The sequence below is a fragment of the Gemella parahaemolysans genome (assembly GCF_053758945.1).
The window spans coordinates 57,672-115,342 of sequence record NZ_JBSMTP010000004.1; the positions used below are offsets into that span (position 1 = coordinate 57,672).

Below are 57,671 nucleotides of genomic sequence, written 5' to 3' on the forward strand. Positions count from 1 at the left end.
TAAAATGCTAAATTTCAATAAACTAAAGACAAAAATTCTTGCAGTAAAGGAAAATAACACAGTTCTAGCATATGCAACATTTATTTACTTCCCTTACAAAAAATTCTTCTATAAAGTTACTGCTCAACACGGTCCTATAATGGATTATTCCAACACAGAATTAGTAACATTTTATATGACTGAATTAAAAAAATATTTTGCTAAAGATTTTCGTGTTCTATGTGTGAGGGTCAATCCATTCTTAAATGAACAAATTTATAAAGATATCGAATATATTGAAACTACTAAGGAAGCTATTAAAACAGATAAAATATTAACTTCACTAGGATACAAACCGCTTAATGATGACTTATTCACAAACCCTACTCTAGCTTCTCGTTGTATATACTCAAGAGAATTAGAAGAAACTCTTACTGAAGATACAATATTGAAAACTGTTTCGACTATGGCTAAACGATCTATTAACAAAGCAATAAAAGAAGGAATAATTGTAAAAGAAATCGACATTTTTAATGATAAAGATGCCGAAATATTTGATTCAATAAACAAAAGTACAGAAGATAGAATTAACTTTCAGATCAGAACTAGTGAATACTTTAGAAATCTGAAAACTGCATTAGGTGATAAGCTTCACCTTATGGTTTCTTATTTAGATTGTAATTTACTTATTTCTAAATTAAATGAAGAAATTAAAGAATACAACATAGAAAAAAATAAACTAACAGAAAAACTTGATACCGGAAAAGTAAATCCAGAAAAAACTATGAATAAAATAACTAGAATAACTGAATCAATTGATCTCAATAATGAAAAAATAGCTAAGATATCTTCTTTAAAAAAAGAAAATGGAAATATTGTTTATCTTTCATGTGCAAGTTTTATAGAGACAAAACAAGATTTCATCTACTTTACCGGGGGAATGAAAAAAGAATTTTCTAGATTTAACGGTTCATACTTAGTAATGTATACAATGATTAAATATGCGATTAGAAATCAGTTCAAAATTTTTAATTTCTTTGGAACATCTAAAAATTTCACATCTGAAAACGCTACTGATTATAGCGTTCTTCAATTCAAACGTCATTTCAATGGAAATGTAGAGTACTTTATGGATAATTATGAAATCAGAAATGCTATTGGAAAAGTTTGGAAAATATAATATTAAAAAGGAATTGAGCCCAAAACTCAATTCCTTTTTTTGTATCTATTCTGATTTTTTAGCTGCTTTTTTTGTAGCTTTTTTTGGTCTTTCTTTTTTCTGAGGTTTATTGTTTTCAGGATACATTACTTTGTCTACTAGTCCATACTCACATGCCTCTTCTGCTGTTAGATAATTATCACGTTCTGTATCACGTTCAATAGTCTTAATAGTTTGACCTGTTCTATCTGCTAAGATTTTGTTTAATTTTTCTCTTGTTCTTAAAATGTGTCTAGCTGCAATTTCTATTTCTGTTGCTTGACCTTGTGCACCACCTAATGGTTGGTGAATCATAACTTCTGCATTTGGAAGAGCGTATCGCTTACCAATAGTTCCAGCTGCAAGTAAGAATGCACCCATACTAGCCGCCATACCCATACAAATAGTAACAACGTCACATTTAATGTGTTGCATTGTATCATAAATTGCAAAACCAGCTGTTACACTTCCACCTGGTGAATTAATATAGAAATATATATCTTTTTCACTATCTTGTGCTTCTAAAAATAAAAGCTGACTTGTTATTGAGTTTGCTACTTGATCATTTACATCAGAACCAAGAATGATAATTCTATCTTTTAATAGTCTTGAATAAATATCATATGCTCTTTCCCCTTGAGAAGTTTGCTCTATTACTGTAGGAATTAAATTCATTTTCTTACCTCCTAATTTTCGTTTTCACTAGATATTATATATCAAAAATGGTCAATTAGCAACTTTTTTCCCTTTCTCAGCATTCTATATCCCCAATAAAATAACACTTAAATTTAAATAAAAAAATCGGGAGTGACTCAAAAATCGTGATTTCGAAGAAATCGATTTTGTCGAGTCACCCCCGCACAGTTTATTAGATATATAAAAAGCTTTTCTAAAGCGATTTTAGATATCAATAAACCACTGCGTCTATGAGTTCTCATATACACTTTGTTAAAAGTTAGGTCATTTTGGTCAGCCCCGAATCTTGTATAAAATCTATAGTCTATAAGAATGTTCTTTAAAGTTACCCACTATAGTATTAACTGCACTTACTGTTATGAATGCTTCTGGACAATTTTTTGCTACCAATTTACGCAGTAGATGCATTTCATTTTGTTGAATGACCAAAATTATCATTCGTTTCTTCTCGTGTGAATACCCACCTTCTACGTCCATAATTGTTGATCCTCTATGTAAAGTATTATTTATAACTTCAACCATTCTTTCAGGATTACTACAAATAATTGTACATTGAATATAAGCTGAGAAGAATTTCTGAACACCTTTCATCGTCTGATTACGTACAAAACTCATAACAAGAGCATACATTACATATTTTATATCAAAAAATATCCAGACAATCGTATATATTGTAATGTCTTGAATTAGAAATACAGTTGGTAAACTATAGTTAAACTGTGATGAGATGAATTTCCCTGTAATGTCTGTCCCTCCAGTTGAAGCTCCTGCTACTAGAAGGCAACACATCGCTAATCCCGAAATAATTCCACAAAAAATAGCAGCAACTAGAGAATCTCCTAGATTTACTGGTGGTATAATTTTTGGCAGATTATTTATCAAAAACGATGATACACTTATCACAATTCCTGTCAGAATTACGAACTTACGGCCAATATATCTAAATCCTAAATAAAATAACGGTACATTTAGAACAAACTGTGCAGTACCAATTTTTATTCCTGTTAGTTTATTTATTACTAGGCTTAACCCTAAGGCTCCACCTGCTCCAATATTATTTACCGGTATTAATAATCCAGCATATATTGAAAATAAAATTGTTCCAAGTACTATTAAAAAAACATTTTTCGACTGTTTATGTTGATCAGTCGTATAAATCGTATCTGATAATTTCATGATATCCTTATCCTTTATTTTTATCCTGTATATATTTTAATACAAATCAATATTTAAAACAATTAAAAATTGATTATCTTTCACAAAACATTAAGAAATAATTCATTTTATAGGCATTTTGTGTTAAAATTTAGGTAATAGACTTTTTTAGTTATTATGATATTGAAGAATTTTGGGAGTTGTTTTTTAGATAATTTATGCAGTAATAATTTTCTATTTACGGATTCCCTTTTAAAAGGAGCTATATATGATTAAACTCTATAATACATTAACAAAACAAAAAGAAATTTTAAAAACAATTGAAGAAAATAAAGTGAGAATGTATGTTTGTGGACCTACTGTTTATAATTATATTCACATTGGTAATGCGCGTCCTATTATCGTTTTTGACGTTGTTCGCAAATATTTAGAACATAGTGGTTACGAAGTAGATTTTATCTCTAACTTTACAGACGTTGATGATAAAATTATTAAAGCTAGTAATGAAGAAGGAATTTCTACAAGTGAATTAACTGACAAGTACATTAATGCCTTCTTTAAAGATTATGATACACTTGGATGTAAGAGAGCGACGAAAAATCCTCGTGTTACTGAATACATGCAAGAAATAATTAACTTCATCGCAAAACTTGTTGAGGAAGGTTATGCATATGAAGCAAACGGCGATGTTTATTTCAGAACACGTAAAAAAGAAGATTACGGAAAATTAAGTAAACAATCTATCGATGACCTAATTAGCGGTGCTCGTATTGAAGTTGGGGAACATAAAGAAGATCCTCTAGATTTCGCATTGTGGAAAAAAGCTAAACCAGGTGAAGTAAAATGGGATAGCCCATTTGGTGAAGGCCGTCCAGGTTGGCATATTGAATGTTCTGTAATGGCAAAAGAAACTCTAGGTGATACAATCGACATCCACGCTGGTGGACAAGACTTAACATTCCCTCACCACGAGAATGAAATTGCACAGTCTGAATGTCACAACCATGCACCATTCAGCAACTATTGGATGCATAATGCATTTATTAATATCGATAATGTTAAAATGAGTAAAAGCTTAGGTAACTTCCGCCTTGTAAAAGATATTATTACAGAAATAGACCCAATGGTACTTCGCTTATTCATGTTAACAGTTCACTACAGAACTCCAATTAACTACACATTAGAAAACATTGAACTTGCGAAAACAAACTATGAAAAAATTAAAACTTCTTATCAAAACCTACAATTCAGATTAAATAATAATATGACTGAAGAAAAACTTGATACAGAAGTTGTAGCATTAGTTACAGAAGAATTAAACAAATTTGAAGAATATATGCAAGATGATTTCAATACAGCAAATGCACTTTCTTCTTGGTATGAAATCGTGAGAATATCTAATTCATACACAGCAAAAGAAGCTGTCAACAAAGAAACTTTAGAGCTAATTAACGCTGCATTTGAAACTTATAGTTCTATTCTTGGAATAAACGTAAAAGAAGATAATACACTTGATAGTGAACACATCGAAAGTTTAATAGCTGAACGTGAGGAAGCTCGTAAAAACCGTGACTTCGCCTTAGCTGATAAAATTAGAGATGATTTAAAAGAACAAGGAATTATCTTAGAAGATACTAAACAGGGTGTACGATGGAAAAAAATATAACTTTTAAATTTACCGAAAAAAACTTCGCTAATCCTAATCAAATGCAAGCTTTAACCCTTGCCTACATTGGAGACAGCATCTATGATATTATGAGTAGAGAATACGTTATGAAAAATCACTTAGGAAAAATAAATGATCTTCACAAAACAGTATCTACTATCGTATCAGCGAGAGCTCAAGCGAGTTTTATGGAAAACATATTAAATAATAGTATATTAACAGAACAAGAAGAAAAAATTTATAACCGTGCAAAAAATCAAAAAAATAACTCTAAAGCAAAGAATGCAAGTATTATGGAGTATAAACTTGCTACAGGTTTAGAGGCTGTATTCGGTTATTTATATTTAGAAAAAAACTTTGAAAGATTGGAGGAAATGTTTAACTACATAATTAAATTATATGAAGAAAAACAATAAACACTATAAAGAACTAAGACTTAAAAACAAAGATCAAAAATCACAAGTTCAAACTCCTGAGGTTGATTTAGATAAAGAAGTAATTGCTGGACGTAACGCGATACTTGAAGCGATTAAATCAGGACGCGAAATTAATAAAATTTTATTCCAAGAAGGTATTGAAAAAGGAAGATTAAAATCTATTTTCGCCATCGCAAATGAGAAAAAAATCATTTGTCAAGAAGTTCCAAAACGTAAATTAGATAACTCAACTACTGAACGTCACCAAGGTGTTATCGCCTATGTAGCACCGTATTCTTACTATGAACTTGACGAAGTAGTAAATAATCTAGAGATTAATAAGGATACTACTCTACTAATTTTAGATCATATTGAAGATCCACATAACCTTGGAGCGATAATTAGAACTGCTGAAGCAAGTGGTGTTAAAGCAATAATAATCCCTAAACGTCGTGCTGCTGTAGTTAGTCAAACTGCAGTTAAAGCATCTGCCGGGGCAATTGAACATATGCCTGTTATTCGCGTTTCAAATTTAACTGATGCTATTAAAAAACTAAAAGAAAAAGGATTCTGGATTGCTGGAACAACATTAGCAGAACGTTCTGAAGATTATACAAAAATTGCAAAAGATGTACCTTTAGCTATTGTAATTGGTAACGAAGGTGAAGGTATGAGTAAAGTTGTTACTAACGAATGTGACTTCTTATATCACCTACCAATGCTAGGAAAAATTCAGAGCTTAAATGCCTCTGTAGCAGCTGGAATCATTATGTATGAAAGAATAAAATCTAATGATTAAACTATTAGAATCTAAAGAAGAGCTTAACCTTGGTTTTGCTCTTCGTATTGAAGTATTCGTTAGAGAACAAAAAGTTCCAATGGAACTAGAATTAGATGAAAAAGATCATAGCGAAAATACTGTTCATATTGGATATTTTTATGACGATAAGCTTATTGGTGTCGCTCGACTTATCGATATGGATAAAGACATTATTCACATCGGACGTGTTGCTATAGATAAAGATTATCGTGGAAAAGGTATTGGACGTGAGCTTATTATTGGCTGTGAAACTATCGCAAAAGACATTTTGAAAAGAGAAGTAATTATCGAATTAAGCGCTCAAATACAAGCAGAAAAATTCTATAAATCATTAGGTTATAACCGAGTTAATGATAGAATATATTTAGATGCTAGGATTGAGCATGTTGATATGAAGAAAGTAATCGATTAAATTTACAAAGGAGGCTTTTTTATGAAAAAACAATATTTATTTATTGATGGTTATAATCTACTTTTTCGTATGAAAGAATATAACTTAATAAAAAGCTCTACCTTCCCTACTGAACGTGATATTCTAATTGATATGTTACGTGAATATGCAGGAGGAAATAATTACATCGTCTACTGTGTATTTGATGCCTATCTAACTCGTGCAAAAGAATATATAAAAGAAGAGCCACCTATCAGTATTGTTTATACTAAAACTGGGGAACGCGCTGATCAATGGATAGAAAGAAAAACTCGTGAACTAAGAATCGATCATTTCATAGATATTATAGTTGTAAGTGATGATAACGATGAACGCGATACTACTCTTGGCTATGGCGCTATCCTAAGAGACTGCCATATGTTTATCAAAGAGTTAAAAGATAGGAAACAAAGCGTTTCTAAAATAACAAGAAAACATAATTCAAGAGAATTAAAAAATAGACATATTCGAATGAGCGATAAAGATAGAAGAAAACTAGAAAATTTCATAAAAAACGGGAAATTTTAGAAATAAGAGATGGACATATTAAAATCCATCTCTTTTTTTTTAATATTTTACTAGGGCTACATAAAACTAATTTCAACTTTTCCTTTATTTGAAATTGCTGTTATTTGTTTTTCCTTAGAATTTGTCGTATTCTTGCTGTAATTAATTTGATAATCTTCTTTATTCCCTATTATCTTAGCAAATATATCACCTGTATCTGTTACCAAATTCATAGAATTCACTTTAGTTTGATCTACTATTATTTTTGTATTATTTTTAGTTTCAATTAATGCATTTTTAATAGTATCCTTAGTAATTTGTACCTTTTTATTATCAGTAGTGATTTTAAGATTACCTATCTCAGCTTCATCAACTACAACCTCATCATTACTACTAATGATTAAATTTTCTACATTTACAAATATTTTAGAAGTTGCATCTCTGTTTTCCAAACTTATATTTTTATATACTTTATTAGGAAGATATACGTTAAGGCTATTATCACCTAATTCCTCTGCGAAAGCAGTAATATTTAATAAATTATTATCTATAAAATACTTATAATTTCCTTTGTACCTTCCTTGTATTAAAATTGTTTCGTTATCGTGATAATAGATTTTAACATTATTTTTCACCGTATTAATTTTTATACTATCTATCCCTTTTTCTCCAATCCATTCTTTAAATACTTTATTGGAAAATTCTTTTGTAACTTTTGTTTCTGCATCCTCTCTACTAAACCTTACGCAACCTGTAGCTATAGATACTATGAATATTCCAATAATTACTGTTTTTAATATTTTTTTCATAGTAATAATCCCCTCCTACGTTCAGAATACTCTTATTAAACATTAATGTCAAATAAAATAAGCAGGCAATCCCAAAAGATTGATTTCCAAGAAATCAAATCTTTTAAGATTCTCCTGCTTTTATTTTTATATTATTATCTCATTGTTACGAATTCTTCAGAACCTGTTGGGTGAATTGCTACTGTGTTATCAAAATCACGTTTTGTTGCTCCCATTTTAATAGCTACAGCAAATCCTTGAATCATTTCATCAACACCATAACCGATTCCATGTAATCCAATAACTTTCTCGTCTTCACCAAGAGTTACTAGTTTCATAAAGCATGGTTGTCTGTGGCTAGTAATTGCTGAGTACATCGGAGTGAATGAAGATTTATATACTTTGATATTTCCTTCACCGAACTCTTTAATAGCCTGTTCTTCTGTGTATCCAATAGAACCAATAGCTGGGTGTGAGAATACTACTGTAGCAACATTAGTGTAATCTAAGTGCTCTTCAGGTTTATTATTAAATAATCTTTCCGATAATCTACGTCCTGCCGCAACAGCAACCGGAGTCAGAGCAAGACGACCTGTTACATCACCTACTGCATAAATTCCTTCTACATTAGTGTTTTGGTATTTGTCTGTTGGAATAAATCCACGTTCATCTACTTCTACACCTGCAGCTTCTAAGTTAAGATTTTCAGATAATGGTTTTCTACCGATTGCCCAGATTAATAAATCAACTGTAGTTTCACGTCCATCTTCAAGTACTAAAGTAACACTATCATCAGCATTTTTCACAACTTTTTTAGGAATAGCATTTGTATGAAGAGTTGGACCTTCTTCATTAATTACTTTTACTAAAGTGTCTACTATATCTTTGTCAAAAGTTCTTAGCGGACGATCACGACGTACAAATAAGTGAGTATCAACACCTAATCCGTTGAATACACCAGCAAGTTCAACAGCGATATATCCCGCACCAACTACAGCGATACGTTTTGGTAATTGTTTAAGTGCAAATACTTCATTAGAAGTAACACCAAACTCAGCTCCTTCAACATTAGGGATAGTTGGTTGTCCACCAGTTGCTATTAAAATATGATCAGCTGTATATTGTTCACCATTAACTTCAACTGTATTTTTATTTACAAATTTAGCATATCCTCTTACTAAATCTACTTTATTATTGTTTAATCCACGTTCATAAGAACCATGAATTCTATCAATATATGCAGAACGATTACCTACTAATTTTGAAAAATCAAATTCTACATCTCCAAAATTAAATCCATAATCATTTGCATATAGTTTTAAACTTTCAGATATTTGGGACGCATGCCACATAACTTTTTTAGGAACACATCCAACGTTTACACATGTTCCTCCTAATTCATTACCTTCGATTAACAATCCTTTTACACCGTACATTGCAGCTCGGTTAATTGAAGCTATTCCTCCGCTTCCTCCACCAATTGCAATATAATCATAATGTTTTGCCATGTTTTCACCTCTATAATATAGTATAGCTTTTATCAACTAAAGATTAGTATTTCCTTAACTTTTCTTAAGTTAAACTTAATCTCTATATTTCATATTATGCAACATTTAACAATTTAATTCAATAGATATGCTTACATTTGTAATCAAAAATTGAAAATTACATAATTATCAATAATTTTCAATTATTTCCAATGATTTCCATTTAAACCTTTCAAGCATCGTTAATGATAAATACTTCTTTTTATGATATAATTTTCCCATAAATGAGGTGATTATATGTTTGACTATATAGAAAAATTAGACTCTATAGAACAATTTAAAACATTAAAAGAGGAAAACGAAAAAATTGTTTTTGTATTTTCTGCAACATGGTGCCCTGATTGCATCATGTTAGACCGTTATTTAGAAGATACAATGAACAAATTTCCAGAGATAAAATTTGTCTACGTTAATCGTGATGATTTTCCAGAAATAGCACAAGCTCTTGATATTTTTGGTATTCCATCTTTTGTAGGTTACAAAAATAATGTTGAAGCTAGTCGTTTCGTATCAAGATTAGCTAAAACACAAAAAGAAGTAGAACAATTTTTAGAGAAAATATAATAAAACTATAAAAAGGCTCAGCATTTTGCTAAGCCTTTTTTAGTTCTACCTTAAATAATAAAGTGGTCCCAATATTTTTTTAATATTTTCAGTTGATTCAAATTTTAGATCTAATGCATCATCAACAGTTTTTATCTTATTATTTTCTATCATTTCTTCTAGTGTTGACGGAATTACACTTAATTTAAACACCGGAGTGATTTTTAAATCTGATGTAGGAACGATATTATAAAAATCGTTTTCCGCTATTTTTTGACCTGCAAAAATCTCTTTTGTTCCTTTATCCATATTTACTTTTACCGTTTTGTTGGCAATAAAATATGATAATGAGTAACCTGATTTAGGTGCTACTATTATTTTATTATTTTTTGTTGCATCACCAATATTATTAAATTCATCAACTCTTAAAATATTAGATGTTCCTTTTGAAAGATTAATACTTCCAGAAAAAGTTTTTTCAAATTCTACACTAAATAACTTCCTATATACAGCAGTAAACTCAATATTCTTATCTTTTTCTGTTACTACAGCTCCTAATTCATTAGTTTGTAATAGTTTATTTTTTGATACTCTAATATTTTCTGAATTTTCTCCAGCTATTAAGTAATCACTATTTGCCTGCCAACCTAAGAATTCCTGCTCTGTTACTCCTGTTGCTGTTGGTAAGTTTATCATACTATCTATTCTTGAGCCTACTAATACATCTTGACCATCAGATAAAAATTTATCTATTCCTCTTCCGACAAACTTAACAGTTACCCATTCACTATCTACTTTTTTAAAGTAGATTTCTAACACTGTTTCAGCTGTAATGTAGTCATCATCACTAATTACTTTCTTATTAGATCTGAATAGAACCTCATATCCTGAACTAGGTTTAATTTTCTTGCGAAGTTCTGCTAGCAACTCCCCCATTTTTTTAGTTTCAGGCCACTCTATGTCCTTGTCCTTTATACTATCATCAACCTTACCAAAACGTTTATTGTAATCATCTTGACGAATTTTAATAGTATTAGTATTTTCTTTATAATTTGCTTTAACTATAATACTATTGTCGATACTAACTTCTGATAAATCCTTAATTTCTTTTATTTTGGATTTATTTTTAGCGTCTAAAATAGTATAACTATCAACATGATATTTTTCTTTTTCAAAGAATTTTGTGTCTAATTCACTCAGTTTCTGATCGGTTAGTAAGATTACCTCTTTTTTAGTAATCCCATTATATAATATTATTTTCGTATTATATTTTGCTTTTATTTTAATATTATTTCCCAATACCTGAGTATTTGTGAGTTCCTTATCGTCTAGATAATAACCAGAAAATTCATAACTCGAATCATTACCAGAAATTTCCTTAATATTATTTTCTTTAATAAAATTAGCAAATGTTACTCCTTGTTTAATTAGAAACTCTTTATCATTCTTTTTGAATTCTGAAGGATATTCTAACTTAACATTATTCCAATAATCTTTATCCTGAGCTAATTTTACTTCTATTTTTTTAGATAAGTATGGAAGTTCCATATTTTCTGTATTGATTTCTTTACCATCCACTAGTATCTTGGCTTTTGTATAACTATAATACTTATCAGGACGATAATACTGTTCTAATTCATATGGTAAAATCGAAACCTTATCATCCTTAGGCATATTTTTTAATTCTATAGTTCTATTTACTACTTCTTTTGACCCTTCTGTTACAACTAAATTAATATTCTTTTTAGTAAAATATACTTGACTTGATTTAGAATATTCAAGATTTTCTATATTTCCTTTATTATCAATATCATAGCTAGTAACATTCATTATTATTCTGCTATTCGGAACAAAAAGTTTTAGTAAACTTTTATCTACTATCTTACCAGTTCCACTTTTTTTCAATTGTATTCTAAACATTTCATTCGGAATATTTTTACTATCAAGTGAATAGAAAATTAAATAATTTTGAGAATTCTTTTTATAACTTAATAATTCAGCACTATACTCCAATTCATCCATACCACTTTGAATTACACTATTCTTTATAGTAGGAAGAGAATAACTTCTGGTTTTAGAGAATAAATCAAAATTAAATACATTATCCTTTAGTACCGTATCCATTACAGTCGTATTATAATCAATAAAATAGTCTGCTTTTATTTCAGAACTAGTAGTTATAGTTAAACCAAAACACAATAGTCCAAAACTTACAATTTTACAATATTTCAACATTTCTCCTCCTTTCTTTCTAGTTTCTATTATAACATATTCAGTAAAAACAATTATACATAATATCATTAAAATGAAATTAAATAATGTAATGCTTCATCAAGATAATATTATTTAATGTTTAATATTAAAATTATTGTTTAAATATCACAAAATTGACCTATAAGCGATTCACTTATAGGTCTAGTTTTTTTATTAATGTTATTTTTAAGCTTCACTTATATTTTCTAACATTATTTGATCATTAGATATACTAACTTCATCATATTCGTAATCATCCGCAAAATCGTACGAATACTCCTTATATAGGAACATTTCATTAGAGTAGTCTAAGAATTCCTCTTCTGGAACAGAAAACTCTACTTCATTATAACTTTCATCAGCATAATCTGATAAAATTTCATCTTCATAGTCTATTTCAGTATTGAAGTCCTGGGAATATTCATCATCTTGCCCGTACCTGGAATCTGGCGACTCCAAACTAGATAAATTCATTGTATACATAATTAATCTCCTTAAATATCTTTTTTTATTATCATAATTATACATAATAGTTTAACTTTTTTCAAGCAAAAACTATAGTTTTTTCAAAATATTTTTTCGCACTTCATTAAGTGCTTCTACACTTGCTCTAAAGCGGATTAAATCCCTGTCACCAACAAATAAACATTCTTTTACAGTAACTTCCCCTTGGGCATAAATAGCTATATAAACTAGTCCAACAGGTTTTCCACTTTCATCACTATTTGGTCCTGCAATTCCTGTAGTCGCTACTGCAAAATCACTATTCAGGCGTTTTGCTACTCCTTTTACCATCTCACAAGCAACCTCTTCACTTACAGCTCCAAACTTCTCTAAAGTTTCTTCTTTCACTCCTAGTGTAGTAATCTTAGATTTATTTGAATAACAGACTATCCCCTCTAATAATGAATCTGAAATTCCACTTTTTTCCACTAACATAGAGGAGATTTGCCCTCCGGTTAAAGACTCTGCAATGGAAATTGTATAATTATTTTCAATAAGGAGATTAGCAACTGCACTATTCAACTCTGTTTGAGAGCTTGAGATATCTTCATCTCCAACCAGATAAATATACTCACCAACACCTTCTCTACTTTCTATTTCTCCTAGTTGGCAATTTATCAGCTCTTCACATTCAGTTTTATTTTCTGAACTTGCTGTAATTCGTAGTAGCACCTCTCCAGTTTTTGCATATAACGCTAATGTTGGATTAGTCTGTCTATCCATTATATCTTTAATTTTCGTCTCTAGCAATGATTCACCAATACCATAAAACCTAACATATTTAGAAATAAATTTTTTCTTACTATATTTCTCTAAATAAGGTTTAACACTTTTTTCAAACATATCACGCATTTCTCTTGGTGGTCCTGGCATTAATATGATTCGTTTATTATTTTCTTCAATAATTATACCTGGTGCGGTACCACAAAAATTCTCTAATACTATAGCATCCTCAGGAATCATAGCTTGTTTTTTGTTATTATCTGTTATAACATTTCTACCTGATCTTGTTAATCTTTCAAGTATTTTCACCCATGAATATTCATGAAAATAGAAATCACGACTAAAATATTCAGCTACACATTCTTTAGTAATATCATCATCAGTTGGTCCTAACCCGCCAGTTATTATAACTGTGTCATTTTCATTAAATGCACTCTCTAAAGTTTTTAGCAATCTCTCTCGATTATCTCCGACCGTTGTTTGTCTAAAAACACCCAATCCTAGTGCTGCTAATTCTTTTGATAAATACGCTGTATTAGTATTTACAATATCACCCAATAATAACTCTGTTCCAACAGAAACTAATTCAACTCTCATAAATAAACCTCGTAAAATTCACTAAATTTCTTCTCTTAATTCTATTCTACATCATAACAACTTAAAAATAAACATTCTAGTTTTAAAATATCTTAATTTCATCTACTCTAAGATAAAAAAAGGTACCTCGATAAAATCAGTTTTATCGAGATATCTCTTTTTTTATATTACTTTTATTCTCTATTTGTATATTTTTGATGCAATTCCAATTGATCTCCCATTAGCTCATCTATTGTTACCAACTCAAAACCTTGTTCAGTCAAGTATTGCAATACAGATGGTAAAGCGTCAATGGATGTTTGGTGAATATCATGCATTAATATTATTGATCCTGATTGAGTTTTTTGAACTTCCTTCATTATTGAAGCAGTATTACGATTCTTCCAATCAAGTGTATCTATATCCCATAATATAAATGATTGATCAACTGCTGCTTGAATAGCAGAATTAATTCCACCATACGGCGGTCTCATTATATGAATATCTTGTCCACTTGCCTTTTTCAATGCCTCAGTAGTATCATTTATCTGGCTTTTAGCTTGTTCTAAAGTAACTTTTGTTAATAGTGGATGACTCCATGAGTGGTTTCCAATTTGATGCCCTTCAGCTACAACTCGCTTAATAATATCTTCATTTCCAGCAACTGAACGTCCCACCATAAAGAATGTAGCTTTTGCATTATATTTTTTCAATAATTCTAAAGCAACAGGTGTAGTATTAGGATTTGGACCATCATCAAATGTTAAAGCTACTGCTTTTCTGCTTCTCTTCTTAATATACTCATTATATTTTTCTAAATCCGCACCTTTAAGATATGTTCCATCAATATATTTATATAAATCATTTACTGGGATATCTACTGACTTAAGCCCTAATTTATTCTCATCAACCTCTATTTTAAATTTAGCTTCGTCATATGTGAATTTCCATGTAGCCACATCTTGATCACGAAGTTTAATAATGATAGCATTAATATCTTCTTCTGACAATCCTTTTACAACTAGCTGTTGTTTTATTTTAGATAAAAATTTCTGTTTAGCAGCATTTGATGAGCTAAATAAACTAGATAATGTAAATTTTTTATTATCTTTATCTAAATAAATACTTGAAACTATTGACTCGTTAGCAGATTCAACTTTTTTTGATTCTACTTTATGAGAGACTTTCTTTACATTTACTTCATTTACATTCGCAAAATTCGATTCTTTTTCTTCTACTCCGTAAAATACTACTTCTTTAATATCCTTAGCAAAGTTCAAATTTCCTTCTACTAATCCTTTGGTAGCTTCATTTAAACGTTCTTTTATTTCATTAGCTTGTTCAGTGTTTGTATTCGGATAATAAACTTTAACATATTTATCTCCTAACCAACCAGCCTTAATACTTCTACCTTTAGCTAGCTCAGTTTTATCTCCATCTTCAACAATCTTTTTCACATCTGATTGAAAATTATATTCTTTCCATTTTTGAGATGCTGTACCTCCGAAAAATAATAGAACCATACATACAAATATGCAAAGTACTCCAAGAAGAATACCTAATTTCTTCATTACTTTATTCCTTCCTTAATATATTTTCTTCAATTAAAATTTAGTACTTTTGTGTTAATTTCTTCTTAATTATATAAAGTATACATTAATTATTATACATTAAACAATTAAATTACTCTAGTAAAAATTAAACAAAAGTACGTAGATATTCCCCTAAAAAAAGACATTAGCAAAGAATGCTAACATCTTATATATCTATTTATTTTGCATTCTACGACCCTTTTTATCGAAGAATTTCTTATCAGTGCCTCGGCGCTCATTTCGATTTTTTTTATCTCTATTATCAGAACGACGGCGTCTATCATTTCCTCTATTCGAACGTTTACCTTTATCTTGTCTACGAGGAAGTGGTTTTTCAAATGATAATTCCACATCAACTTCTTTTTTATCATTTATTAGTTTACTTAATAATATAGTGATAATTTTCTCAGCATTTGTTTCAGCCAAAAGTTTATTAGCTAGACTATTAAACTCTACATGATTTTTATCCATTTCTGAAATAACTTCATCAAACAATCTATTGTGACGTGCTTTTTTCACTTCTTCTTGTGAATAAGGACGCAACATTTTCATTCTCTCACCACGAGAAATTTCGATATCTTTTAGATACGGCATTTCTACTGGGTTTAAAAATGTTATTGCTACTCCTGATTTTCCTGCTCTTCCTGTTCTTCCGATTCTATGCGTATAACTTTCTACATCTTGTGGAATATCAAAGTTATAAACATGTGTAACATCACTAATATCAATACCTCGCGCTGCAACATCAGTTGCAACAAGAATTTGTAATGAATTATTTTTGAATTTACGTAAAATTTCTAATCGTTTTGATTGAGTGATATCCCCGTGTAGCCCTTCAGCCAAGTATCCTTTAGCAATTAGAGCACTTGCTAATTCATCAACACGACGTTTAGTTCTTCCAAATACAATAGCTAAATTTGGATTTTGAACATCTAAAAATCCAATTAAAGTTTCTAATTTTTCATTTTCTCTAGCAATAGTAGCATACTCTGTTATATCTGGCTTAAGATCTTCATCACTTATTGTTTTAATAAGTTTATAATCTTTCATAAATTCTTTAGAAAGTTCCATTATTGTTTTCGGCATTGTTGCAGAAAATAATAATGTTTGGTGCCTTGAAGTTATTTTTGAAAGTATAAATCTAACATCTTCAATGAATCCCATATTTAGCATTTCATCCGCTTCATCTAATACTAAATGTGTCAATGATTCTAATTTTATTGTTCTTCTATTTATGTGGTCAATTACACGACCAGGTGTACCTACAATTATTTGTGGACGTTTCTTTAAGTCTTGAATTTGTCTTTCTATGCTTGTCCCACCAAAAACAATACTAACTTTCAGTCCTTTTGCTCTTGACATAAGTCGGAGTTGTTCTCCTACTTGTTGAGCTAATTCTCTTGTTGGCGCAAGAATTAATGATTGTAATTGATCATTACGCCTTACTGTATCCACTAACGGTATTCCAAAAGCACCTGTTTTTCCTGATCCTGTTTGTGCTTGTGCTAAAATATCAATTCCTGATAACACATACGGAATTGTTTCTGTTTGAATACCAGTTGGAGATATAAAGTTCATATTGGTTAGTGATTGAACAGTTTCTTGACTAACCCCTAATTCTTCAAATGTTGTCATTTGTTTCTCCTTAATTAATCCAAATTTATATACTGTTTTATTTATATAACCTGTTAATTATAGCATGAAAATTGAAAATAATAAAGAAATAAGGGTAAATGATACATTAAAACATGTTAATTTTAATTTTTTCAATTTTTAATATCAAAAGATAAATATAAAAATAATAGTATAGTAATAATTCAATCACTATACTATTATACTCACGATAAAAAATTCACATTAGATCTTTTTTCTACATATTATTATTTGTAATTTCATCAATTTTTCTAGCAATATTTTTTACACTTTCTCCTGATTTACTTAGATTATTAGTATATATTAATAACATATAATCTTTATCTCCAAATACTATAGCCGTATCGTGATAGTTTGTTTCGATAGCCCCATACTTACTTGCTATTTTCTTATCCGGGATACCATCTTTAATCCATTCTCCATCTTCTGAATCTTCAAGATATTTCATTAATTCTGGATATTTATCACGTTCTTTATACAATTTAGTCCAAACTAACTCCATCATTTCTGGGGTAATTCTATTATTTTGAGCTTCTTCTTGTGGTAATTTTGCTCCAAGCCCAGTAAGATATTTAACTACTAGATCAGTTGCTGTTGCACTATTACCTATTAACATATTTGTAGCAGTATTGTCAGAATATTGAATCATATTTTGTATTACATATTCTAATTTATAGCTATCTTTCTTTTTATTATTAGTTATTTGACCATTTCCCTCTTCAAAGTACTTCTCATTATATGAAATATCCAAATCTTTGGATATTTCATCATTTCTGATACGATCATATATCCTCATAGCATACACCACTTTAATCGTACTAGCTGCTGTGAAATAATGTTTATCTCCTTGAGCATATCTGTATCCTGTAGAAAAATTTTTATAAACAATACCTATTTCATTATTCCCCTTATATTTCTCTATTAAATTTTCCATCGATTCATTTAATTCTATCTCACTGAGTTTTTTATTCTCAATCACTGGTTCTTCTTGTTTGTTTTCTTCCTGTTGAGCTTCTTGTTGGGCAAGTTCCTGCTGTTTAATAGCATCTTTCTTAGCTTTTATATGCCCACCTGCTGAAAATACTCCATAAATAATTAAAATCACTGCTGTTGATTCAATTATAAACTTTAAAAATTTTTTCCAAGTTCTTTTCACTACTTTACTCACATCCTTTATCTGTAGTTTTCTTATACTAGTTTACTACATATCAACTGTTTTAACAATAATATCTCCAAAATATTCTTAAAATAAGACTTATATTCATTAAAAAGTACTCACTTTTATAATAACATCGTTGAAAGTTTTTTAAATCATTAAAAGAGTAATTCACTATTGTTTTGAATTACTCTTCTATAAACTTTACATATTGGTTTTCAAATAAAAATCTTGCTCAGATATTTTTGAAAAACCCATATTTTCATACATATATTTTGGAGTATCATTAGCATCAACTACCAAAATAACATTTTCTTTTCGCTCACTATTTATCGCAAAACTAATAACATGTTTAGCAATTCCACGATTTCTATATTCGGGTGCTATGTATAGATTATCTATCTCAAAGAAATTATTTTTTACAATAATATTAGCAGAGCCGATTATCTTTTCTCCGTCTTTGGCTACAAGCTGTTTGATACTTTCTGATCTTATATTTTCATAAAGCAAAGTCTGATTATGTTCAGCCCATTCTTCATTACTAGCTTCAATATCTATTTTGTATTGAAATTTCAAATATCTATTTAAATCTACTTTTTGTAGATATTCAACATTATAGTCCGTTACCTCTTGTTCTACAAAATTTCTAATATTCAAATAGTATAAATTCAAATTTATTTCACTAAAACTTTCCTTTTTTAAATATCTCTTTAGTTTTCTAGATAATGTAACATTTTCCATTGCTGCTAAATGAATAAAATTTACTCCCTTATCTCTAAAAAAGTTTCTACAAGAGGAAATATAATATTCTAGTTCATCTACAGTAATAGGTTCTTTTTTCATTAATAGATAATTTCCACTAAAATATAATTTTGATTTTAGTGTTTGATAAATTACATAACTATCTGTCTCAACTACCGACTTCGCTTTTGAATAGATATCTTTAAAACTATAATCCATAACTATCACCTCCTATTCTTTGTATATTGTCCATTATTAATGATGACCGTGTGGACCATGGTGGTGTTCAAAATGATTTATTATTTCAAGTACTCTTGGACTTCCAGTTAAATCATAAACATTTCTTAGAGTTTCCATATACGTTGGATCATCATGTAAAATATCAAAATATGTAACGACTTCTTCTTCAACAAAATCAATATAATCTTCCTCTTCTGACAGAGCATTTAAAGCCACACCCAAAAGAATTGGATCATCTTTTATTAATGAGTTTCCATTATATAAATCGTAGATTTTTTCGTATTCATATAGTGATTTAAGTGCATTTATAGCGATAAACAATGTTTCTTCTGAGATACCCTGTACTGTTAATACTTCTTGCATTAGAGTACGAATATTATCGTATTGTTGGTCATCTTTGTATAATGAAATTAAGTGTAGATAAGCACTAATAGCCATTCCCTGTAACTCAATATATTTTTCTAAATATTTTTTTGCTTCCTCACCTTTTGACATATGTCCTAAGTGCAAGTAAGCCTCAGTGAAGTCAGGATTAATAGAAATAGTTTTTAACAAATGTATTTTTGAGTTTTCCAAATTCTGAACTTGATTATAAGCAAACGCTAATGAAAACAGAATTTCTGCATCCTCATACCCTCTCCCATTTTGATTATAGAAGTCAATAGCCTCTTCAAATAATCCTAATGCATATAAGTTATCGAATGCAGTTTGAAAGTTTTCTAAAGATGGTTCTTCATAAAAAATTCTCTCACTTAAGTCTCTAGCTTTATCTTCTCTTCCTGTTGTTAAGTAGATTCCTACTAACTCTTTATCAATTGCACGAATGGCCTCATCAAAATCCGTAACTGCTCTAGCTGCTAAGAACTTGTCTTCAGCAATTTCATATAGTTCATCTTCTAAATATATCAAACCTTCTTGATATAGAATCGAAGGTGTTTTTGGCGAATTGTATAATACTACTAAAGCATCATCTTTCTTATCTAGATATAGGAGATTATGTACATATCCTTCAATTGCCATATCTTCTTCTCTATTTTGTTCATAAATAATTCTAGACAATTCTAAACATTCATCAAATAATCCATTATCTAAAAGTACTGTACGAAACTCCTCTTGTTGCTCTCTATCTAAAGCAGAAAAATCTATATCTTTCAATTCCTCTAAAAATTGTTGTATATCCATCTAATTATCTCTCCTTGCTAATCTATTCATAATAAAAGTCAATTCATTTTTTACAGTACATTCAATATTATCGATACTCTTCTGAGCTTTTTCTAAATATCTTCTACTTACATTTAATGTTTCTGATAAAACTTTTTCATTATTTCTTATACAATTTATTATTTTTTCTTTTTCTCCACTACTCGTATCTTTTGTAAAATTATAAAATAGCTCTGGTTTTTCTTCCTTGGCTAATAAGGCTGGTAATGTAATGTTACCATTCATTAAATCTTGTCCTACTTCTTTGCCAAGATTTTGTGCTCCTCCTACAAAATCAAGATAGTCATCAATTATCTGATAACTCATTCCCAAATAATAACCATATGAAAAAGCACTTCTTATATCTTCGTCAGAAGCATTCGCGACTATACTCCCTGCTACACAAGCGAAAGCTATTAATATCGCGGTCTTTCTCTTAATTTTTTTTAGATAATCTAGTCTTCTAGTTTTAATATCGTATAAGCCATCCGCTTGAATAAGCTCACCTATACATAGTTCTTTAAGTGTTTGTGCTAAATATAAATGTATTTTCTCATTATCAAACTTAGTAACTTCTTTTAAAACTACAGAAAATAAATAATCCCCTACTCGAAGAGCAAACTCATTGCTATATTTTTTATTCATCGTAACACTACCACGTCTAGTATCAGCATCGTCAATAATATCATCATGAATTAAACTAGCAGTATGAATTATTTCAACTATACTAGCCATTCTAATGATGTCTTTCTTATTTAGTTCAAAATCTCCTAATTTAGCACACACAAGTAAAAGAAGTACTCTAACCCTTTTACCTCCATTTAGAAAATATTTCTTAACAATCTCATCTAATTGTTCATTATTACTTCTAGTAATTTCGAAAATATCTTCTAATACCTCATGCACCAACGTATCATACTGTTTTAACATTTTATTCTCCATTAACTTAAACAAAGGTTACCATTTTACTATCAAACTCTTGAAATTCAACATTATAAAAGTCAAACCAAGTCTTTATAACACTTAGATAAAATTCATTCTCACTAATTTCTTTAGCTATTAGCTGTAAGTATCCTCTCTGCATAGTTTCTGTAAGATTAGCCAACTTATCTAAACTACCTACCAATAAACTATAATACTCAAAACTAAAATAATCACCAAGTAAAAGTGATTTTGATTCAATATTATCACCTTCTAATTTATGACTATCAATTGAACTAAGTGCACAAAAAATTGCTGTATTATATAATTCATTATCAAAATTATATTTTTCTATAAAAGAAGTAATATTTAATTTTTCTATTAATCTTTCATTATAATTATATTTTTTCATAGTAAATCCTTCATTTTTTATCTTTATAAATTATACCACAATATCGTGATTAATTAAAATTTGATTAACTAAATTTCACATAAAAAATTTTATATATTAAATATTCATTAAGATAATAAAAAAGAGTAATCTTAAAATCATGACTCTAAGAAAATCATAATTTTAAAATTACTCTAAAGTATATGTTTTTTTATAATATTTCTATACATTTATCAAAAATAGATAGCTATATTTTTTCTGAAACTATTTCTTCATCATTATTTTTTAATATTTTTATGGTATTAATTTCACCTAATAATATTAAAAACATTATTAATGTAAGAATTGCTTTATTTTAATTTATCCTTACAGATAACTAACTGTTTCTTGATATTGATCAGATCTTTCTTTTCTAACAAATAGCATGATTGCTACTATAAAGTAAAATAGATATACAGGAACTAATAGTCCTACTGTTCCAACAGCCACTACAATCGCTAACACTAAGAAAAGTACTCCAGATAAAATACGTTTTTTCATTAAGAATGTCGCTAATAATGCAAATACAACTAATACGATTAATAAAACTGAATATATCTTAAGCCCTTGAATCGTATAATCAAGAAGTTGTTCAGCCGATAAATTTACTCCATTAGGATTTTTAGCAAGTTCATCTTTAAAAAGATTTAAAAATTCTTGGTTATCTTTTAAAACTGAAATCTTAAAGAATGAGCCATACGCTAAAAATCCTGTTATTACTATTAATATAATATTAGCAATCCACGCCAATACTTTTTCTACTGTTCTTTTGAATGGTTTCATAATAAACCCTCCTTCTATAAAATCAAAGGATTTCCCTTTTTACTAATTATAACATAAAACGTTATCATATTACAATGAAAATTAAATTAATTTACAAATTTTATAGCAAAATAACAATCTTTATAATTTACTAATTAGAGATATCAATTATCCTCTTTTTTAATCTTTCACTTTACTATTATTTAGATATTTTTTATAAAATAATATATGGCATAACCCTACAAAAATGAATAAACCAAATAAATATAATATCTCCCTTGTAATTTGATAATCATCAATCGTTAACATAGTGATAATTAAAAGGGTTATTACCTCAACACAGTAAAAAATAACTGCTATAATCCTCTGAATTCTATTCAATTTTTTCAGTGATATTTTCACATTTTCAACAACCCCAATTAGAAAATCAAAAAATACATCAAACATAGTTTTCCTCTCCTTTATGTTAAATACCTCTTTTTAATTTCGATTAACTATAATATTTTTATATTTATCAAATAAATTATAATTTTTTCTGTAACACTTAATCATATAGTTACATTCTACTTTATAACAAAAAAATAATCCCTCAAATCATTTGATTTAAAGGATTACTATTGATTTAATGTCGTTCATCTAGCGTAAAGCGAACTTCAATCTTGAAGATTCCATCTTCTGGCGCATATGCTCGAATAGTTTCTTTGTGTTTTTCTGCGATAAGTTGTGCCATAGATAATCCTATACCATAACCTTTTATCGCACTATTTCTAGATTCATCTAATCTATAGAAACGATTAAAAACTTTACTTAAATCACCTTTTTTTACATCCGCCTTATTAGAAACCTTTAAAATAGCATACTTTCTATGTTTATTAAAACAGACTCGTATATCACTATCTTCGGGTGCGTACTTAATAGCATTTTCCAATAATATATCCATTAGCTGTATTATAGAATCTTTTTCACCATAATAATTCAAATTATGTCCTATATCTGTTACAATATATTTTTTTTGAAAATTAGCCAATTCATCAAAATCCTCAATTCTCGACTTCAAAACCTCAGTTAAATTAAAATGTGTTCTTTCTACGGTATCTTTTTCTTCCATTCGGCTAAATATTACCAAACTATTTACTAAACTGGTTAATCGGTCAACTTGGTTATGAATATTTTGAAGCCACTTTGAGTCTCCATTTTCCATCTCTAATACATCCGCATTAGAACTAATAATTGCTAATGGTGTTTTCAATTCATGACTGGCTCCCGTTATAAATTGTTTTTGCTTTATATACGTTTCCTGTATTGGTGCTATTACTCTTTTAGAAACTAAAACGAGTAAAATAAATACCGATATTATTACTCCTATAGAAATTAAGATACTATTTGTTACAAATGAGGCATTAGAATCTAGTTCACGTTGACAATTTAAAAATAATATTAAGTTTCCTACATTTGTTTCAACTTTTAAGAATCTATAACTACCTATAAATCCACTAGTTTTACCATTTTTTAATGCCTCTGTCACTTTATCTTGTAAAGCATCTTGATTAGGTAATAAAGAATCATCACGATACGCTTTAATTATTTTCCCAAAATTATCTACTTTTGCAATAGAAAAACCATTGTAATCAGTTGCACTAGAAGAATTTTTAGTAATTATTAAATCATCTCCGTCTTCTTTAAAAATTCTTATCAAAGCTTCTGATTTTGATGCATCCAATAATGTGCTATCTATTCTTTCTTCAAGTTTATTAAAATTTATAAAATTTAAAGCGACAGCAAGTATTGCTATAACAACAGCTACGCTACCTATAGCAGTCGTTATAAATTTCTTTCTAAGACTCTTAAACATCTAACATCTCCAATGTATACCCTACATTCCTTGTTGCTTTAATATGAATATTGGCATCTAATGCTTTCAGTTTTTTTCTTAAGTAAGAAATATTAACCCACACAACGTTAATTTCTGAATCACTATCATAACCCCAAATTCGTTCCAGAAATTGTTCAGTTTGAATTACATTACCCGGATTTCTCATCAACATTTCCATCATTTGATATTCTTTATTAGATAATCTTACCTTATCTTTTTCTGTAGCTAATTCGAATGTATACTTACTTAAAGTAACATTCCCAAGTTCTAAAACATTACTCGTAAATGTAGCTTGTCTTCTCGTCATTGAACGTACTCGAGCTAACAATTCTCTCGTAACAAATGGTTTAGTTAAGTAATCATCTGCACCACTATCTAACCCGTATACTTTATCTTCAATTTCTGATTTAGCTGTAAGTAATAATACCGGTGTATTCTTTTTATTTTCTCTTAATTTTTTTACTACTGTTACTCCATCCATCTGTGGCATCATAACATCTAAAATTGCACCATCATAATCATCTAACATAAGATAATCTAATGCATCTTGTCCATTATTTACTACATCGACAGAATAATTATTATGTTTTAACATTGCTTCTAACGCATCTGCTAAATCTTTCTCGTCCTCGGCTAATAGTAACCTCATAGTTTTCCACTCCTAACTATATTTTCATGTTATAAGTATCTTCAATTAATTACATTATATAAAAACTAACTAAAATCAAGTTTAAACAATCATGTAAGATAAAAAATCATACACTTACCTATTTTTAAATTTTTCCACTTACATTTTACTGTATTTTGCCTATACATGTCAAAATAAATGGCTAATGTTTTCTTCACGCTAACTAATACTAATAATTATTATTTTTTTCCTATAAGTAATCCACTTTGAATAAAAGCCTTCATTTCTTTACCGTAACCCCATTTTTCTGCATACTCATCTGTTACATCTGAATTTATAATCTGAAATTTTGTGAAACCAGCTTTTTTAATTATCTCAATCATCTCTTCTTCCAGAAGAGCACCCGCAACTCAAGTACAGTGCATTTTGTTAGAATTTTTCCATTCTAACGGTAGTTCCTTTTTCAAAATAATATCAGATATTACAAACATACCATCTTCTTTTAATATGCGATATATTTCATCATATACTTTTTGTTTATCCGGTTCTAGATTAATAACACAGTTACTAATAACTCTATCAACGGACTCATTTTTTAATGGTATATTTATTAGCTCACCTTTGATAAACTCTATATTATCAAATCCTTTATTATCACGAGCTCTTTTAGCTTTATCTAGCATAGAATCTAATCTGTCTAAGCCATAGAGCGTTCCTACTTTTGGATTTTTTATTTTTGTAATAAAAATATCCATTCCTGCTCCACATCCTAAATCTATTAAGGATTGTCCTTCTTTGATTTTCAAGTGATTAATCGGATTTCCACAAGAAAGTCCCATATTTATTTCATCAGGAAATTCATTTATTATTTTTTCATCATATCCTAGTGATTTACTTAGTTGTTTAGGATTAATTTTTGTCTTTTGCTTATTTTTAGAAATATTATCATAAAAGTTATCAACTGATAATCTTATTTTAATATTATTTTGCATACTTACACCAACTCTTTTTATTATATGTTATTAATCTTATCATAAAAAACTATAATTTTCTATATGATTCCCCATAAAAAATAAGCCCTAATTAGGACTTATTTTTTCTTCTATATTAAGTTATTGTATTCCTCTTCAGTTAGATAACTTGAAATTGCACCTGTTTTTGTAGTTGTTAAACTAGCGTAATTTGTCGCAAATGTTGCCATTTGTGCTAAATCTTCTTCAGAAATGTTATTAAAATCTTCATGATTTAATAATTTTGATAAGAATGAACCAGCAAAAGCATCCCCTGCACCAGTAGTATCAATAGCTTTTATATCAGGTATTTCAGTTACTACCTTGTGATTTTCATAATAAACTTCCGCACCATGTTCTCCTTTAGTATAAAGAACAACTTTCATATGGCTAAAGTCTTTTTTCAATGCTTCTTCGATATTAGTAGTTCCTGTTAAGAATTCTAATTCATTATCAGCAACTTTAATTACATCAACATAAGGTAAGAATTCTTTAATAGTTTCAAGATACACCTTATGATCATCCCAAAGATTGAATCGTAAATTAACATCAAAAGAAATTAACACTCCCGCTTCTTTAGCTTTTTTCAGTAATAAATGATGGCTATCTTTTGATTCTTCTTGAATTGCAATACTTGCAAAGTGAATTGCTTCAATTTCAGATAAATCAACTTTTTTAACATCTTCCCTACTAATTCTTAACGTTGATGAACCTTTGAAGTAAAAACTAAATGAGCGGTCTCCAGTTTCATCTAAAGAAACAAATGCTAATGGTGTAAAACTATCAGCTTTACGACTTACATATTTACAGTCTACATTCTCATTTTTTAAAGTATTTTCTAGAAAATCACCAAAACCATCTTGTCCAAGTGATGTTAATAAGTAACTCTTATGCCCTAGTTTTTGTGTAACGCAAGCCACGTTAGCTACGCATCCACCAGCCTCTTTTTTAAACGATTTTACTTTATCGATTGTTCCTACATCTTCTCCGATAAAGTCAATTAGCATTTCTCCTATACATAAAACTGCCATTTTAGTTCTCCTCTCTAATTTCGATTGCTCCAAGTTCTTTTGTTAAATAATCAGTGGCTGAGATATTAACATTGTGATTTTCTGGATAAAATCTTGTTGAAAGTGCAAAAGATCCATCGTTTGCGAATAATTCAATAGATGAACTATCAAATACTATTTCTACATTTTTTAAATCCAGTTTATATTTTCTATCATCTCTTCCATAACCACTAGTACCAAAAGAAACTTTTAATTCCTTGTTATCATAGCTTACTTTAAAATCAGCTACACTAATTTCAAACTTATTGCCATGTTCTTGTTTATAATACCATGTATTTTTGTTAAAGTCATTAGTTTTAATATCATTACCTAATAAATCTTTTACTGATTTGTGTAACGTTTGTCTAACTTTACCATCTTTGTAATTTACTACACGCGGAACAGTTAGACAGTTTTGATAACCAAACTTCGTAGTCGGATTAGTATAGCTACTATCTGGTACATACATCCAACCGATAAGCACACGATTATCATCTTCATCTAGAAATGTTTGCGATGCATAAAAATCATGCCCATAATCTAATAATGTGAAGTTATCTAATTTATCAACATTCTCAATTCCCTCTTCAACTACAGAATATCCAATTTGATACATATTTCCATAATTTGGATACATTCTTGTAATACCTTGAGGTGAAAACATAAATATTTCTTTTCCATCTACTTCGAAATAATCTGGACATTCCCACATGAACCCTAGATTTTTTTCTGAGTAAATAGTTTTATATGGTTTAAGAGTATCCTTATCGAATACTAATAAACATCCATAATCATTGCTATCTCTAGCTCCAAGAACTAGATAGTTTTTTCCATTTTTTTCAAATATCTTTGGATCCCTAACATGATTTGACATATTAGGATAATCATCTGTTGTTAACAGACATTTTTTCTCAGTAAAATTAATTCCATCTTCCGTTTCAAAAGATATGGTATTATGACCACGTCCTTCATGAACGTAGTCATAATCACCTTTATATTTCACATTTCCTGTGTAATAGAAGACTAGTTTTCCATCTTCTATATTGGCACTTCCTGAATAAACACCACTCTTTTCTTCTTCTATTGTTGGTGTAAGGAATACGCCACGATCTTCATAATTTTTTAGGTCACTACTAGTATAGTAATACCATAATTTTAATCCGCCTTCCACTTCATATGAATATTGATGAAAAATATGATATTTACCTTTAAAGTAGGCTAATCCATTCGGATCATTAAGCCAACCCTTAGTAGGTTCTAAATGAAGATTTTGTTTCCAGTTATTAGCTAGCATTTACAAGTTCCTTCTTAGTTTTGAAGAAGTATGCTGTTACTGAGAATGAAACGATGAATGATAATGCTAAACCAATACCAAATGTTGACCAGTGGTTAGCAGGAATTGATAAGAATCCTGGAAGACCTGCCGCTCCTAATGCTGATGCAAATACTTTGTTTAATCCAATCCATGCACTTCCTACCGCACTTCCTGCAATAGCTCCGTAGAATGGATATCTAAGTCTTAAGTTAACCCCGAACATAGCTGGCTCTGTAATACCTAATAATGCAGAAATTCCAGATGCTGATGAGATTGATTTCATTTTTGTGTTTTTAGAGAATACTAATACTGCAAGAACCGCTGCACCTTGCGCTACGTTAGACATAGATGCGATTGGGAAGATAAATGTTAATCCTGTTGCAGCTAGTAATTGAGTTTCGATAGCTGAGAAGCTTTGGTGTAATCCAGTGATTACGATTGGTGCGTAGAATAAACCGAAAATACCTGCTCCTACGAATCCACCTTGCATGTATAACCATTGTAATCCTTCACCTAATAAAGTACCAGCTTCACGAAGTACAGGTCCCATCCATGCGAATGTTACAAATCCAGTCACGAATAATGAAACTAATGGTGTAGTTAAGTTGTCTAACCATGATGGCGTTACACGACGTAAGAATTTTTCAATTGTCGCTAATAACCAAGCAGCTGCAAGAATTGGTAATACCGTTCCTTGGTATCCTACTTTAGCGATCTTAAATCCAAATACATCCCAGTATTGAAGAGATGTAAGTCTTTGTAGACCTTCAACTGCTTGACCACTTTGGTTAACGATATCTAAAGCTGGAGCAAGAAGTTGGTTTGTAGATGGATCTAATTTACCAAATACATAGAAATTCATTACATCTGGGTGAACCATTAACATCGCTAGTGCAGCACCTAGATATGGATTACCACCAAAACGTTTAGTAGCAGAGAAACCAATTAATACAGGTAAGAATACGAACGGTGCATTAGCAAATACGTTAACCATATCTGCAAGACCTGCAATACCTGGATTAGCTTCAATAACAGACTTACCAGTATAGAATAAATCTTTCGCTGTTAAGACATTATTAATCCCCATTAAAAGACCACCAGCAACGATTGCTGGAATGATAGGAACGAAAATATCACTTAACATTTTTACAAAACGTTGTAGTGGATTTCCTTTTGGTTTTTTAGAAGTAGTTTTTTCTCCTTCTTCTTCACTAGAAGCTCCACCTTTATATACTTCATTATATTTAGCATATACTTGTTGAACAAGACCACTTCCGAAGATTAATTGAAGCTGACCGTTGTTAAAGAATACACCTTTAACACCTTCGATGTCTTCTAATTTTTCTTTATTATATTTTTTCTCATCGTTTAATTCTAAACGAAGACGAGTTGCACAGTGAACAACAGAGCGTAAGTTTTCCTCACCACCACTATGTTCTACAACTTCTTTTACAACTTTTTTTAAGTCCATAGTTCTTTCTCCTTTTTATTTTTTGAATTTTATATAATGACTCTTAACATTTACCAAACAACGATGGTAACGTTACTTTTTTATTTTAACTCACATACGAAAGTTTGTCAACAAAAAAAAGTAACGTTACCACAGACGTTTTAATAATTATTTATTTTCTTGCTTGGAAATCTTATTTTTGATATAATCTAATAGCAAAAAATACTTTAGAAAGTGAGCATTTAATGAATTTCAAAATTTATAATCTATTTTCTAATGTTCTTAAAAATATAAATCGCTATAAGTTTACCTATATATCAATTGCAGCTATAATTCAGCTACTCCTTGTCTGTGGTTTATGGGTTATTGCTAGAATTTTTCAACTTGCCCTTACCCTCGCAGGAGAAGAACATTTAGATAAAAATAATATTCTAAGTATACTAACAAATCCATATAGTTTCTTAATATTAAATATTCTTATACTTATAGTAGCATTTTTAATGTTTATAGAATTTTCTCTTCTTACTTTTACTATATATGGGCAACTAACCGATAGACAATATTCATATCGTAGTATATTAAATAATGCATGGGATAAAACAAAAAATCTAGCTGGTTTTCAAACTCTATTTTTTATTATTTATTTTATAATAACTATTCCTACAATAAATCTAGGTGTAAGATCAGTTCTCGCTAAAAATCTATTTATCCCTAAATTTATTAGCAGTGAAATAATGAAAACTAACAGTGGTCTTATCATTTGGGGAATAGTAATGATATTTTTTGCCTATCTTAATCTTAGATTAATTTTCACACTTCCTCTTACTGCTGTCGGAGACGAAAAGATTCTAGATAGTATAAAAACCAGCTGGAAACTAACAAAAACTGGAAAAAGAAAACTATTATTCACTATGTTCCTATTTGAAACAATATATATTGCATTAGCAGGTGTTTTTATCGCTATAATAACATTTATATGTATGTATTTTGATAGGAATGGAAATAATACCATTGTACAAACTCTATTTTTCTCATTGATTAGTGCTATTATTTTCTTTCTTGGAGTAATTTCAAAAGTAACAGTTATTACTATACTAATAACCGTTTTAATAGAACAAAATGAAATTTCTGAAAAGCTAGTTAATAACCTTAACGAAAATAAGAAAAAATCAAGATTAGTAGCAACCCTTACTACTATCATAATTATTAGTGCGACTCTTATTAATGGTTTTAATATTCATGGAAATGGAGTTAACAAAAATATTGAAACAGTAGCTCACCGTGGATATGTTACTAAAGGTGTAGAAAATTCAATCGAATCTCTTGTAGGTGCTTCAAAAGCAGGTGCCAATTACGTAGAATTAGATATACTACTAACTAAAGATAATAAGTTTATAGTTATGCATGATTATAACCTTAAAAGATTAACGGGAATTAATAGACGAGTTCAAGACATGAACTTCGATGAGGTTGTTGGTCTACAAATAAAACAAGGAGACCATACTAGTAAAATACCTTCTTTAGAAGAATTTGTAAATAAAGCTAAGGATTTAAATATGAATCTAGTAATAGAACTAAAACCTCATGGTGGTGAACCAAGTAACTACGTCGACATTCTTATTGAAGAAATAAAAAGATTAAAACTTGAAAATTATAAATTCATGTCACTTAATTCTAAAGTTATGGAAGAACTTGAAACAAAGGCACCAAATTTAGAAACTGGTTATGTAATCCCTCTTCAATTTGGAAACTTCCATCAAAGTATTGTCGACTTTTTCGTAATAGAAGACTTCTCATACAGAGATCGTCTAGTAGAACAAGCTAAAAAACAAAACAAAAAAGTTTTTGTCTGGACAATAAATGATCCAGCTTTAATTACTAGATACTTACAAAGCCCTGCAGATGGTATTATTACCGATGAACCTGAACTTGTAAAAGAAGAAAAAAATATCTTGGAAAATAACTACTCATATTACGATAAAATATTAAGACTAATAAATTTCAGCTAAAAATCATTTTTTGATTTTTAGCCTTTTATTATACTAATTTCACGAAATATCTCAACGCTCTAATAAATTGTGCTGTGTGTGATATCTCGTTATCACACTAAAAAACAAACTTTAACAATTTAACCTCCTCTTGTTCCTATAGCTTTTGTTTATGTAACGTCAAATAGTAAACAATAATTCATATATATAATCTGAATATAATATCAGAAGGCTATATAATCAGTAATTCATTAAAATCCTTTTTCTTACCATATTAATTTCACTAAGAATAATATTTTTTCAATATTAAAAAAATTAATTAATAATCCTATAACCACTGGAGTTCCTTAAGCTACTTCATCTAAACATTCATTTTATTCTCGAATAATCAACACTATAGCTTTAGTAAATAATTGTCATCAAACCTTAAATAATTCCAAAACTAGCCTATACCACTTTTCCTATTAAAACAAGACAATTAATTATACATGATACACCTAAATTACTATTTCTTCTCCAGTTAAGTTTCCATAATTTACACTACATATATAATATAATAAACCTTAATCTCTTATTTCCTTAGTCAAGAAATTAAACTTTCCCAACTCCAACTCTCTTATATAAACCTCATCTTTAACCTTACTGTTTAGATGTCTACTACATTCTAGAACAACATTTATTGCTAATTCTTTTGTAAATTCTCTAAATCTAGTCCTCTGAAAACCTCCATTTCCTCAAGTAAAATTATATGACAAACCAAACTATTTAATTCTTTACTTAATTATAATAACCTATAAAAATCTTATATATTATCACACCTAAAGATAATACATTATACTCCCCAACATTTAATCTTCAAAATAAATAATATTATTTTTACTTTATTATTATTTGTTTAAACCGTTTTCTATGCTAAACTAAATATATTTTATTAAAATATTAATTTTATAAATTTATCATAAATAATTACATATTGAATTTTTCATATTTTTATTTTATACTTATAATTGTAGATAACAAAAGGAGCTATAAATATTATGAAAAATAAAAAACTTGTTATGTCTATTTCTTCAGTATTAGCTACAGTTGTTCTTGCAACTGGATGTGCACAAAAAACTGAAGAAAAAAAAGAAGAAAATAAGAGTGGAGATAATAAAATAACTCTTACTTATGATCAACTTAGATCAAGAGAAAATACAATGGGAGCACTATGGTATCAAAATGCTGCTGAAGTAGATGCATTATATCAACAAGGTTATAACATTGCTACTAGTAGATTAAAAGAATTACTAAAACAGCCTACTAATAAACCGTATTCTATTGTATTAGACTTAGATGAAACAGTATTAGATAATGTTCCATACCAAGTTAAAAATGTTAAAGATGGAACTGCATTTAACCCTAAAAGCTGGGATGAATGGGTTCAAAAAGCCGAAGCTAAACCTGTAGCTGGAGCTAAAGAATTCTTACAATTTGCTGACAAAAATAAAGTTCAAATCTACTATATTTCTGACAGAACAGATTCTCAAGTAGATGCGACTATTAAAAATCTTGAAGCACAAGGTATACCAGTTCAAGGACGTGATCACCTAATGTTCAAAAAAGAAGGTGACAAATCTAAAGAAGGGCGTCGTCAAGAAGTTATAAAACATACTAATCTAGTTATGTTATTTGGGGATAACTTAGTTGACTTTGCGGAATTCTCTACTACATCAGAAGCTGATAGAGATAAAATGTTCGAGCAATTAAAAGCTGAATTTGGTGAGAAATTCATAATATTCCCTAACCCACTATACGGATCATGGGAATCAGCAGTATATAAAGGTGAGAAAAAAGATGCTAAAGGGCAATCTGAAGCTCGTATGAATGCCTTAAAAGGATATTAGTATTATTAAAATATAAGTGATTTAATATATTATTAAATCACTTATATTTTTTTTTATTTTTTAATACTATATTCTTGAATGATACTCAATATCAGAGTATAATGTAAACGAAAAGCTTTTTCAGGCTTTCAATCATTTTTCTACAATAGGAGTTAACAATGAAAAAAAATAATATTAAATATGTTCTTATACCAGCCTTTGCAGCTGCAGCGTTATTCCCTGTATTAGCTAACGACAATCAGGTTAAAGCTAATGATGATAAAACAATAACGACTTCAAATATTAATACACTGGAAAGTACTAATAAAAAAACAACTAGTGTTTCCACTGCTAATAATACCATAGAAATAGCACCTACTACTTCTGCTAGTTCGGTTAATAGTGTAAAACCTACATCTGCAAACAACACTGAAGCAACTAGCAGCACAAATGTTGTAAACAATAAAGTTATTAAACCAAAAGTTCCATTTACTGTATCTGAATATAAACAAAAAAGTGCTCTGGAACTTGCTCAATTAATTCGTGAGAAAAAAGTCACTAGTACAGAACTTGTTGACTTAGCTTACAAAGTTATTGAAGAAGAAAATCCTAAATTAAATGCTGTTCTAACAACTGAAAATGGAAAAATTCCTAAAGCTATTGTTGATGAAGCATATAAAACTGCTAAAGAAATTGACAATCGTATTAGCGCTGGAAAATTAACTGCTAATCCTATTGATTGGAATGCTCAACCATTTTTAGGTGTACCTGCTTTAATTAAAGGTCTTGATCAACTTAAAAATGGTGACTACACTAATGGTGTATATCTAAACAAAGGTAAAATTGCTGACGAAAGTGGTCCTGTAGCTAAAGAATTTGCTAAATTAGGTTTTGTTATACTTGGTCAAACTAACTATCCAGAATTAGGAACTAGAAATATCACAGATTCTAAATTATTTGGACCTGCTGGTAATCCATGGGATCCTAGCCGTAATACTGGAGGATCTTCAGGTGGTAGTGCTGGAGCCGTAGCTAGTGGTATGGTACCTATAGCTAGCGGTAGTGATGCTGGAGGATCTATTCGTATTCCTTCTTCATGGACTGGTCTTATTGGTTTAAAACCTACTGGACACGTGGTTAAATTTCCTCTAGTAAAAACTATCGAAGATGCTAAAGCTTACTTTGAAAAAACTGAATTAAGTAAACCGAAAACATTAGTAGAACCACCTAAAGATTTGAAAAAATTAAAAATAGCCTACACTCTTAAAACTCCACTTAAAGATCTTGAATTAAGTGAAGTTGCTAAAAAAGCTATTTTAGAAACAGTAGATTTCCTAAGAAAAGAAGGATTTACAGTTGAAGAAGTTAAAGAATTCCCTATCGATGGATACGAAGGAATTAAAACATACACTGTGGGTGGTATCGGAGAAGAAAGTTATGTTGCAGCTGTTAAAAACGTAACAGAACAAAACAAACGTCAACTAGACCCTACAACTTACGGATTAGGAACTTCTTCATATATGGGACCAAATGCAAATACTGATATTTCTTCAGTAAAACCATTATCTACATTTATAGATCAAATGAATGCATTTTATAAAAAATATGATTTATTCCTAGTTCCAACTAACGCAGTTACTGCTCCATCTAATGATAAAAAAGTAGATCCATATATAGAGCCAGATATTGCAGAACAACTATATAACATTAATAAAATTAAAGATCCAAAAGAAAGATTTAATTTATTAACTAAACAATGGTTACCAATGACTAGACGTTCTCCATATACTTGGGTGTTTAACTTATCTGGAAATCCTGCGATTTCACTACCAACATATCTAAGTGATAAAAATCTACCATTCGGTGTAATGTTCGCAGCAAAAGATAATTCTGAAAAAGTACTTTTAGAAATTGGTCAATACTTCCAAGACAGACATCAATTCAAAATGAACCCAGCTATTAGAAGCTCAAATGTTTCAGAAAATGGAAATAAAATAGGAGTAAATGAAGATGGAACTAAATTTGAATACGCAGTTCCAACTTACGCACCTACTGTTGCAGAATTATCAACTTTAAATATCAACAATGGGACTGTTTCTACTCCAAGTAAATCTGAAAATTCACTAAATTCATCTGTTAAAGAAGAGAAAAAAGTAGTAAATACAAACTCAACTAAATTAAATTCAACACCTAAAACTCTTCCAAACACTGGTGAAAGTACAAACAACTTCCTATCAGCAATTGGACTTTCATTCCTTGCTTTAATTGGATTACTAAAACGAAAAAATAATAATTAGTATTAAATTAATTTAAATACGGTTGATTCCTATAATTGACCGTATTTATTTTATTTTCTAAAAAATATTTTTTCTCCTAATCTTTATATAATGTTAATCAAAAGAAAACCATAATAATATTTTTTTCATTTCATCAAATAATTTTCTTGATTGATAATCGGTATCGGAGTATAATGAAATGTGGAAAGCTTTTTCAAGGCTTAAATCATTATTTAAAATAGGAGCTAAAAATGAAAAAAAATAAGATTAAATATGTACTTATTCCTGCCTTCGCAGCTGCAACATTATTTCCAGTATTAGCTAATGACAATCAAGCTAAAGCTAGTGAAGATAAAACTACAGCACCGGCAAATGTGACTAATACAGCTAATACTAACGATAAAGCTGTTGCTGTAAATAACACTGATAAAAATGCTACTAATAATGCAGTTGTAACACCATCTACTAGTCCTGTTACTTCAGCTAACACTGTAGCACCGACTTCAAGTAACAATGAGTCAACAAACAGTGCTAGTGTTGAAAACAAGGAAGTTGCTAAACCAACAATTCCATTTACTGTTGCTGAATATAAACAAAAAAGTGCTCTAGAACTTGCAAAACTAATTCGTGAGAAAAAAGTTACTAGTACAGAACTTGTTGACTTAGCTTATAAAGTTATAGAAGAAGAAAATCCTAAGTTAAATGCTGTTCTTACTACAGAAAATGGTAAAATTCCTCATGCTATTGTTGAAGAAGCATATAAAACTGCTAAAGAAATTGACAATCGTATTAGTGCAGGAAAACTAGCTGCTAATCCTGTAAATTGGGATGAACAACCATTCTTAGGTGTTCCTACTCTAATTAAAGGATTAGATGCTTTAAAAAATGGGGATTCTTCTTACGGTGTGTATTTAAATAAAGGTAAAACATCTTCAGTAAGTGGAGCTGTTGCCAAAGAATTTGCAAAACTAGGTTTTGTTATCCTTGGACAAACTAACTACCCTGAGTTTGGAACTAGAAATATTACTGACTCTAAATTACTAGGGCCTGCTGGTAACCCTTGGGATCCTAGTCGTAACACTGGAGGATCTTCAGGAGGAAGTGCTGGTGCTGTAGCAAGTGGTATGGTATCAATCGCAAGCGGAAGTGATGCTGGGGGATCAATTCGTATTCCTGCTTCATGGACTGGTCTTATCGGTTTAAAACCAACTGGACATGTTGTTAAGTTTCCACTAGTAAAAACTATTGAGGATGCTAAAACTTATTTTGATAAAACAAACATCAGTAAACCAAAAACTTTATTAGAAGTTCCTAAGAACTTAAAATCACTTAAAATTGCTTATTCATTAAAAACACCATTAAAAGATGTTGAATTAAGTGAAGATGGTAAAAAAGCTGTTCTTAAAGCTGTTGATTTCCTTAGAAAACAAGGATTTACTGTTGAAGAAGTAAATGAATTTCCAATTGACGGTTACGAAGGTATTAGAACATATACAATAGGTGCAATTGGTGGGGGTTATACTGCAGCGACAAACTTAGCTAAAGAAAAAAACAAACGTGATTTAGACCCTGCGACTTATGCATTAGGAACTTCATCATACAAAGGAAAAAATGCAAATACAGATATTTCATCTGCAAAATCTGCTTCAGTTTACTTTAACCAAATGAATGAATTCTACAAAAAGTATGATTTATTCTTAATGGCTACTAATGCGGTAACAGCACCATCAAATGATAAAAAAGTAGATCCTTATGTTGATCCAAAAGTTGAAGAACAACTTTATAATATTAATAAAATCAAAGATCCAAAAGAAAGATTCAATCTACTTGTTAAACAATGGGAACCTATGATGAGAAGAACACCGTTCACTTGGTTATTCAACTTAACAGGAAACCCTGCAATATCATTACCTGTTTATAAGAGTGCAAATAACCTTCCTCTTGGAGTAATGTTCGCAGCTCAAAACAATTCTGAGAAAATACTTCTTGAAATAGGACAACTATTCCAAGATAACAATCAATTTGTGATACATCCAAGTGTAAGAAACACAGTTATTTCTGAAAATGGTAATAAAGTTAGAGAAAATGAATATGGTACAAAATATGAATATTCAGTCCCTTCTGACGCTCCTGTTGCTTCAGAATTACCAGAACTAAACATTAACAATAATACAGTTACTGTTACTATTAAATCAAAAGATAAAGATATAAGCGCTGATTTATACTCTACAGACAATAAAGATTTAACTTTATCTGCCAAAGATATCACTAAAGATATAAACTTAGAAAATCTAAAAGATAAAGTTGTTGCTGATGCCAACAATAGTATTAAAGACAAAAAAGATATTACATCAATTAGAGTTGTAGATTTAGAATTACAAAAAGATAATAAAACAGTAAATCTTAATGTTCCAAGAACAGTAAAAGTTGCTTTACTACAAAATGAACAAAACAAAGATATACTTGTTTATCATATTAAAGAGGATAACTCTATTGAACTAATCCCTTCATTTGTAAGTAAAAATAACCTACAATTCACAGTTGATCACTTCAGCAAATTCGCAATTGTAGCTAAAATTAAAACAGCATTTGCTTCAAGCGAAAAAGATATAAACTCATCAGCTGTTCAAGAAGAGAAAAAATTCACAGTAATAGATACTAGAGGTGCGAACTCTACACCTACTAATACACCAAAAACTCTTCCAAAAACTGGTGAAACTACAGGTAAATCTCTAACTGCAATTGGACTATCACTTCTTGCTATAGTCGGATTATTAAAACGTAGAAAAAATAATTAATTGAAATATTAAACCTCAGAAATAAGTTTCTAATATGAAACCTAAATTCCGAGGTTTTTTTATTTCTTTGTGAGTTTTAAAATAAAACATAATTTTAAGTTTATAAAAAAATGTAGTTCATAATAAATATGAACTACATTTTTTCTTATAATTGTTCAGCTATCTTCAGACGAGCACAAGCTTTAGCTAAAGCTAGTTCTGCACGTCTTACATCAAGACCTTCTTCTTTTTTAGCAAGACGATCTTCTGCACGTTGTAATGCTCTTTTAGCACGCTCAACATCGATGTCTTTACCTAATTCTGCTGTTTGAACTATAATAGTTACTTCGCCTTTATGTGTTTCCACAAATCCTTCACTTACAGCTAGATATTCTTCACGTCCATCGGGAAAAATCACTTTAAGAGGACCAACCTTTAATGATGCAACCATAGGAACATGGTTAGCCATTACACCAAGTTGTCCACTTGTAGTTCCCAATACAACCATAGAAGCTTCTTTAGCGCTATAAGCTTCTCCATTAGGAGTAACAATGCTTACACTTAAAGTATTCATTTATTTACCTCCTATTTGTATTATACTTCTACTCCTAGTTTACGAGCTTTTTCTAATACGTCTTCAATTCCACCAACTAGACGGAATGCATCTTCAGGAATGTGGTCATATTTACCATCTAGGATTCCTTTGAATGCTTGTACTGATTCAGATACTGGTACGTATGAACCAGGTTGACCTGTGAATTGTTCAGCTACGTGGAAGTTTTGAGATAAGAAGAATTGAACACGACGTGCTCTATCAACTGTTTTCTTATCTTCATCACTTAACTCATCCATACCTAAGATGGCGATAATATCTTGTAATTCACGATATTTTTGAAGAGTTCTTTGAATTCTAGTCGCAACTTGATAGTGTTCTTCTCCTACGATTTCAGGAGCTAATGCTCTAGATGTAGAAGCAAGTGGGTCAACGGCTGGGTAGATACCCATCTCTGTTAACGCACGCTCAAGGTTAGTTGTTGCATCTAAGTGAGCGAATGTAGTCGCTGGAGCCGGGTCAGTATAGTCATCGGCTGGTACATAAATCGCTTGGATAGATGTAACAGAACCTTTTTTAGTTGATGTGATACGTTCTTGTAAACGTCCCATCTCTGTAGCAAGTGTTGGTTGATAACCAACGGCTGATGGCATACGTCCTAATAACGCAGAAACCTCAGAACCTGCTTGTGTGAAACGGAAGATGTTATCGATGAATAGAAGTACGTCTTGTCCTTCTTCATCACGGAAGTATTCCGCCATTGTTAATCCTGTTAATGCTACACGCATACGAGCACCTGGTGGTTCGTTCATTTGTCCGAATACCATGGCTGTTTTGTTAATAACACCAGAATCTTTCATTTCATAGTATAAGTCATTTCCTTCACGAGTACGCTCACCTACACCTGTGAATACTGATAATCCACCGTGTTGTTGCGCAACGTTGTTGATAAGTTCTTGGATAAGAACTGTTTTACCAACTCCCGCACCACCGAAAAGACCGATTTTACCACCTTTAATATATGGCGCAAGTAAGTCGATAACTTTAATACCTGTTTCAAGAACCTCAACGTGAGTTGATAATTCTTCGAATGTTGGAGCTTCTTTGTGAATTGAATCTTTACGAACTTCTGCTCCTGCTTCTTCACCGTGGTCTACTGCTTCACCTAATACGTTGAAGACACGACCTAATGTGTAGTTACCTACAGGAACTGTAATTGGTGCTCCTGTATCTACTACTTCTGCTCCCCTATTTAATCCATCAGTAGATGACATAGCGATTGTTCTTACTACGTTATCACCAATTTCTAGAGAAACTTCAAGAACTAATTTTTCTTTTTTCCCATCGCCTTTTTCTATGTAAACTTCTAAAGCGTTTAATAGATTTGGCATATGCCCTGATTCGAATTTAACATCTACTACAGGTCCCATAACTTGGAGAATATAACCTTTATTCATATGTTGTATGCTAACTTAATAGCTTCTCCTTTCTCATTACTATTTTGTTGCTGCTGCTCCACTTACAATCTCAGTAATTTCTTGAGTGATTGCAGCTTGTCTTGCACGATTGTATTTAATCGTAAGTGTATCAATAATATTTCCTGCATTATCAGTCGAATTTTTCATTGCTGTTTTTCTTGCAGAATGCTCACTAGCTTTACTATCTAATATACTTCCATAAATCATACTTTCAGCATATTGAGGTAGTATTACATCTAGTACAGCTGTCTCACCAGGCTCAAATTCGTAAGCTCCTGTAGGTTGTTGCTCTTCAGAATTTGCGAATTTGTCTGTATTGTCAATAGGAAGAACTTTACTTTCAGTTACAACCTGTTGAATCATACTAACAAAGTGATTATAATGTAAATAAATTTCATCATATTCTTTATCAATAAAGTATCCTACTACTTTATTAGTAATTTGTTTAACCTGAGTGAAACTTGGCTCATCTGGTATATCTCTATAACTATCAACTACATTATAGCCATTTTTTCTAAAGAATTCTGCTCCATAGTTACCTATAGCAACAATACCATACTCGCTATTAGCATGTCTTTCATTAACAGTATTAACAAAGTTTCTAATAACGTTTGAGTTGAATCCTCCACATAAACCACTATCACTAGTAATTACCACATAAAGAGTTTTCTTAGCTTCTCTTTTTTCTAACATAGGGTGTTTAATACTAGAGCTTTTTCCAAAAATTGTCCCCATCACTTCTTGCATTTTTTGCATGTATGGATTAAATTTTTGCGTGTTTGATTGTGCTTTTAAAAGCTTAGATGTTGAAACCATCTCCATTGCTTTTGTAATATGACTAGTTTTCTTAGTAGAATTGATTTTGTTTTTAATATCTCTTAGTGACGCCAATTAGTTCACCACCTTTACTCTACTACTTATCATCTTAGGCAAAAGTTTTTTTGAATGCAGCGATTACTTCATCCATAACTTCTGTTGATGGTAAGTCTTTTGTTTCAATAATGTGCTTAACTGCTTCATTTTCATGAGCATCTAAGTATGAATATAATTCTTGTTCGAATCTGTGAATATCTTTAACTTCTACATCATCTAAGAATCCGTGAGTTAAAGCATAAAGAATCATAACTTGTTTTTCTACTGGAATTGGTTTGTGTAAGTCTTGTTTTAAAACTTCAACTGTACGTTTACCACGTTCTAGTTTTTCACGAGTCGCTGGATCTAGGTCAGAACCGAATTGAGCAAAGCTTTCTAACTCACGGTAAGATGCTAAGTCAAGACGTAAAGTACCTGATACTTTTTTCATCGCTTTAATTTGAGCAGATCCCCCTACCCTAGATACTGAAAGTCCGGCGTTAATCGCTGGTCTAATACCTGAGAAGAATAAATCTGATTGTAAGAAGATTTGTCCGTCCGTAATCGAAATTACGTTTGTTGGAATATACGCAGAGATATCACCTGCTTGAGTTTCTACGAATGGTAGTGCTGTGATACTTCCTCCACCAAAATCTTCATTTACACGAGCAGCACGTTCTAGAAGACGTGAGTGTAGATAGAATACGTCCCCTGGGTATGCTTCACGACCTGGTGGTCGTTTTAATAGTAATGATAACTCACGGTAAGCTGCTGCTTGTTTAGATAAGTCATCATATACGATTACTACATCTTTACCATTAAACATAAATTCTTCTGCCATTGCAACCCCTGCATAAGGTGCGATGTAAAGAAGTGGTGCTGGTTGAGATGCTGATGCTGTTACTACGATAGTGTAGTCTAAAGCACCGTGTTCTTTAAGAGTTTCTACCACACTACGTACTGTAGATTCTTTTTGTCCTATTGCTACATAGATACAAATTACATCTTGTCCTTTTTGAGCTAAGATTGAGTCGATAGCAACTGCAGTTTTACCTGTTTGTCTATCTCCGATAATAAGCTCACGTTGCCCACGTCCGATAGGTACTAATGCGTCAATCGCTTTAATACCAGTTTGGAATGGAACAGATACTGATTTACGTCCCATAACCCCTACTGCTGGAGATTCAATTGGACGACGTTTTGTAGTGTTAACTGGTCCACGACCATCAACTGGTTGTCCTAATGGATCAACTACACGTCCAATTAGTTCTTCACCTACAGGTACGTCCATTACACGTCCAGTACGGCGAACTTCGTCTCCTTCTTTAATATCAGTAGTTGGACCTAAAATTACGATACCAACATTTGTGTCTTCAAGGTTTTGAGCAAGCCCCATAACCCCTGTTTTAGTGAACTCTACAAGCTCACCACTCATTATTTCATTAAGACCGTATACACGAGCAATACCGTCCCCTACTTCTATAACTGTACCGACATCTGTTGACTTAACTTCAAACTGATAATTTTCTATTTGTGATTTTAGTAATGAACTAATTTCTTCAGCTTTAATAGCCATTTATGTCCCTCCTTGTTTCAACTTCTTCTAGATTGAAGAAATTTTTGATTTTATAGCATTTAATTTCGCCTTAATAGTAGCATCAACTACTTTATTATTATAAGTAAGTTTTAAACCACCTAGAAGACTTTCATCCACAAAATTATTAATTTCTACATTTTCTAGTTGTAACTCATTTTTAATTTTTTCTTTTAAATTTTCTAACTGTTCTTCAGTTAAAGGTGAAGCCGATTCAGCTTTAACAACAACATTTCTTGAATGTTTATTAAACAATTCAGTATATTGTTCTAGAACGAAATTAATTAATGAGATTTGCAGATTACCTGCTAAGATTTTAACAACATTCACAACATATTTATTTACTCCTGCAAATGCTGCATCAATCAAGTTAATTTTCTTTATTTTTTCTAAATTAGGGTTGTTCATCAATGTAACAAAATCAGAGTTTTCATTAACTACTTTTGCAACTTCCTTTAACTCATAAGAAACTTCTTCTAGTGTGTTATTTTCTTTTGCAACTTCAAATAATGAATATCCAATTTTATTAGCTAATACTGACTTACTCATTATTTCACCCCTACCTCTTTAATGACTTTATCAACATATTCACTTTGTGTTGAGCCATCTAATTCTTTTTCTAAAATTTTCGAAGCTACAAGCACTGATAAATCAGCGATTTGTTTGTTGATTTCTTCAAGTGCTCTTTTCTTCTCGTCCTCAATGTCTCTTTGAGCATTTACTTTTAATTGTTCTGCTTGTTTGCGAGCTTCTTCAAGAATAGCTTGTTTTTCAATCTTAGATTGTTCACGAGCTTCTTCCATCATAACTTTAATTTCTTTTTGTGCATTTTTTAATTTTTCTTGATTTTCTTCGAGTAAAACTAAAGCTTCTTTTTGATTTTTAGCTGCATCATCAAGTTGACCTTCAACTAATTTTTGACGCTCATCTAACATATCAATAAGTTTGTCCCAAGCAAATTTTTTCAGTAATACTAATAAGATTAATACAGCTACAATGTTAATAGCCATATTTCCTAGATTAAAACCTTGATGAGAAGAGTGTTCAGTAGCTAAAAATACTAAATTTTCCATTTACTAAATGCTCCTATTCTTCATAGTTCTTTTGTTTACAGTATTATACTAAATTATTTAGCTAAGATAACGAATGAAATAACGATAGCTAAGATAGGTACTGCTTCTACAAGTGCGAATAATACGAAAGCATTTGATTTTAATCTTGACTCTAATTCTGGTTGACGAGATACACCTTCGATAAATTTACCGAATAAAAATCCGTTACCGATACCAGCACCAACTGCTGCTAAACCTGCTGCTAAACCTGCTCCAATTAATTCTACCATAATTATATTTTCCTCCTTGGATAATAAATGAATTTTATTAATTATAAGATTTTTGCACATATAGTGCGTTTAAAAAGATTAATGTTCATCACTAATTTTGTGTGATAAATAAATAAATGTTAATACAGTAAAGATGTATGCTTGGATAAACCCGATAAATAGAGAGAATCCTTTCCATACTACCAACCCTACCATACCGGCAATAGCTCCGAAGAACCCTACTGTAGTAAGCGTTGCTAATAGCGCTAATAAAATTTCACCAGCATAAATGTTACCAAATAAACGCATTGAGAAAGTCATTAAGTTTGTGAACTCTTCAATAACTTTAAATGGTGTAATACCTATACCTGAAGAAGTATACGTACCAAAATAATGTTTAACACCTTTATACTTAATTCCTGCAAAATGAGTAAAGACAATAATCAATAATGCAAGAGAGAAAGTAAATGTTGGATCAGCCGTTACTGAGTTTACATAAACTACCTCGTTGTAACTAACTTCTATTAATACACCAATAGTATTTGCTACTGCAACAAGTGAAATAATTGTTAGAGCTGTCGCCCATAATCCTTTACCATATTTTTTCCAGCTAACATTACCTTTAATGACATTATCACTAACGAAATATGCAAGTAATTCAACCGCATTTTGACGTTTACTATCTGGTCTCAATTTTATTCTACTAGTTAGAAACATCACAATAATAAAGGTAAGTAAAACTGTTATTAAAGTTGTGATTACACTAGGAATATTAACCGTTATATCATAGCCAAATAATTTGGTAATAAGATATGTGTGTTTTTCCATATATTCCCCTCACCTCTTTTCTTAAGTAACTTTTATATTTCTAAATCTGTTGTAATATAAAATCAGAAATACATAATAAATATTATAATATGATTTGCTGATATTTGCTAGCGATTTCTTAAATTTTATATAATTTAATTAAGAATAACCTATTATATATTATTTTGTTCCAAAGATTCTATCCCCAGCATCACCTAATCCTGGTACGATATAACCATGATCATTTAATTTTTCATCTAGACCTGCGATAAAGATATCCACATCAGGATGTGCATCATGTAATGCTTTTACACCTTCAGGTGCTGCTATTAGACACATAAATTTAATATCAGTAACCCCACGTTGTTTTAGCGAGTCGATTGCCGCAATTGCAGATCCACCAGTTGCTAACATTGGGTCAACAACAATAAAGTGACGTTCTTCCGGATTACTAGGTATTTTAACAAAATACTCATGCGGTTGTAGAGTTTCTGGATCACGGTATAGTCCAACGTGACCTACTCTTGCTGATGGAATTAAATTCATTAATCCATCTACCATTCCTAATCCTGCACGTAAGATTGGAACGAAAACAATTTTTTTACCTGCAAGACGCTTACAAGTAGTAGTTTGGATTGGCGTTTCCACTTCTACATCCTCAAGAGGAAGATCGCGAGTGATTTCATAAGCCATTAAAGAACCTACTTCGTTAGTAAGTTGTCTAAAGTCTTTAGACCCCGTTCTCTTATCTCTAATAAAAGATAATTTATGTTGGATCAATGGATGATCAAAAACATGAACTTTTGACATAATTTATAGTTCTCCTTTGTATTATTATTATATTTATTTTACTCTAATTATTTCATTTTAACAAGGGATATCCGAAAATATTTTACTCCATTCAATAAATATTTTTTTATTAGTTTTGTTATATTACTAGACTTATACTACATAAAATATTACAATAATAAAAACAATAATTATGGAGATTTTATCATGCAAAGAAAAACATTATTAGGGATATTTTTACTCACTAGTATTTTATACTATATTATTCCCCTACTTTTTTTGAAATTTTATAATGGAACTAGTGATAAAGCTGGTTTTATTTTGATATTAGCTTATGGATTTTCTTCATTTGCAATCACAATGTTAGTTACCTTCCTAGGACAGAGAACAATTTATACACCGCTTCTAAGCATTATTTTAGCACTTCCTTTATTTTTCATATTTAATTCAAGTGCTTTAGTTTTAATACTTATTATAATAGGATTTTCTTTTATTGCTTACGCATTATCAGGATTATTAAAATAATTAAGGAGGCAAGATGACTATTTTCAAACGTAATTTACTAATAGCAACCGGTATTTATATACTTTTTTATCTAGCACCAATATTGGCTAATCCCTTTATGGCTTTAAATTTATTAGAAGCTGCGGTCGTGGGAGCTTTAATTTTTGGTGGATTCTATCTAAGTTACATTTTCATGTACACTAACAGAAGCAAACTTGATGAACGCACTAAAAATACTATAATTACTATATTAGTATTAATAATAGCTTTATTGATATTTTTTAATCCTTTCAAATTCCCGATTGCATTCAATATTATTATAAATAGATATTTAGCTATACTAGTTCTTTTACTAATATTAATTTTTATAATATTCTTAGCAAGAAAGATAGCTAATTCTATAATCATAGTTTTACTATTTGCACCTTCAATTATCCAAGGATTACTTATGCGTATATCTTATAAGGCCATGCTATTTTATATCGCTAATCCTAATCCTAATTTTAATTTATATTTAATAGTTGCTATTTTCATTGGATATTATGTTTATAACAATAAAAAAAATAAGTAAACATTTAGAAGAGAAAATAACATTTAATTTATACATGAAATCCTCTTCTAAAAAAAGAAAACTGATAACCTAGATTTTAGTTCTAGATTATCAGTTCTTTTTATTAGTTATCTATTTCTACTTTTAGTACTTTTCCTGATACAGCATCTACTACCACATCATATTCTAACCCATTTGCACGAGCTTCTACATCATAAACATATAAAGGTGCTCCGTTATTTTGATATGCATAGTCATCCTCATATTCAGGCATAACTTTTACAAAATTAATATTTTGCTCAGGAGTTGAAATTGCTTGTGCTACTATAGTGCGAATTTCTTGTTGTGATTTAGCGTTTTGTGTATTTTGTTGAGTGTTGACGTTATTATTGTTATTATTTTGAACATTTGAAGATTGGTCAATATTTTGCGAATTACTATTTGAACCATTATCCCCATTGTTACTATTATTGTTATTGTTTCCGTTATTACTATTTTGATTTATCTGATTTCCGACATTCATTTTTACATTCGAGTATGCTTCTTGAATTTTTGCTCTTTGTGCTGTTTCATACTTATCATATGCATAAGCACCTACCCCACCCGTTACTACTACGGCTAGAGCTCCGATAATTATTGGTTTTAAAAAGTTTCTTTTTCTTTTGTTTTCTGCCATTTTTCATTTACCTCTTTTTTCTTTATATTTTTATTATACATTTCCTTTATGAATCTTAGATGAAGATTAAAATATTATTTTTTCTAGTCATCAATCTTCACTTTTAATACTTTCCCTGATACAGCATCTACTACTACATCATACTTCAACCCGTTAGCTTTTGCTTCGACTTTATAAACATACAAAGATACTCCATTATTTTGTGGTGCGTAATCATCCTCATATTTAGGTTTAATTTTTACAAAATTAATATTTTGTTCAGGTACTGATATTGCTTCTGCTACAATTGAGCGGATCTCTTGTTGTGATTTAACATTTTGAGTATTTTGTTGTGAATTGTTGTTTTGAGTATTATTATTTGAGCTATTATTTCCACTATTGTTATTATCATTTGAATTAGTTTGATTTCCTGTATTCAACTTAACATTATAGTATGCATCTTGAATTTTAGTTCTTTGCGCAGTTTCATATTTATCATAAGCATAAGCTCCAACTCCACCTGTTACTACAACAGCTAATGCTCCGATAATTAATGGTTTTAAAAAGTTTCTTTTTGCTTTTTTAGGTTGTTCATTATATTGGTTATCATTTTCAATAGTTTCAACATAAGTTCCTTCAATTGTTTCGATTTCGTTGTTATTAATATTTTTTGTCATTTTTAATTTACCTCTTTTTCTTTATATTCTTATTTTATATTTCTTTTATGAATCTTAAATGAAGATTTTCATTTTTGTTCTTTTCTTTTGATATTTTTATTATATCTCCGTTTTATGAATACTAAATGAAGATTTTCATTTTTGTTCTTTTCTTTTGATATTTTTATTATATCTTCGTTTTATGAATACTAAATGAAGATTTCATTTATTTTGAATTCCTATTATATTAAAAGCACACCTTCCTATTTTAAAGATGTGCTTTATTATTCTTATATATTCACTACAAATTTTGTTCCTTTTGGTTTATTATCTAATACCGCTATTTTACCATCATGTAATTCTACAATTTTTTTCGTAATAGATAACCCTAACCCCGAAGAATTGTCCTCTGTCGTAGTTCTAGATTTATCTACTTTATAAAATCTATCCCAAATATGTTTTTTCTCAGTATCATTTATTCCTATTCCATCATCAGCAACTTCAAGAATTATTCTATTTCTTTTGGCTAGACTGACTGTTACTTCTGTTTCAGCATATTTCAAAGCATTTGACAATAAATTATCTATCATACGCATAATTAGAGCTTCATTTGCATGAACTATGATATTTTCTTCTATATTTATGAATAACTTTATATTCTTATTATCGAATAGAATTTTATAGTCTTCTAATGTATGTTTTATTTTATCCGATAGAAGAAGTTCTTCTTTTGGAATCTCTAAACGACTATCTAGTCTAGATAATTCTAAAATTTGATTAATCATAGTAGTCATTCTCTTACTTTGTCTTTCTATTACATCAAATGATTCTTTAGCGTCTTCAATAGAATCTGTATATTTAGCTCCATATTCACTTTCTGCCATTATTACAGAAATCGGAGTTCTTAACTCATGTGATACGTCCGAACTGAATTGGCGTTCTCTTTTCGATGAACTTTCTAGAGTTTCTAACATTTCATTAAAAACTTTACCTAACTTGTGAACCTCATCTGCACCATCTTCTATATGTATTCGTTTAGTAAGGTCGTTACTTTTTGCAATCGCCTCAGCTGTTTCTGTCATATCTCTTACAGGTTTCAATGAACTCCTTATTATCAAGTATCCACCATACATTATTACCAAAATAACGAACGGGCTACCCACACCAATAATTAACGGCAATATCCAACCGTTTATATTATTGGTAATTTGTACTATACCTCTCACATATTTCCCATTCCCTAATCTAGCAGAACTAGTTTCTGAATCATAATATAAATACTTATTATTATTTACATCTTTATATTCAGAAATAACTCCTAGACTAAAATCATTAACCTTAAAATTTCTAGGTACAGAACCTGCAATGAGGTTTCCATCTTTATCATAGACTGATAACGTGACACCATCTTCATACGGGGTAAACTTATCAGAGCCGCTTGAGATTTCAGCTACCTCTTCTATCAATTTCTTTTCACTATTCTTTTCAACAACACTATCACTAACTAAAAATGTCCCAACTATCAGTGATCCTATTAATAAAACTATAAATGTTGTATACCATAAAGTAATTTTGAAAGTTAATGATACTTTTCTAAATGGAAATATCGATAATTTCTTAATTTTATTTAACAAAGTATCCTAGCCCCCTTTTAGTATAAATAATAGTTTTATCCGTTCCATTATCTAGTTTTTTCCTAATATTTTTTATAATTACATCTACTATATTCGAAGCACCATCATAGTCATAATCCCAAACATGATTAAGAATCTGATCACGACTCAAGATACTCTCTTTATTCTTCATAAGATACTCTAATACCTCATATTCTTTACCTGTTAATCCTATATTCTCACCATTTCTAGTAACTTGTTTTTTGGCGATATCAAGTACAACATCATCAACTTGAATAACATTAGTTGCTAGACCATAATTTCTTCTCATTAAAACCCTTATTCTCGCAAGCAGTTCATCAAATTCAAACGGCTTAACTATATAATCGTCAGCACCACTATCTAGACCGACGATTTTATCCTCTAAAGTATCTTTAGCAGTTAACATAATAACTGGTGTATTGTTTTTACTCTCACGAAGCCTTTCGATAAACTCATAACCATCAACATTCGGCATCATTATATCGGTAATAATCAAATCATAGTCACTATAACTAACAAAATCTAATGCTTCCTCACCATCAAAACAACTGTCTACACTATAATTATTTTTCTTTAAGTGCTTAGTAATTATTCTATTCAAATCGCGTTCATCTTCAACAACAAGTATTTTCATAATAATCTCCTTAACTAAATTTCTACTATATTTTACTTAATTCATTTATAAATGTAAAGGGAGTGACTCAAAAACGTGATTTCTTAAGAAACAAGATTTCGTTGAGCCACTTTGTTAAAATTCAGGTCTTTTGAGGCAACCCTTTTATAATTACATTTACTATAGATTATAAAGTAAAAAGATGAATCTAAAATGAAAAAAGACACCTATTTACAAATAGATGTCTTAGACGTAATAGCCAGGATTTCAACCTGAACCTCCTCCATCAAGGCGTACTCACTCTATACTACTCCTTACGTTTATCCTTATTATATCATATTATCATGTGAAAAATAAATAGGAGTGACTTAAACTAGATTTTATCAAGTCACCCCATGTAGTCCTACTCACTTTCTTCCAAGTTATAAAGTAACTCGTATAATGCTTTTGCATCAAGCTTTTCTTTTTCTTCTTTACTGATATCTCGAACTAATTCACCACGGTGCAGCACTATTATTCTATTACCGTATTTCACCGCATCTTGGATATTATGAGTAATCATTAAGGCAGTTAACTTTTTCTCTTCTATTTTTTCACGAGTAAGCTCCATTATTTTCTTCTGTGTTTTAGGGTCTAGTGCCGCTGTATGCTCATCAAGAAGTAAAAGTTTCGGAGTAGTCATAGTCGCCATTAAAAGTGCAATAGCCTGACGTTGACCTCCAGACAATAATCCCATCTCACTATCTAATCTGTCTTCAAGTCCTAAGTCTAAAGTTGCTAGTAATTCTTTAAAAAGTTTTCTATCTTCTTTAGTAGTCCCTGGTTTAAAACCTCTAACTTTACCACGTCGTAGTGCTAAAGACATATTCTGTGCAACAGTCATACGAGGAGCTGTTCCATCAAGTGGATTTTGAAAAACTCTACTTATAAATCCTGCTCTCTTATGTTCTACTATATTACTTACATCTTTTCCTTCTATTAAGATTTCTCCACCATCTAATGAGAATGAACCCGCTAAGGCATTAAGAAAAGTTGATTTTCCTGCTCCATTTCCACCAAGAATAGTAATAAAATCACCATCTTTGATTTCAAGACTAACATTTTTTAAAGCATGTTGCTCTCTAATAGTTCCAGGAAAGAATGTTTTATCTATTTTATTAATTTTTATAAATGACATTTTCTACGCATCCTTTCTCTTAGCTTTTAATTTTAATTGAGGTAGAGTTAAGAATATAGCAATTACTAGAGCTGAAACTAGTTTAAAGTCATTTGCTCCAATAATATTTAATTTTAACACTCCAACTAGCAGTAATCTATAAATTATAGCACCACAGATTACACAAATTAATCTTGACGTGAAAGCCACATCTTTGAAGATTACTTCCCCTATAATAATTGCTGCTAAAGCTACTACTATTACCCCGATACCACTATTTACATCTGAATATCCATTATTTTGTGCTAAAATCGCACCAGCTAAAGATATAATTCCATTGGCAAGCATTAATCCTAAAATCGTCATTGTTTTTGTAGAAATACCTAATGCTGTTGCCATTTTCTCATTATCTCCTGTTGCAATTAAACTCTGACCTAATTCCGTTGAAAAGAATAAAGACATAGCGATAATAATTAATCCAGAAAGAATAATTCCAACAAATACAGTATCATAATGAGTTGGTAAGTTTAATCCTTGAATTTTACTGAAAATTGTATCTTTATTGATTAAACTTAAATTTGGTCTACCCATAATTCTAAGGTTCACCGATAATAATGCAGTCATTGTTAAGATTCCTGCAAGTAAACTTGGAATTTTACAAACAGTAATTAAGAATCCCGTAACAAGACCTGCTAACATACCTGCCAATATCGAAATCAATGTGGCTATAATAGGATTGATTCCATTATGTATACAAATAACACAGACAGCTGCTCCTAAAGGATACGCACCTTCGGTAGTCATATCTGCAATATTTAAAACTCTAAAACTTATAAATAATCCAAGCGATAATATACCCCACAGCATTCCCTGTGAAATCGCTGAAATAAATAAATCCATTCCGCACCTCTTTTATTTAATATTTTTTCTAATTTGATTTTATATAATATAGAGCGACTCATAAACAATAATTTTTTCTATTGATTTGATGAGTCGCTCCTTTTAATTATTTATAATTCAAATAGCTTCTTAATAATATAATATCAATAATATTATTTTTTATCTACTACTTTTGCTTTATCTTTAATTTCTTTTGGAATTTCAATTCCTAATTGTTTTGCTTTTGCTTCATTCAGATAGATAACACCTTCATTAGCAAGAACGATTGGCATATCTTTAGGATCCCCGCCTTTTAATACTTTTGCAACAACTTTAGCTGTTTCAACACCGATTTGATATTGGTCAACACCTAATCCTAAAAGTCCTCCATCAGCTACCATCGTGTCTGCAGATGGGAATACTGGAATTTTCTTAGCGTCAGTAACTTTTACAACTGTTGCCATTGCACTAGCGATTGTGTTATCGATTGGTACAAAGATTGCATCTGTTTGTGAAGCAAGACTTTCTGTTACTTGTTGAATATCATTTGTATTAGCCACTGTTGATACTTTAACTTCTAATCCTAATTCTTTAGCTAATTTTTCAGCTTCTTGAGCTTGTTTTACAGAGTTATCTTCACTAGCTGTGTAAAGAATACCAACTTTTTTCATGTTAGGTAATACTTTTTTCATGATTTCTAGTTGTTGTTTAATCGGAGTTCTATCACTAACACCAGTAATATTGTTTCCTGGTTTATCTTCAGCTTTAATTAATCCTGCTTCAACCGGATAAGTAATTCCACCCATGATGATTGGTTTGTCTTTAGTCGCATTTGATAGTGATAAAGTAGCTGGTGTTGTAATACCTACTAAGATATCGTTGTTATCTGCTACTAATTTTTGACCCATACTTGCTAAGTTACTTTGATCACCTTGAGCATTTTGAAGATCAATTTTTAAATTTTTACCAACTTCATATCCTTCTTTTTTAAGTCCATCTTCTAAACCTTTATAAATTTGGTCAAGAGCTGGATGGCTAAGTAATTGAAGTACCCCTACTTTCACTTCTTTGTTATCAACTTTTTTAGTTTCTTCACCTTTTTTACTAGAGAAGAATCCATAACCTAATACACAAACTAATAATACCGCGAATGCTACAAAAATTTTATTTACTTTCATTTTAATAATCTCCTTTTACTTTTATCTATAATAATATTTTTTGTAATCAAATTTTAGAAGCGTATCTATATAAAAAGACCACTAGAATTTTATCCAGTGGTCCTTACGTATAATTTTAATAATATAAAAAACCACCTAGATATTTCTATGTGGCCACGATTTTTTCATCACAAATAATCCACATAGATACTTACTTCTCACCTGAGAGCCGTATCTATGTTAAAAAGAAACAAGATCGACTCAGTATCTAGTGGCTTTGCCAACGAATATTTAATTGTAGCGTGTCAACTTGATACAGTTTCATAAATCTTTTTTCTCCTTTACGTTTAATTCTTGTTTACATTATAGCAACTCTTTTTTTTATTGTCAATATGTTTTTTTAAAAAATATCTAAAAAATTCTGACAATTCAAAAAATACTATATTTAATTATAAAAATCACTATATCACTCATCACTTTTTCTTAAAACTATTTTCAAAAAATATTATGAATATATTAACACCACTTTATTTACCTTTCCTGTACTACTAATATTAATTTACATTTTAATTCATTTTTGAAAGCAATGAAAATAAGTCGTTTTCATAACTATAGAATTAATATTTTAAAATTAATACACCCTGCTAACCGTTACTAATACTGTTATATTTGTTATACTTTATTACATATACATTGTATTTTTCATAAAAATAAAATTGAGAATATATCATTTTCATGAAAATTTGCACTTGAAAATACATTTTCATAGGAGTATTATAAATATATGTTATTAAAAAATAAGTTAGGAGAATTTTTATGGATAGCCAGACAGCTATAGAAGAAAAAGACAAATTATTTAACAAAGGATTTATAACAATAACTACGATTAACTTTATTGTATTTTTAATTTATTACTGTTTTGTAGTTATTACAGCTAAGTATGCAACTTCTCAATTAGGTGCTACTGCTGCTCAAGCAGGATTTGCCGCTGGTATTTATATTATCGGAACACTTGTTGCCAGACTATACATTGGTAAAAAATTAGAAATTGTTGGACGTAAACAAATTTTACGTTTTGGAGCCTTAATCTACTTAATTACAACGGCAGCTTACCTAATTTCATCTAACATCGTTATTTTAGATACTGTTCGTTTCTTAAATGGATTCGCTTATGGAACTATCTCTACTGCAGCTAATGCAATAGTTACTACTTATATTCCAAAAACACGTAATGGTGAAGGTATTAACTACTACGGTTTAAGTACAAGTTTAGCAGCTGCAATTGGACCATTTATCGGTATGTTATTACTTCCTATTACAGGATTTAATGCAGTTATTATTTTAGCAATCATATTATCTGTTGCTGTTACAATTGCTTGTTTCTTATTCCCGGTTCAAAATATCGAATTAGACGAAAAACAAAAAAAATTATTAAACAGTTGGGCTTTAAATACATTTATTGAATATAAAGTATTATTTATCTCTACTGTAGCATTCCTAGTTGGTTTAGCTTACTCTAGTGTATTAGGATTCTTATCAATCTACGCTGATAGTTTAAACTTATCTACTGCTGGAGCTTTCTTCTTTGTAGTATACGCTCTTATCGTTACAGTTACTCGTCCATTCGCAGGGCGCGTATTCGATGCGCGTGGTGAGAATGCAGTAATGTATCCAAGTTTTGTATTTTTAACATTAGGTCTATTAATGTTAAGTTTCACAAATGGTAGCTTCATGTTATTATTCTCAGGAGCTTTAATTGGTTTAGGCTACGGAACATTTATGTCAAATGGTCAAGCCGTTTGTTTAAAACTTGTTGATTCTACTAAAGTAGGTATTGCATTATCTACATATTTCATCGGATTAGACCTTGGTCTTGGATTTGGGCCATATGCACTAGGTACTGTTCAAGGCATCTTATCATATAGAGGAATTTACATCCTTTGTGCAATAGTAACAATTGGAGTAACTGTTCTTTACGCTATGTTCTACAAAGGTAAAGAAGTACCAGTACTAAAAACTAAAACTAGTCGATAGTAATATTAAAAACTTTAAAGAGAGGTGTGAGCATTACTCACACCTCTCTTACTTTTCTGGATATCGTCTTGCAACATCAACTAATTTTTCTTTTATTATCTTCTTAGGGTCCTCATTTAGATGATAACACATTGCTAGAGCATAAATTAACACATCTGCGAGTTCATCTTTTATCTCTTGAATATTATCTCCTTCTTCATTCCATTGGAAATGTTCTAATAATTCTGCCGCTTCTATAGAAATACTTTTAGAGAATCTTTCTAAAGTATCATACTTTTCCCATCCTCTTTTTTCCCTAAATTCCGTTATTATAGTTTTTAATTCTTCCATATTTTATTCCTTAAATCAAACTATTATTTGTTAAATTATTATATAAATTATAGAATTCTACTAAACTTAGAGTTTCACTTCTTCTGCCTGGCTCAATATCACTATCTACACAAGCATTTTGCAAATCTTGCTTTTTATCTTTACCATAACTTGAAATTAAATTATTTAATAAAGTTTTTCTGCGTTGTACGAAACATGAGCGTACGAATTTAAAAAACTTAGCATCAGTTTCAAATTCGCGAGTTTCTTTCGTCATGATTTTTACAACTGCGCTCTCAACATTCGGTGCTGGTACGAATACTTTTTTCGGTACAGTAAATAGATACTCAACATCAGTGTAGTAATTTAATAAAATCGTTAATGAGTTATAATCTTTTGTTCCTACCTTGGCATTCAATCTATTAGCAACTTCCTTTTGCATCATAACTACATAACCATCAATTTTCTCAGTATTCTCGATTAAATGAGTTAAAATTGGAGTTGTAATATAGTATGGTAAGTTCGCCACCACCATGATTTTCTCGCAATCTGACATCTTCTCAGCGATTATTTTATCAACATCAACTTTTAATATATCATTATTAATAATCTCAACATTAGGATAGTCAGCAAGTGTCTCAGATAAAATCGGTAAAAGTCTACCGTCAATTTCAAATGATATTACTTTCTTAGCTTTTTTGGCTAAAGCTTCTGTAAGAGAACCAATCCCTGGTCCAATCTCTATTACTCCTACATTCCCATTTACTCCAGCCCCATCTACGATTCTATTTAAGATATTCGCATCTATTAAAAAGTTTTGTCCTAAACTCTTCTTAAACGTGAATCCGTGTTTTTTTAGTATCTCAAAAGTTTTCTTAGGTGTTCCTATCATTATTTTAATCCTTTACTTATTTTTGTCATTTCGTCTAATAAACGTTCTTTAGAAATATTATACATATTAAGTTTATTTAGTAATTGTTTAGCATTGGTATATCCTATATTTAATCTTTCACAAAGTTCTTCTCTTAGAACTTTTGAAGTTGCTCCTCCTACTAAACCTAACTCTATCAATATTTCATTACTTATATCATTTTTCACCTCATCCATCGGTGTATAATGATTTTTTATAGCCGCAATAATATCTTCTTTACTCGCAGCTTCTATTCCTATTTTTCCTTTACTATCTACGGCTTTTTTATTTGAAATATATGCATGTTTGGCCGTCGGGATATTTTTTTCAATTATGCTTCTAATTCTTTTTCCTGCATAATCAGGATCTGTTAGAACTATTAATCCTCTTGTTTTTTCCAGAAAGATTAGACGTTCTATTTTTTTCTTAGTTAGGGCAGAGCCATTAGTTTCAAATGTATCACAATCTATTG

56 protein-coding genes (2 of these 56 cut by a window edge) are annotated in these 57,671 nt (G+C 30.2%); 14 read left to right on the forward strand and 42 right to left on the reverse strand.

The window, feature by feature from the left end; genetic code table 11:
• A protein-coding gene (locus tag ACWOBP_RS04055) for a peptidoglycan bridge formation glycyltransferase FemA/FemB family protein (protein WP_455337571.1) crosses the window boundary here: on the forward strand, window positions 1–1,159 show its 3' portion. The gene continues 92 nt to the left of window position 1, outside the view; only the last 1,159 of its 1,251 coding nucleotides appear in the window; its start codon lies beyond the left edge, outside the window; the stop codon is at window positions 1,157–1,159.
• Between the two features lie 45 nt (window positions 1,160–1,204).
• On the opposite strand, the gene clpP is transcribed toward ACWOBP_RS04055, so the two are convergent.
• On the reverse strand, window positions 1,205–1,852 hold the full coding sequence (gene clpP, locus ACWOBP_RS04060) for an ATP-dependent Clp endopeptidase proteolytic subunit ClpP (protein ID WP_314092081.1): 648 nt from the start codon (window positions 1,850–1,852) through the stop codon (window positions 1,205–1,207).
• 318 nt (window positions 1,853–2,170) lie between these two features.
• Window positions 2,171–3,049, reverse strand: coding sequence for a YitT family protein (locus ACWOBP_RS04065; protein ID WP_294682838.1), 879 nt, complete (start codon window positions 3,047–3,049; stop codon window positions 2,171–2,173).
• 247 nt (window positions 3,050–3,296) lie between these two features.
• Here ACWOBP_RS04065 and cysS point away from each other — a divergent pair, with 247 nt between their 5' ends.
• From cysS to ACWOBP_RS04090, 5 genes are read left to right on the forward strand one after another with little or no spacing between them, the layout of a single operon-like run.
• Window positions 3,297–4,694, forward strand: a complete 1,398-nt coding sequence (cysS, locus tag ACWOBP_RS04070; protein WP_455337572.1) for a cysteine--tRNA ligase — start codon at window positions 3,297–3,299, stop codon at window positions 4,692–4,694.
• Window positions 4,679–5,110, forward strand: coding sequence for a Mini-ribonuclease 3 (locus ACWOBP_RS04075; RefSeq protein ID WP_048803296.1), 432 nt, complete (start codon window positions 4,679–4,681; stop codon window positions 5,108–5,110). The genes cysS and ACWOBP_RS04075 overlap by 16 nt, the downstream gene beginning before the upstream one ends.
• On the forward strand, window positions 5,094–5,909 hold the full coding sequence (gene rlmB, locus ACWOBP_RS04080; protein ID WP_455337573.1) for a 23S rRNA (guanosine(2251)-2'-O)-methyltransferase RlmB: 816 nt from the start codon (window positions 5,094–5,096) through the stop codon (window positions 5,907–5,909). Before ACWOBP_RS04075 ends, rlmB begins: the two co-directional genes overlap by 17 nt.
• On the forward strand, window positions 5,902–6,342 hold the full coding sequence (locus tag ACWOBP_RS04085) for a GNAT family N-acetyltransferase (protein WP_455337574.1): 441 nt from the start codon (window positions 5,902–5,904) through the stop codon (window positions 6,340–6,342). Before rlmB ends, ACWOBP_RS04085 begins: the two co-directional genes overlap by 8 nt.
• 21 nt (window positions 6,343–6,363) lie before the next feature.
• The gene (locus ACWOBP_RS04090) at window positions 6,364–6,888 is read left to right on the forward strand and encodes an NYN domain-containing protein (RefSeq protein ID WP_455337575.1); all 525 of its coding nucleotides are present in this window, start codon (window positions 6,364–6,366) and stop codon (window positions 6,886–6,888) included.
• A gap of 56 nt (window positions 6,889–6,944) precedes the next feature.
• On the opposite strand, the gene ACWOBP_RS04095 is transcribed toward ACWOBP_RS04090, so the two are convergent.
• Both ACWOBP_RS04095 and gorA read right to left on the reverse strand, forming a co-directional pair.
• Entirely contained in the window at window positions 6,945–7,676 is a 732-nt protein-coding gene (locus ACWOBP_RS04095) for a hypothetical protein (RefSeq protein ID WP_455337576.1), read from the reverse strand.
• A 134-nt stretch (window positions 7,677–7,810) separates the two neighbouring features.
• Entirely contained in the window at window positions 7,811–9,163 is a 1,353-nt protein-coding gene (gorA, locus tag ACWOBP_RS04100; RefSeq protein WP_455337577.1) for a glutathione-disulfide reductase, read from the reverse strand.
• A gap of 276 nt (window positions 9,164–9,439) precedes the next feature.
• On the opposite strand from gorA, the gene ACWOBP_RS04105 reads away from it, so the two are divergent.
• On the forward strand, window positions 9,440–9,766 hold the full coding sequence (locus ACWOBP_RS04105; protein ID WP_455337578.1) for a thioredoxin family protein: 327 nt from the start codon (window positions 9,440–9,442) through the stop codon (window positions 9,764–9,766).
• Window positions 9,767–9,811: 45 nt separating this feature from the next.
• On the opposite strand, the gene ACWOBP_RS04110 is transcribed toward ACWOBP_RS04105, so the two are convergent.
• The 19 genes from ACWOBP_RS04110 to ACWOBP_RS04200 form a co-directional block, all read right to left on the reverse strand.
• A complete protein-coding gene (locus ACWOBP_RS04110) occupies window positions 9,812–11,980 on the reverse strand; it encodes a hypothetical protein (protein WP_455337579.1) in 2,169 nt (722 codons plus the stop codon).
• Between the two features lie 204 nt (window positions 11,981–12,184).
• Window positions 12,185–12,481: a DNA topoisomerase IV gene (locus ACWOBP_RS04115; RefSeq protein WP_455337580.1), complete on the reverse strand. Its 297-nt coding sequence runs from the start codon at window positions 12,479–12,481 to the stop codon at window positions 12,185–12,187.
• Window positions 12,482–12,553: 72 nt separating this feature from the next.
• The gene (locus ACWOBP_RS04120) at window positions 12,554–13,822 is read right to left on the reverse strand and encodes a competence/damage-inducible protein A (RefSeq protein ID WP_455337581.1); all 1,269 of its coding nucleotides are present in this window, start codon (window positions 13,820–13,822) and stop codon (window positions 12,554–12,556) included.
• A gap of 173 nt (window positions 13,823–13,995) precedes the next feature.
• Complete coding sequence (locus tag ACWOBP_RS04125) at window positions 13,996–15,372, reverse strand: polysaccharide deacetylase family protein (protein ID WP_455337582.1); 1,377 nt, start codon at window positions 15,370–15,372, stop codon at window positions 13,996–13,998.
• A gap of 195 nt (window positions 15,373–15,567) precedes the next feature.
• On the reverse strand, window positions 15,568–17,028 hold the full coding sequence (locus tag ACWOBP_RS04130; protein ID WP_455337583.1) for a DEAD/DEAH box helicase: 1,461 nt from the start codon (window positions 17,026–17,028) through the stop codon (window positions 15,568–15,570).
• A gap of 235 nt (window positions 17,029–17,263) precedes the next feature.
• Window positions 17,264–18,202 carry a serine hydrolase gene (locus tag ACWOBP_RS04135; protein WP_455337584.1) on the reverse strand — a complete coding sequence of 313 codons (939 nt, stop codon included), beginning with the start codon at window positions 18,200–18,202 and terminating at the stop codon, window positions 17,264–17,266.
• A 204-nt stretch (window positions 18,203–18,406) separates the two neighbouring features.
• Entirely contained in the window at window positions 18,407–19,162 is a 756-nt protein-coding gene (locus tag ACWOBP_RS04140) for a GNAT family N-acetyltransferase (protein WP_455337585.1), read from the reverse strand.
• Between the two features lie 36 nt (window positions 19,163–19,198).
• On the reverse strand, window positions 19,199–20,365 hold the full coding sequence (locus tag ACWOBP_RS04145; protein WP_455337586.1) for a tetratricopeptide repeat protein: 1,167 nt from the start codon (window positions 20,363–20,365) through the stop codon (window positions 19,199–19,201).
• Window positions 20,366–21,313, reverse strand: coding sequence for a polyprenyl synthetase family protein (locus tag ACWOBP_RS04150; protein ID WP_455337587.1), 948 nt, complete (start codon window positions 21,311–21,313; stop codon window positions 20,366–20,368).
• 16 nt (window positions 21,314–21,329) lie between these two features.
• Entirely contained in the window at window positions 21,330–21,716 is a 387-nt protein-coding gene (locus ACWOBP_RS04155; protein WP_455337588.1) for a hypothetical protein, read from the reverse strand.
• Between the two features lie 345 nt (window positions 21,717–22,061).
• Window positions 22,062–22,517, reverse strand: coding sequence for a DUF4064 domain-containing protein (locus tag ACWOBP_RS04160; protein WP_455337589.1), 456 nt, complete (start codon window positions 22,515–22,517; stop codon window positions 22,062–22,064).
• A gap of 159 nt (window positions 22,518–22,676) precedes the next feature.
• Entirely contained in the window at window positions 22,677–22,943 is a 267-nt protein-coding gene (locus tag ACWOBP_RS04165) for a hypothetical protein (protein ID WP_455337590.1), read from the reverse strand.
• A 175-nt stretch (window positions 22,944–23,118) separates the two neighbouring features.
• A complete protein-coding gene (locus ACWOBP_RS04170; RefSeq protein ID WP_455337591.1) occupies window positions 23,119–24,348 on the reverse strand; it encodes a sensor histidine kinase in 1,230 nt (409 codons plus the stop codon).
• Window positions 24,341–25,018: a response regulator transcription factor gene (locus ACWOBP_RS04175; protein WP_455337592.1), complete on the reverse strand. Its 678-nt coding sequence runs from the start codon at window positions 25,016–25,018 to the stop codon at window positions 24,341–24,343. Before ACWOBP_RS04175 ends, ACWOBP_RS04170 begins: the two co-directional genes overlap by 8 nt.
• 218 nt (window positions 25,019–25,236) lie before the next feature.
• Window positions 25,237–25,380: a methyltransferase gene (locus tag ACWOBP_RS04180; protein WP_455337593.1), complete on the reverse strand. Its 144-nt coding sequence runs from the start codon at window positions 25,378–25,380 to the stop codon at window positions 25,237–25,239.
• 27 nt (window positions 25,381–25,407) lie between these two features.
• The gene (locus tag ACWOBP_RS04185) at window positions 25,408–25,989 is read right to left on the reverse strand and encodes a methyltransferase domain-containing protein (protein ID WP_455337594.1); all 582 of its coding nucleotides are present in this window, start codon (window positions 25,987–25,989) and stop codon (window positions 25,408–25,410) included.
• 110 nt (window positions 25,990–26,099) lie between these two features.
• Window positions 26,100–27,038: a carbohydrate kinase family protein gene (locus ACWOBP_RS04190; RefSeq protein ID WP_455337595.1), complete on the reverse strand. Its 939-nt coding sequence runs from the start codon at window positions 27,036–27,038 to the stop codon at window positions 26,100–26,102.
• A 1-nt stretch (window position 27,039) separates the two neighbouring features.
• Window positions 27,040–28,350, reverse strand: a complete 1,311-nt coding sequence (locus ACWOBP_RS04195; RefSeq protein ID WP_455337596.1) for a GH32 C-terminal domain-containing protein — start codon at window positions 28,348–28,350, stop codon at window positions 27,040–27,042.
• The gene (locus tag ACWOBP_RS04200; RefSeq protein ID WP_455337597.1) at window positions 28,340–29,842 is read right to left on the reverse strand and encodes a sucrose-specific PTS transporter subunit IIBC; all 1,503 of its coding nucleotides are present in this window, start codon (window positions 29,840–29,842) and stop codon (window positions 28,340–28,342) included. Before ACWOBP_RS04200 ends, ACWOBP_RS04195 begins: the two co-directional genes overlap by 11 nt.
• A 224-nt stretch (window positions 29,843–30,066) precedes the next feature.
• On the opposite strand from ACWOBP_RS04200, the gene ACWOBP_RS04205 reads away from it, so the two are divergent.
• The 4 genes from ACWOBP_RS04205 (at window position 30,067) to ACWOBP_RS04220 (ending at window position 38,748) form a co-directional block, all read left to right on the forward strand.
• A complete protein-coding gene (locus tag ACWOBP_RS04205) occupies window positions 30,067–31,830 on the forward strand; it encodes a glycerophosphoryl diester phosphodiesterase membrane domain-containing protein (RefSeq protein ID WP_455337598.1) in 1,764 nt (587 codons plus the stop codon).
• Window positions 31,831–32,846: 1,016 nt separating this feature from the next.
• A complete protein-coding gene (locus tag ACWOBP_RS04210) occupies window positions 32,847–33,695 on the forward strand; it encodes a 5'-nucleotidase, lipoprotein e(P4) family (protein ID WP_455337599.1) in 849 nt (282 codons plus the stop codon).
• A 158-nt stretch (window positions 33,696–33,853) separates the two neighbouring features.
• Complete coding sequence (locus tag ACWOBP_RS04215) at window positions 33,854–35,971, forward strand: amidase family protein (protein ID WP_455337600.1); 2,118 nt, start codon at window positions 33,854–33,856, stop codon at window positions 35,969–35,971.
• Window positions 35,972–36,201: 230 nt separating this feature from the next.
• Window positions 36,202–38,748 (forward strand): amidase family protein, encoded by a 2,547-nt coding sequence (locus tag ACWOBP_RS04220; RefSeq protein ID WP_455337601.1) that lies wholly within the window; start codon window positions 36,202–36,204, stop codon window positions 38,746–38,748.
• A 145-nt stretch (window positions 38,749–38,893) separates the two neighbouring features.
• Here ACWOBP_RS04220 and ACWOBP_RS04225 read toward each other — a convergent pair whose 3' ends face one another.
• The 9 genes from ACWOBP_RS04225 to upp form a co-directional block, all read right to left on the reverse strand.
• On the reverse strand, window positions 38,894–39,301 hold the full coding sequence (locus tag ACWOBP_RS04225; protein ID WP_455337602.1) for a F0F1 ATP synthase subunit epsilon: 408 nt from the start codon (window positions 39,299–39,301) through the stop codon (window positions 38,894–38,896).
• A 20-nt stretch (window positions 39,302–39,321) separates the two neighbouring features.
• The gene (gene atpD / locus ACWOBP_RS04230; RefSeq protein WP_294683012.1) at window positions 39,322–40,737 is read right to left on the reverse strand and encodes a F0F1 ATP synthase subunit beta; all 1,416 of its coding nucleotides are present in this window, start codon (window positions 40,735–40,737) and stop codon (window positions 39,322–39,324) included.
• A gap of 39 nt (window positions 40,738–40,776) precedes the next feature.
• Window positions 40,777–41,649, reverse strand: coding sequence for an ATP synthase F1 subunit gamma (gene atpG, locus ACWOBP_RS04235; RefSeq protein WP_314160145.1), 873 nt, complete (start codon window positions 41,647–41,649; stop codon window positions 40,777–40,779).
• Window positions 41,650–41,683: 34 nt separating this feature from the next.
• The gene (gene atpA, locus ACWOBP_RS04240; RefSeq protein WP_060913551.1) at window positions 41,684–43,186 is read right to left on the reverse strand and encodes a F0F1 ATP synthase subunit alpha; all 1,503 of its coding nucleotides are present in this window, start codon (window positions 43,184–43,186) and stop codon (window positions 41,684–41,686) included.
• Window positions 43,187–43,213: 27 nt separating this feature from the next.
• Window positions 43,214–43,753: an ATP synthase F1 subunit delta gene (gene atpH, locus ACWOBP_RS04245; RefSeq protein WP_455337603.1), complete on the reverse strand. Its 540-nt coding sequence runs from the start codon at window positions 43,751–43,753 to the stop codon at window positions 43,214–43,216.
• Window positions 43,753–44,277, reverse strand: coding sequence for a F0F1 ATP synthase subunit B (gene atpF, locus ACWOBP_RS04250; protein ID WP_455337604.1), 525 nt, complete (start codon window positions 44,275–44,277; stop codon window positions 43,753–43,755). Before atpF ends, atpH begins: the two co-directional genes overlap by 1 nt.
• Window positions 44,278–44,330: 53 nt before the next feature.
• Window positions 44,331–44,546 carry a F0F1 ATP synthase subunit C gene (atpE, locus tag ACWOBP_RS04255; protein WP_003143965.1) on the reverse strand — a complete coding sequence of 72 codons (216 nt, stop codon included), beginning with the start codon at window positions 44,544–44,546 and terminating at the stop codon, window positions 44,331–44,333.
• Window positions 44,547–44,624: 78 nt separating this feature from the next.
• The gene (atpB, locus tag ACWOBP_RS04260) at window positions 44,625–45,353 is read right to left on the reverse strand and encodes a F0F1 ATP synthase subunit A (protein WP_455337605.1); all 729 of its coding nucleotides are present in this window, start codon (window positions 45,351–45,353) and stop codon (window positions 44,625–44,627) included.
• 159 nt (window positions 45,354–45,512) lie between these two features.
• Window positions 45,513–46,142: a uracil phosphoribosyltransferase gene (upp, locus tag ACWOBP_RS04265; protein WP_003144032.1), complete on the reverse strand. Its 630-nt coding sequence runs from the start codon at window positions 46,140–46,142 to the stop codon at window positions 45,513–45,515.
• Window positions 46,143–46,328: 186 nt separating this feature from the next.
• Between upp and ACWOBP_RS04270 the strand changes: the two genes are divergently transcribed.
• Window positions 46,329–46,646 (forward strand): hypothetical protein, encoded by a 318-nt coding sequence (locus ACWOBP_RS04270; protein ID WP_455337606.1) that lies wholly within the window; start codon window positions 46,329–46,331, stop codon window positions 46,644–46,646.
• A gap of 13 nt (window positions 46,647–46,659) precedes the next feature.
• The gene (locus ACWOBP_RS04275; protein ID WP_455337607.1) at window positions 46,660–47,196 is read left to right on the forward strand and encodes a hypothetical protein; all 537 of its coding nucleotides are present in this window, start codon (window positions 46,660–46,662) and stop codon (window positions 47,194–47,196) included.
• A 103-nt stretch (window positions 47,197–47,299) separates the two neighbouring features.
• On the opposite strand, the gene ACWOBP_RS04280 is transcribed toward ACWOBP_RS04275, so the two are convergent.
• The 7 genes from ACWOBP_RS04280 to trpX all read right to left on the reverse strand — a co-directional run bounded on the left by ACWOBP_RS04280 (window position 47,300) and on the right by trpX (window position 53,967).
• A complete protein-coding gene (locus ACWOBP_RS04280; RefSeq protein ID WP_455337608.1) occupies window positions 47,300–47,851 on the reverse strand; it encodes a PepSY domain-containing protein in 552 nt (183 codons plus the stop codon).
• Between the two features lie 83 nt (window positions 47,852–47,934).
• A complete protein-coding gene (locus tag ACWOBP_RS04285) occupies window positions 47,935–48,507 on the reverse strand; it encodes a PepSY domain-containing protein (RefSeq protein ID WP_455337609.1) in 573 nt (190 codons plus the stop codon).
• A gap of 269 nt (window positions 48,508–48,776) precedes the next feature.
• On the reverse strand, window positions 48,777–50,120 hold the full coding sequence (locus ACWOBP_RS04290) for a sensor histidine kinase (RefSeq protein WP_455337610.1): 1,344 nt from the start codon (window positions 50,118–50,120) through the stop codon (window positions 48,777–48,779).
• Window positions 50,110–50,775: a response regulator transcription factor gene (locus ACWOBP_RS04295; RefSeq protein ID WP_455337611.1), complete on the reverse strand. Its 666-nt coding sequence runs from the start codon at window positions 50,773–50,775 to the stop codon at window positions 50,110–50,112. Before ACWOBP_RS04295 ends, ACWOBP_RS04290 begins: the two co-directional genes overlap by 11 nt.
• Window positions 50,776–51,157: 382 nt before the next feature.
• Window positions 51,158–51,931, reverse strand: a complete 774-nt coding sequence (locus tag ACWOBP_RS04300; RefSeq protein ID WP_294683023.1) for an ABC transporter ATP-binding protein — start codon at window positions 51,929–51,931, stop codon at window positions 51,158–51,160.
• Window positions 51,932–51,934: 3 nt separating this feature from the next.
• The gene (locus ACWOBP_RS04305; protein WP_455337612.1) at window positions 51,935–52,810 is read right to left on the reverse strand and encodes an ABC transporter permease; all 876 of its coding nucleotides are present in this window, start codon (window positions 52,808–52,810) and stop codon (window positions 51,935–51,937) included.
• 152 nt (window positions 52,811–52,962) lie between these two features.
• On the reverse strand, window positions 52,963–53,967 hold the full coding sequence (gene trpX, locus ACWOBP_RS04310; protein WP_455337613.1) for a tryptophan ABC transporter substrate-binding protein: 1,005 nt from the start codon (window positions 53,965–53,967) through the stop codon (window positions 52,963–52,965).
• 795 nt (window positions 53,968–54,762) lie between these two features.
• Between trpX and ACWOBP_RS04315 the strand changes: the two genes are divergently transcribed.
• Window positions 54,763–55,980 carry an MFS transporter gene (locus ACWOBP_RS04315; RefSeq protein WP_455337614.1) on the forward strand — a complete coding sequence of 406 codons (1,218 nt, stop codon included), beginning with the start codon at window positions 54,763–54,765 and terminating at the stop codon, window positions 55,978–55,980.
• A 48-nt stretch (window positions 55,981–56,028) separates the two neighbouring features.
• Here the strand turns inward: ACWOBP_RS04315 and ACWOBP_RS04320 are convergent, their stop codons facing one another.
• The 3 genes in view from ACWOBP_RS04320 to rnmV are tightly spaced (at most 10 nt apart) and all read right to left on the reverse strand, a layout consistent with a single transcriptional unit that may run on beyond the window.
• Window positions 56,029–56,310 (reverse strand): nucleotide pyrophosphohydrolase, encoded by a 282-nt coding sequence (locus ACWOBP_RS04320; protein ID WP_274459836.1) that lies wholly within the window; start codon window positions 56,308–56,310, stop codon window positions 56,029–56,031.
• A 10-nt stretch (window positions 56,311–56,320) separates the two neighbouring features.
• The gene (gene rsmA, locus ACWOBP_RS04325) at window positions 56,321–57,181 is read right to left on the reverse strand and encodes a 16S rRNA (adenine(1518)-N(6)/adenine(1519)-N(6))-dimethyltransferase RsmA (protein WP_455337615.1); all 861 of its coding nucleotides are present in this window, start codon (window positions 57,179–57,181) and stop codon (window positions 56,321–56,323) included.
• Window positions 57,181–57,671 carry the 3' portion of a ribonuclease M5 gene (gene rnmV, locus ACWOBP_RS04330; RefSeq protein WP_455337616.1) on the reverse strand. 61 nt of this gene lie beyond the right edge of the window, so the window shows 491 of its 552 coding nt (coding positions 62–552); its start codon lies off the right edge, out of view — the gene reads right to left on this strand; its stop codon occupies window positions 57,181–57,183. Before rnmV ends, rsmA begins: the two co-directional genes overlap by 1 nt.

Coding starts and splice junctions, on each gene's coding strand:
- ACWOBP_RS04090 (WP_455337575.1), top strand. CDS start 6,364: ATGAAAAAACAATATTTATTTATTGATGGTTATAATCTACTTTTTCGT.
- ACWOBP_RS04115 (WP_455337580.1), bottom strand. CDS start 12,481: ATGTATACAATGAATTTATCTAGTTTGGAGTCGCCAGATTCCAGGTAC.
- ACWOBP_RS04215 (WP_455337600.1), top strand. CDS start 33,854: ATGAAAAAAAATAATATTAAATATGTTCTTATACCAGCCTTTGCAGCT.
- ACWOBP_RS04120 (WP_455337581.1), bottom strand. CDS start 13,822: ATGAGAGTTGAATTAGTTTCTGTTGGAACAGAGTTATTATTGGGTGAT.
- ACWOBP_RS04110 (WP_455337579.1), bottom strand. CDS start 11,980: ATGTTGAAATATTGTAAAATTGTAAGTTTTGGACTATTGTGTTTTGGT.
- atpB (WP_455337605.1), bottom strand. CDS start 45,353: ATGGAAAAACACACATATCTTATTACCAAATTATTTGGCTATGATATA.
- ACWOBP_RS04065 (WP_294682838.1), bottom strand. CDS start 3,049: ATGAAATTATCAGATACGATTTATACGACTGATCAACATAAACAGTCG.
- upp (WP_003144032.1), bottom strand. CDS start 46,142: ATGTCAAAAGTTCATGTTTTTGATCATCCATTGATCCAACATAAATTA.
- ACWOBP_RS04225 (WP_455337602.1), bottom strand. CDS start 39,301: ATGAATACTTTAAGTGTAAGCATTGTTACTCCTAATGGAGAAGCTTAT.
- ACWOBP_RS04165 (WP_455337590.1), bottom strand. CDS start 22,943: ATGTTTGATGTATTTTTTGATTTTCTAATTGGGGTTGTTGAAAATGTG.
- ACWOBP_RS04160 (WP_455337589.1), bottom strand. CDS start 22,517: ATGAAACCATTCAAAAGAACAGTAGAAAAAGTATTGGCGTGGATTGCT.
- trpX (WP_455337613.1), bottom strand. CDS start 53,967: ATGAAAGTAAATAAAATTTTTGTAGCATTCGCGGTATTATTAGTTTGT.
- ACWOBP_RS04180 (WP_455337593.1), bottom strand. CDS start 25,380: ATGATTGAGATAATTAAAAAAGCTGGTTTCACAAAATTTCAGATTATA.
- ACWOBP_RS04140 (WP_455337585.1), bottom strand. CDS start 19,162: ATGGATTATAGTTTTAAAGATATCTATTCAAAAGCGAAGTCGGTAGTT.
- clpP (WP_314092081.1), bottom strand. CDS start 1,852: ATGAATTTAATTCCTACAGTAATAGAGCAAACTTCTCAAGGGGAAAGA.
- ACWOBP_RS04205 (WP_455337598.1), top strand. CDS start 30,067: ATGAATTTCAAAATTTATAATCTATTTTCTAATGTTCTTAAAAATATA.
- ACWOBP_RS04085 (WP_455337574.1), top strand. CDS start 5,902: ATGATTAAACTATTAGAATCTAAAGAAGAGCTTAACCTTGGTTTTGCT.
- ACWOBP_RS04295 (WP_455337611.1), bottom strand. CDS start 50,775: ATGAAAATACTTGTTGTTGAAGATGAACGCGATTTGAATAGAATAATT.
- ACWOBP_RS04105 (WP_455337578.1), top strand. CDS start 9,440: ATGTTTGACTATATAGAAAAATTAGACTCTATAGAACAATTTAAAACA.
- ACWOBP_RS04075 (WP_048803296.1), top strand. CDS start 4,679: ATGGAAAAAAATATAACTTTTAAATTTACCGAAAAAAACTTCGCTAAT.
- ACWOBP_RS04210 (WP_455337599.1), top strand. CDS start 32,847: ATGAAAAATAAAAAACTTGTTATGTCTATTTCTTCAGTATTAGCTACA.
- ACWOBP_RS04270 (WP_455337606.1), top strand. CDS start 46,329: ATGCAAAGAAAAACATTATTAGGGATATTTTTACTCACTAGTATTTTA.
- ACWOBP_RS04145 (WP_455337586.1), bottom strand. CDS start 20,365: ATGGATATACAACAATTTTTAGAGGAATTGAAAGATATAGATTTTTCT.
- ACWOBP_RS04305 (WP_455337612.1), bottom strand. CDS start 52,810: ATGGATTTATTTATTTCAGCGATTTCACAGGGAATGCTGTGGGGTATA.
- rlmB (WP_455337573.1), top strand. CDS start 5,094: ATGAAGAAAAACAATAAACACTATAAAGAACTAAGACTTAAAAACAAA.
- ACWOBP_RS04195 (WP_455337596.1), bottom strand. CDS start 28,350: ATGCTAGCTAATAACTGGAAACAAAATCTTCATTTAGAACCTACTAAG.
- ACWOBP_RS04190 (WP_455337595.1), bottom strand. CDS start 27,038: ATGGCAGTTTTATGTATAGGAGAAATGCTAATTGACTTTATCGGAGAA.
- ACWOBP_RS04300 (WP_294683023.1), bottom strand. CDS start 51,931: ATGTCATTTATAAAAATTAATAAAATAGATAAAACATTCTTTCCTGGA.
- atpE (WP_003143965.1), bottom strand. CDS start 44,546: ATGGTAGAATTAATTGGAGCAGGTTTAGCAGCAGGTTTAGCAGCAGTT.
- ACWOBP_RS04280 (WP_455337608.1), bottom strand. CDS start 47,851: ATGGCAGAAAACAAAAGAAAAAGAAACTTTTTAAAACCAATAATTATC.
- atpH (WP_455337603.1), bottom strand. CDS start 43,753: ATGAGTAAGTCAGTATTAGCTAATAAAATTGGATATTCATTATTTGAA.
- cysS (WP_455337572.1), top strand. CDS start 3,297: ATGATTAAACTCTATAATACATTAACAAAACAAAAAGAAATTTTAAAA.
- atpA (WP_060913551.1), bottom strand. CDS start 43,186: ATGGCTATTAAAGCTGAAGAAATTAGTTCATTACTAAAATCACAAATA.
- ACWOBP_RS04285 (WP_455337609.1), bottom strand. CDS start 48,507: ATGACAAAAAATATTAATAACAACGAAATCGAAACAATTGAAGGAACT.
- ACWOBP_RS04125 (WP_455337582.1), bottom strand. CDS start 15,372: ATGAAGAAATTAGGTATTCTTCTTGGAGTACTTTGCATATTTGTATGT.
- ACWOBP_RS04170 (WP_455337591.1), bottom strand. CDS start 24,348: ATGTTTAAGAGTCTTAGAAAGAAATTTATAACGACTGCTATAGGTAGC.
- ACWOBP_RS04185 (WP_455337594.1), bottom strand. CDS start 25,989: ATGCAAAATAATATTAAAATAAGATTATCAGTTGATAACTTTTATGAT.
- rsmA (WP_455337615.1), bottom strand. CDS start 57,181: ATGATAGGAACACCTAAGAAAACTTTTGAGATACTAAAAAAACACGGA.
- ACWOBP_RS04315 (WP_455337614.1), top strand. CDS start 54,763: ATGGATAGCCAGACAGCTATAGAAGAAAAAGACAAATTATTTAACAAA.
- atpD (WP_294683012.1), bottom strand. CDS start 40,737: ATGAATAAAGGTTATATTCTCCAAGTTATGGGACCTGTAGTAGATGTT.
- gorA (WP_455337577.1), bottom strand. CDS start 9,163: ATGGCAAAACATTATGATTATATTGCAATTGGTGGAGGAAGCGGAGGA.
- ACWOBP_RS04275 (WP_455337607.1), top strand. CDS start 46,660: ATGACTATTTTCAAACGTAATTTACTAATAGCAACCGGTATTTATATA.
- ACWOBP_RS04175 (WP_455337592.1), bottom strand. CDS start 25,018: ATGAGGTTACTATTAGCCGAGGACGAGAAAGATTTAGCAGATGCGTTA.
- ACWOBP_RS04130 (WP_455337583.1), bottom strand. CDS start 17,028: ATGACAACATTTGAAGAATTAGGGGTTAGTCAAGAAACTGTTCAATCA.
- ACWOBP_RS04320 (WP_274459836.1), bottom strand. CDS start 56,310: ATGGAAGAATTAAAAACTATAATAACGGAATTTAGGGAAAAAAGAGGA.
- ACWOBP_RS04155 (WP_455337588.1), bottom strand. CDS start 21,716: ATGAAAAAATATAATTATAATGAAAGATTAATAGAAAAATTAAATATT.
- ACWOBP_RS04150 (WP_455337587.1), bottom strand. CDS start 21,313: ATGTTAAAACAGTATGATACGTTGGTGCATGAGGTATTAGAAGATATT.
- ACWOBP_RS04095 (WP_455337576.1), bottom strand. CDS start 7,676: ATGAAAAAAATATTAAAAACAGTAATTATTGGAATATTCATAGTATCT.
- atpF (WP_455337604.1), bottom strand. CDS start 44,277: ATGGAAAATTTAGTATTTTTAGCTACTGAACACTCTTCTCATCAAGGT.
- ACWOBP_RS04200 (WP_455337597.1), bottom strand. CDS start 29,842: ATGGACTTAAAAAAAGTTGTAAAAGAAGTTGTAGAACATAGTGGTGGT.
- ACWOBP_RS04220 (WP_455337601.1), top strand. CDS start 36,202: ATGAAAAAAAATAAGATTAAATATGTACTTATTCCTGCCTTCGCAGCT.